This is a genomic window from Mammaliicoccus sp. P-M59 (genome assembly GCF_022386135.1).
GTDB lineage: Bacteria > Bacillota > Bacilli > Staphylococcales > Staphylococcaceae > Mammaliicoccus > Mammaliicoccus sciuri_A.
Genome location: NZ_JAJNJJ010000009.1, coordinates 57,672 through 112,889, shown reverse-complemented (window position 1 = coordinate 112,889; position 55,218 = coordinate 57,672). Strand labels below are relative to the sequence as shown.

Sequence of the window (55,218 nt, the reverse complement as noted above, 5' to 3'; positions counted from 1 at the left end):
TTAATTGTTTAATAGCTGGATTATCCGATTCAACAATGTCATCACCTAACAGTACGGCGAAAGGTTCGTTTCCAATAAATTGCTTCGCTGTGTGAATCGCATGGCCTAATCCTTTTTGTTCTTTCTGTCTAACATAGAAGATGTTCGCTAATTCTGTTGAATATTGAACTTTATCAAGTAATTCAAGTTTCCCTTTTTCATATAAAGTTGTTTCAAGTTCCTTTTGAATATCGAAATGATCTTCAATCGCGCGTTTATGTTTACCAGTTACAATAATTATATCTTCAATTCCAGCACGTGATGCTTCTTCTACAATATATTGAATTGTTGGTTTATCTAATATTGGTAACATTTCTTTAGGCATTGCTTTTGTAGCAGGTAAAAATCTTGTTCCTAAACCAGCGGCAGGTATAATTGCTTTTTTTATTTTAGTCATAATAATCTCCTTTACTTAAATACATTTATAAATTCTTGTTTAGATTTTTCTTTATAGTAATTGAAATCAAATTCTTCAAACGATTTATTTCCTTCTAGATGTATCATAAAGCCATCTACAAGGCCTTCTACACTGTTTTCTGTAATTATCGCTTGATTTTCATTTAAATATTCAGTTGTTTCTTTTAAATTCACTGTTATTACATCAGTATTTAAAGCTAATGCTTCATATACTACTAACCCTAAACCTTCATAATTTGAAGATAGAACGAAAGCATCCACATGATCTAATAAAGGATATGGGTTGTTTATGCCACCCAGAATTACAATATTTTCTTTTGCAACTGAATCTCGAACCCATTGAATCGTTTGAGATTTCAAAGGTCCATGTGGACATACCATAATTAAAAATACATTAGGATTTTCAATATATACTTTTTCAAATGCAGCTATTAACTTATCGTGACCTTTTTGATAATCATATCTTCCAATATTCATGTATACTTTAATTTCTGGATTATACAAGGCATCGAGCATTCTACATTTTGAAACCCTCATTTGATTATATAATTCCACAGAATGAACAATAGGGTCCTTCTCATTTAATTTAAAGTATTCATCGATTACATCTTGGTTATTCAAAAATAAATGTTTGAACGTTTCTGTTAACTCTCTATCTTTTAAGAAATCTTCATAAAGTCCAGTAATAGAGTTTACAATACTTTTTTCTATTTTATCTTTTTGAGTTACTAATGTTGATTTTGAATATTCTTCTTTAGTTTCCAATTGCTTTATAGACTTAGTTATATTTTCCGTCAATACTGTTTGTTCTGGATAATCCTGTATTATTTTATCATCTAGCTGTTCTTGATCTAAATTGGCAAAATCCAAATACATATTTTCGTTATAAGCATAATCAACATGTACATTATCAATTGATTCTAATAAATTTTCTTTTGCTAGTTTTCTTGTTCTTTGTTCTCCTAAGAAATTATTTACAGTGACGACTTTATTAGAAACTTGAGGTATATGATTGATTAGATTTGCTTTTAGATTTCTATGAACAAGTACGATTTTATTTGCTTTTTCATATGCACCATAGATAATTTTTTTACTAAAATTCTTTTTAGCTTCATACTCAGCAAACATATCAGTATGAACCCAAATAGCAGTATTTGTATCAATATGTCGCATCATTTCAGCACTTTTTCTTTCAAAGCCAGTATAATGAATAAACCAATCTATTTTTAAATCACCAAATAGTCTACTAAATTCTTCTTTGAAAATTCTGCTTAAATCTTTTTCCATACCTTTAATTTTGAATTTTTCGTTCCATAAATATCTTTTCATCAGCAATCTATCTTTAATACTACCGTTTATTTCTCCAACTGTTGGATAAAAATGAACGTTTTCAGGTAAATCTAACAAGCGATAATAATGTTCTTTTTTAACCTTATCTTTTTCAAAGAAACAAATATAATTTTTTTCTGTAGTATCAATATTTTCTAATGTGTTGATTAAAGCAGTCGTAATACCATTACTCCAAAATCCTCCACTAACAATTACTACTGTTTCTTTACCATTATGAAGATTATGTTCTTCAATCGTTAAATCATCTTTATCTAGAAACATATGATTAATAATAATTTTAGGCGCATCTATCTTGTCATACTTATTATATTCATTTTTAAATTCTTGATAATCGATTTGTTGCGGAATTTGTTCAACTTGCTTTAACAATCCTTCTAAGCTATTTGATTGTAGAAATGGGTATAATGATAAATCGTCATATAAACCTCTATTTTCTTTATAATCTTTATAATCATAAGTATAAAGTATAACTGGTTTACCTAAATTCACGTAATCGTACATTACTGATGAATAATCTGTAATAAGACAATCAGTGACAGCTAGAAATTCATATGTCTCAATGTTAGACGGGAATGGTTTAACTTTCTCGTATGAATCTGGAATAATCGTTTTTTCAAATGGATGAAGTTTTACGTATAGCACTGTATTTTCATCTAAATTTTCTTCAAAATATGTAATTAACTTTGTAACATGTTGTGAATTCTGTACACTACCAATATTCCCTCTCCATGTAGGCATATATGCTAGTATTTTTTTATTATTTAAATTCAAATCATTTCTATTCTGATTTCTTTTCTCTTCTTCAAAAAAGACACTGTTTCTTGGAGAAGGACCAACTATAAATTTACCGTTATAAACATTGTTTAAATGATGCGTTCTTGCCAATATTTCCATTGTTTTTTGATTATTGACATATATTCTATCAGCCATATAGAAGTTTCTTTGCACATTAGCAATATCTACTACTTTAGGAATATCTTTACCCATATGTTTTAAAGGCGTTCCATGCCAAATGATATAATATTTCTGCCCTTCTCTCTTATTAAAGAATGGATAAAATGTTGTATCATTTATTAAATATTCACAAGTAGCCATTAATTCATAGTATTGATTCGACATATGTTTTACAAAATTAATTTTCTTTAGTTCTGACTTATCGAAAAATAACTCAATATCTTCTGTCTCTTTCAAAGCTACATAAATTTTAAAATTTAGTTTACTATTATTTAACAATTCTTTTATCATGTAATAAATATGACCACTATATGTATCACCATGCACCGCTTCAAAAAGTATATTACCTTTTTTAATTTTTTTATTACGTCTTGCATTTACATATATTAACTTACCTTTATTTTTCTTATAATTATTATATTTCTTTAAAACTCTATTTTTCATTTTTTCCTCTTCTTTCTAATAAATTGTTATCTATTATAATTTCGGGAAATTCAGTCAAACTCGATCAACACATCGAATCGTCTGTCGATTATTCTATTCCTCTTTATATTCACCATTTTTAATTTCCAAATAATCTTGAACTATATTTTGTATTTTAATTAACATGTATATTAAAACCGTTGCCATGCTCATAAATTTGAGAAATAACTTCATATCTCAGCCCCCTTGTCCCATATCTCTTTATTTATAATTTTGTAAAATATCAAGTGTATATTTTGAAATCTTAACTACTATTTCTATTTATAAAACAACATATTAATAAAAGCGTTTTCAAAAATAGGAAAAATAATACATTTTACATACTATGATTATATCATTAAAATTCAAAAGAAAAAGGTAATTATTTGAAGTCGCAAAATTAAAACTTACTCTCTTCAATTTTAAAATAATATACATTTATTTTTTTGTTTTTCTATAGTATTTTAATTCAAGAAATATCGAACAAATCTAAAATAATATATATTTCATACAAACTACTTATAATAAGTTGATTGTATGTCCTCCAAGATTTAATAGTATGATCCTCATATATTTCCAACTACTTATTCTCCTGTATCATCTTATTATGCGTCACGCGGTTATCGAAATTTTTAGCGATATTGATTTTATAATCTGTATGTTTGTCATAATCTGTTCCATACACGCAAGCATACAAAATATCCATTAAGAAACTGATGGAATCTCGAGTTGTGAAGTTGCTTATTTTGGAATATAACTTTTCTCTTGTTGAGATGCGTAATGTACTGTCTGCGTATTTGGTTACTGTATTTTCACCAATACTTGTGAGTCCGATAATTGGAATGTGTTTTTTCTTTAACATTGGTAATAATTTCAAGATACTTTGATTTTCACCACTATATGAAATGAAGATGGCACATGTATGTTTCGATGACTTTTCTATTTCAAAATGGGGTTCGAGTGCACACAGTTTAACGGTCTTGCCAATTTGATTCATTCTCATTTCAAAGTCTTCGCATATCATCAAATTATGATACAATCCAAAAATTTTAATGGTTTTCGCTTCTTTTAAATACGTGACTGCTTTATCCAATTCTTGATGATCGATTAAATGCACAGTATCGTCTATCGTTGTTTGATTGAGTCGTGCTAATTTATGGCTAATGGACACGTTATTATCTGATGCATCAAATGGAAAGTTTGCATCTATTGATTCATAATGTCGATTTAAGTATTCTACTTCTTCTAAATAATGATCTTTCAACTCTAACCAACCGTCGTATCCTAACTTTTTAGCTATGCGAATACCAGTCGAAGGATGTGTATATGTTTCTTTAGAAATTTGATTTAACGTCTTAGACTTAATCTTCTCTCTTTCTTCAAACAAATATTGAATAATACTTTGTTCTGCTTGTGAAAATATATCTTCTTTCATTCTTTCTGTTAAAAGCATATTGATATCTCCTTTTGTAAAAAGTCATTACAAAAATCCGGTTTATTTTTAAGAAATTTGTAAATGCCATTTGATAATGCCCGATTTGCCTTTTTAATGATTACTTCTATTTTATACTTAACGTGTATAAGAAAGAAAATATTAGGAGGTCATTATAATGGAAAAAGGGATAAAAATTGTAACTATCGGTGGCGGCAGCAGTTATACGCCTGAATTGATGGAAGGTTTTATTAAACGTTATGAATCGTTACCTTTAAGTGAAATTTGGTTGGTAGACATTCCTGAAGGTAAAGAGAAATTAGAAACTGTCGGTAAAATGGCGCAAAGAATGTGGGATGCTTCTCCATATGATGTCACAGTACATTTATCATTAGATAGACGTGAAGCTTTAAAAGATGCTGATTTCGTTACGACACAATTTAGAGTGGGTTTATTAGATGCTAGAATTAAAGATGAACGCATTCCTTTATCGCATGGCTTCTTAGGTCAAGAAACGAATGGTCCAGGTGGTATTTTTAAAGCGTTAAGAACCATTCCTGTCTTATTAGATATTGTCGAAGATATGAAAGAACTTTGTCCAAATGCATGGTTAATTAATTTTACAAATCCAAGTGGTATGGTTACAGATGCTATCGTACGATACGGCAAATGGGAAAAAGTACTTGGTCTATGCAATGTACCTGTGAATAGTTTGATTAATGAGCCGGAAATGTTGAATGTTGGTGAAGGAGAACTTACGCATCATTTTGCAGGGTTAAACCATTTCCATTGGCATCGAGTTAAAGACGCAAATGGTCATGACGTGACTTATCAATTAAATAAACAATTAGTTGAAGATGCATCATCGTTACCTTCTAATATCTTTGATGTGCCATTTTTCGAAGAGCAATTACAACAAATGCAGCTCATTCCATGTGGTTACCATAGATATTACTACCGTGCAGAAGAAATGCTTGAGCATGCACTTAAAGAATATAATGATCCAGAAATCGGTACGCGTGCTGAACAAGTTAGACAAACGGAAAAAGAATTATTTGAACTCTATAAAGATGAACATCTCGATCATAAACCAGAGCAATTAAGTCAACGTGGTGGTACACATTATTCAGATGTCGCATGTGAGACAATTGCATCTATCGCTTCAAATAAGAATACACATGTCGTAGTATCTACTGTTAATAAAGGAGCAGTACCAGATTTAGCACCTGATGATGTGGTAGAAGTGTCAGCATATATCAACGCGACAGGTGCTCAACCAATCGCATTCGGTTCCTTACATCCAGCAGAACGCGGATGGTTACAAGTAATGAAGAATATGGAATTATGTGTAGAAGAAGCAGCCGTTAAAGGAGATTATGGATTACTATTACAAGCATTTATTATTAATCCATTAATTCAAAGTGGCGAATCTGCGAAACAAGTAATGAATGAATTACTCATTGCACATAAAGCATACTTACCACAATTTGCAGAAACAATCGCTCAATTAGAAGCACAAGGTGTCACAATTAAAGATGACAAAGCAAGAGCATTGAGTGCAGAAACATCATTGAAAGAAGTGTAAGTAAGAAGATAGAAGTCTTGGATGAAGCGTGAGGCAGAATGATGTCTCACGTTTTTTTGTGTGGATGTGGATGTGAATGTGGTGCGCTAACGATCTTGTTTGCGATTCTTGAGCGTTAGAATTTCTAACGATCTTGTTTTACACTCTTGATCGTTAGCGCCTGGGTCCCTCTCATTTTTTGAAAATTTCTACCGGCTAACGATCTTGTTTCTGTTTCTTGAGCGTTAGAATTTCTAACGATCTTGTTTTTCACTCTTGAGCGTTAGCGCCTCGGTTCCTCTCATTTTTTGAAAATTTCTACCGGCTAACGATCTTGTTTCTGTTTCTTGAGCGTTAGAATTTCTAACGATCTTGTTTTGCACTCTTGATCGTTAGCGCCCCCATCAAAATACAAAAAACCGATTGTGCGCGTGCACAATCGGCTTCAATAAATTCCTATATAATAATATTATCTATTAATCTTGCTTGGCTAAATTTAACGGCTAGTGAAATAAAGATTTGTCCTTCTATTGTATGTTGTTCTTCTAATTCTGGATAACTGTAAATTGCGACTTCTACGATATCTCCGCTCACGTTACTTTCTAAATATTGTGTGATGGCTTGTATTAAAACGTCGCTATTTCTTTCGCCTTCATCATATTTCTGCTTAGCTAATGCTAAACTTTTAGATAAATGTACGGCTTCTTTTCTTTCTTCTTCTGTTAAATAAATATTTCTTGAACTTTTTGCTAGTCCGTCTGCTTCTCGCACGATATCTATTGGTACGATTTGAACTGAGTGGTTAAAATCTTCTACCATTTTTTCTATTATAGCGAGTTGTTGTGCGTCTTTTCTACCAAAGTATGCGCGTGTTGGTTGAATAATATTAAACAACTTATTAACAACTGTTACAACGCCATCAAAGTGACCTGGTCTTTTCTTACCTTCTAGCACTTGTGCTAAACGACCTACAGTAATCGTCATCTCTAGTTCTCCTGGATACATTTCTTCAACTGTTGGATGAAATACATAATCTACACCAATTTGTTTAAGCTTCTCTAAATCAGATTCAAATGGTCTTGGGTAATCATCAAAGTCTTCATTAGGTCCGAACTGTAATGGATTTACAAAAATACTCACTGCAGTAATGTCATTTTCTTCTATTGATTGTTTCATCATTTTTAAATGACCATCGTGCAATGCACCCATCGTTGGTACGAGTCCTATTGTTTTACCTTGAGATTTAAATTGAGATACGATTGAATTCATATCTTTAATACGTTCTACTACTTGCGTCACTACTCTGTCTCTCCCATCACTTTCTTCTTATATGTGTGTGCTTCTGAAGGGAATGCACCACTTTTAACTTCTTCATGATATGCTTTTAGTGCATCTACACCATTTGAAAAATCACCGTATTGTTTCACAAATTTAGCAATATGTTCTGAACCGTAATTTAATAAATCATGATATACGAGTACTTGACCATCTGTACCTTTTCCTGCACCAATACCGATAACTGGAATTGTCAGTTGTTCCGTAATCACTTCTGCTAAATCACTTGGAATTGCTTCTAAAACGAGCATCACTGCACCTGCTTGTTCAACTGCTTTCGCATCTTCTATCAATTGTTCAGCTTCTCTTTTTGAGCTTGCTTGTAATTTATAACCTGTAATGCCGACACTTTGAGGCGTTAAACCTAAATGAGATACGACTGGCACACCAATTTGAGTACAACCTTGGATCAATGTCGTATGCACACCTTCGATTTTCACAGCGTTTGCTTTAGTATCTTTATACAATTGAATTGCATTTTTCATATCCGTTGTATGATCAATACCGACTGCTCCAAAAGGTACATCAACGATTACGTAACTTTCTGGTGCACCTCTTCTAACAGCTTTCGCATGATGTATCATATCTTCCATTGTCACTTCGACTGTACTATCGTAGCCCAACACAACCATTCCTAAAGAATCGCCTACTAAAATAGTGTCTATTCCTGCTGCTTCTGCTTGTTTAGCACTTGGATAATCGTATGCTGTAATCATGGATATTTTTTCTTTTTGTTCTTTCATGGACAACAATTGTTTAATGGTTTTCATCCCGTACCACCTTCTTATATTTGCTATTATGTATATATTAACATTGAAAGGAAAATAATAAATGAAAAAGTTTGGAATAATCGGTCCTGGCGCTGTGGGTACAGCCATTACATTTGCATTAACGCAATCAAACCTTGATGTTACGCTATTTGGAAGATCAAACGCTACAGTCTATTTCCAAGAATACAATCAAGATGTGCAACATTCATTTCCCGTTCAATCTTTAGAAGATGCACATGAAAAAGTAGATATCTTATTTATTGCTGTTAAAGCAACGCAACTTGACGCAATCATCCCGTATCTTCATCATATCCTACATGCTAATAGCGTTATTATTTTAACTCAAAATGGCTATGGACAGTTAGAGAAAATTGATCACCCGCACAAATTTCATGCAGTCGTTTATATAAGTGGCCAAAAAGAAGACAACGTCGTCACGCACTTTAGAGATTGGACTTTAAGATTACCTGTTCACGCACAAACATTAGACATTAAAAGTTTAACTGAAAATAGTTTACTTAATATTGAATGTCTCGAAGATTATGATCAACATGTTTGGTATAAATTAATCGTCAATTTAGGCATTAACACGGTAACTGCTCTAACAAGACAACCAGCTCGTGTACTTAAACATGATCAAATACATGCACTTTGTTACAACTTATTAGTTGAAGGTAATCGTGTCGCTAAAGCTGAAGGTATTTATTTTGATGATGATTTTGAAGAGAGCATTATGAAAATTTATGAAGGCTACCCTGATGACATGGGTACAAGTATGTATTACGACATCATAAGTGAAAGACCTTTAGAAACAGCATTTATACAAGGTTATATCTACAAAATTAGCCAAAAACACAATTTAACAACACCTTATATAGATAGTACTTATGCAGTTTTAAGTACTTATTAATGCATCAATATTAATAGCCCCTATACCACGGGAATAATGGTATAGGGGTATTTTTTATACGTTTAATTTTCGAGTAAATAAAGTGACGATTGATAGCATAAATGCTATCATATAAATATGAAAAGCATAATATTTGAATACGACAATATAGTAAGTTTTCAAGAATATCTCAACAGCATACCTGTTAAAGATTCAGTTAAACTACTTCAGATTATATCTTTAATTGAAGAATATGGAATTCAACAAGCTCAAAAAATGGAATGGACAAAGAAACTAGAAAAGAATCTTTATGAAATACGTTCGAAAAGAGGTAGTAACATTCAACGAGTTATATATTTTAGAGTAGTTGATAACAGATATGTAATAACTCACGGTTTCACTAAGAAACAACAAAAAACACCTAAAAAAGAGATTGAAAAAGGTAAAAGAATTAGAAGAAATTATTTAGATTAAGGATGTGAAAAAAATGAGTCAAACAGACAAACTGATTGCTAAAAGTATAAGCGATAATCCTCATTTAGCTCATGAACATAAAATGGCAAGAAAAAAATTAAGAGCTGCAATGTTGGTTGTTAACTTAAGGGAGGAAAAAGGCTGGTCCCAAAGAGAGTTAGCTAATAAACTTAACAAACCTCAATCTACTATAGCCAGAATTGAAAACGGAGATGTTAACCCTTCTTTCGGTTTAATGGATGAAATCGCTCATTTAGCTGATAAAGAATTAACTTTGACTAAATTATAGAATACTTAATATTCTTTTTGGCTTTGACAAATTAATAGTACACATTAATTTATAGCCCCTATACCACGGGAATAATGGTATAGGGGCATTTTTTATACGTTTAACTTCCTATTTAATATATCTTCCATCATCAACCAACCTTTTTGATCTGTATTATCTGGGTCATATGGTTCGAAACCATAATTTAAATACATATTAATTGCTGGATAACTTGTTGTTTGTGTCGTTAAATATACTTCTTTATGACCAAGCTCTATTATTTTGTTAAGTGCTGCACTCAATAATGGCTTTGATAATTTCTTACCTTGATATTCCGGTTTAATGGCTACGAAATGTATTCTACCTAGATGTGAGTCTGTTAATGGTAATTGCCCGAACCATGCTGTCGTCGTTCCTATTACGTCTCCTGAATTATTCTCAATAAATAAGCATCTATATTTCATTTCTTCTATATGAGAGCCAAATTCTTTATGAAACCTTTGCAATGCTTCGTCTATATTTGAAAATTCTCCTGCAGCAGTTTCAACTTCTGCCCAAAGACGTTCGTCCCCTTCTTTAAACAATCTAATTGAGTAACCTTCTGGTAATTCATATTCAGGTATGTTGTCTAAATGATTTCTAATCATCTTAAGCTTAATTCTTTCCATAATAATACACCTCTATTTCTATAAAGTTACTGTAAACGTTTCAAATTACAACTTGTCATATGCCTATTATCTTTTTAATCTGACTGTCATAAAAGAAATTTTATTTTTATTCTCCTGTAACCTATGATATCAAAAATGGTGTTAGAGTGTATGAAGTAATAAAGATACAAAATTTATAAATGCTTTAAATAGCACATGGAGGATATTTTTTTATGAAGAAATTATTATTTGCAACAACAGCTGCAGCAGGCATTATTGCTTCTGGATTTGGCGCTCAAGCAGATGCAAGTGAATATACAAACTACTCTAATCAAAATACAAACTATAACTATACAACTACACAAGTCGCTCAACCGACTCAAGCAACTCAAACTTCAGAATCAACTGATTCATCTAATACAAGTGAAGTATATAAAGAGTTTATCGCTGCTGGCGGTACAAAAGCATTATGGGATAACATCGTAATGCCTGAATCTAGCGGTAACCCAAATGCCGTAAATGAACTTGGCTACAGAGGTCTTGGTCAAACTAAAGAATCTTGGGGTACAGGTAGTGTTACTGAACAAACTAAAGGCATGATCAAGTATGCTAAAGAACGTTACGGTTCAATCGAAGCTGCAATTGCTTTCCGTCAAGCTAATAACTGGTGGTAAGATATAAATAAACAAACATCTGCTATGTGGATTTCCACATAGCAGTTTTTTTATACACAAAATCTTTGACAAAACCCGATATACATATTATACTCAACTTGTATCTAAATTAAATACAAGAAAGAGGTTATGTAAAATGAAAATAGGTGTTATAGCAGCAAACGGTAAAGCAGGTAAATTAATTACAGAAGAAGCAATTAACAGAGGATTAGATGTAACAGCCATCGTTCGTAACGAAAATAAAACAGTCGCAAAACAATCTATTATTAAAGATATATTTGATTTAACAACTGAAGACTTAACACAATTCGATGTTGTTGTAGATGCTTTTGGTGAAATTAGAGAAGACAAACTTCATTTACACCAAGACTCTATCCAACATTTAAGTGATATTTTATCAAACACAAACACACGATTAATTATTATCGGAGGCGCTGGTAGTTTATACGTTGATGATCAATTAGAAAATCAACTTTTCGATACACCTGATTTTCCAGAAGTATTTAAACCACTTGCAAAAGCTCAAGGTAAAGCACTTGTAGACCTTCGTAAAAGAGATGACGTACGTTGGACATTTATCAGTCCTGCAGCAGAATTTATAGCTGATGGAGAAAGAACTGGAGAATACATTTTAGCTGGGGAAGTCTTCACTTTAAACGATAAAGGTGAAAGTAAAATAAGCTATGCTGATTACGCCATTGCATTAGTAGATGAAGCAACTGAAGGTAACCATATCCAAGAAAGAATTTCAGTATTATCAAAATAATACGCATTTACTATCGCAATTCTCATCTCTCAAAGTTATAATAAATAAGGAATCTAAGAGGTGAAAAGCGTGAATACACAAATATCAGTAGCAATTCATATATTATCATTACTATCTGTAAACAAAGAACCTATATCTAGTAAATTTATAGCAGGTAGCATTAATAGTAACCCTACACTTGTAAGAAAAATATGTAAATATTTAAGAAATGGTAACTTAATCGAGAGCCAACAAGGTAAATCAGGCTATCGACTGGCTCAATCAGCAGACCAAATCTTATTAGGCGACGTTTATAAACTTATTCAAGATGAAGAGCATTTCGCTAAAATTCATCAAGACACCAATCCAGATTGTATCGTCGGACAAAATATACAGTCTGCATTAGATGATGTTTACACACAAGTAGATCAACAAATTATTGATACACTCAATCAAACATCCATATTAGATTTAACATCTAAAATGACCGAAACCGTACAGTAATTTTAATTATATAGAAAAAGCTGGAAACATCTTTAACAACAGATGTCTCCAGCTTTATTTTTGTTTAAATGAGAAACTGAGCGCACGATATCTACGAGTCTTCGTGCGTTACACCCCCATTTTGTACCTTAGCGCACGATATCTCTCAGTCTTCGTGCGTTACACCCTTATTTTGTGCTCTAGCGCACGATATCTACGAGTCTTCGTGCGTTACACCCCTATTTTGTACCTTAGCGCACGATATCTACGAGTCTTCGTGCGTTACACCCCTATTTTGTACCTTTGCGCACGATATCTCTCAGTCTTCGTGCGTTACACTCCTATTTTGTACCTTAGCGCACGATATCTCTCAGTCTTCGTGCGTTACACCCCTATTTTGTACCTTTGCGCACGATATCTAATTAAAAAACACTAAATATATAAGAATATGTACTAGATTATTTAGTCCATGCGCTACTATGGCTACTTCTAATCGATTAGTCTTTAAATAAAGTGCGCCAAATAATAATCCTATTCCAAAGTAAATGATAAACTCACCTATGCTTGATGGTCCATGTGACAATCCAAATAGTACGCTAGATACGATATATCCTATTAGTAGATGTCCTTTAAACATCCCTTTTAACATGAAACCTCGAAATATAAGCTCTTCAAATATTGGTCCTAGTATCACAAATATAATAATAGATATGTATAGAGGTAAAGTATTTAAATCTTTATATACTTCCATTTGATTTTGTGGTTGTCCTATAATTGCCGATACAGTCCAATACATGATAAGTGCTATACCTAATGTACTCAATGTATATTTGATATCTGCTTTCTTTAAAGCTTCAAATTTAATAAGTTGTAATTGGAATCGATGCATTAAATAAAGTAACAGGATAAATAACACACACCCTATTAATACAATGAACAAATTGCTAGCTAACGCAATCGATGTATATGTACCCATGCATATAATAATGAGTAAACACGACTTTAAGATTACATACTTCGTTTGATCTTGAAAAATTGGTTCACTATCTTCAAACATTTGTTTCATACTCATTTATTTATCCTCATTTCAATAAATTAACAATTTATTTTTTATAAATAAATGTATTTCGTCCATTATAACAGGAAATATTATGTTATTGTAACTTCTCATTATACGGCTTATTTCCAGATTTTTTACATAAAATACTGACATGACAATATGAAATATCGTATATTATATATGTATAATTATATTTTGTAGGTGATTTAAAAGTGAACTATTTTATTGTAAATAATATCAATAATAAAATAACTGGCATTGAAAAATCAGTTATAAATAGACTAAAATTATTTAATTCATACAACTTGTCAGCAAAAATTATTACATTATCTTGGAATCCTAATTTACATAAGAATGCTCATATATTCGGAGTAAATAAACAAGTCTTTTCAATGTTTGATTATTTTCAAGAATCTATAAACATTCATATGAATACAGTTAAAGACTGGATTGAATATTGGCAACATGATTTGAACTATGAAATTAAATATATTCCTAATACAAACGATGTAAGAGTATTTCGCAATGGTAAGAGATTTATATATGCTAGTTTCCGCGACTCCGACTACAAATTATTAAATTTTGTGAATCATATAGATACAAAAGATAAAAAATGTAAAAGAGATTATTACGATTCTAGAGGTTTCTTAAGTCGTATTAGATATATGTGTGCTAAAGAAAAGCCGGTCTATGATGCTTATTTAACACCAAATGGACAAGTAAAGTTAGAAATATATTTCGATCAAAATCAAGAGAAAGAAATCATTTCTAGAATCATGCTTTATGATTTTCATTCTAAAGATTATATATTTGATAACAAAAATGAACTGGTCGCATTTTTCTATGAACATTTATATAAAGACGGTGACTTATTCTTTAGTGATAAGACTGCTATTACTTCTCCACCATTCTTACTTACAGATTCGAAAATACCCGTTATATCTGTATTACATAGTACACATGTTAAGGACAACAATGATGTAGAAGGTTCAGACATTAAAAATATTTATGGTAGTGTATTCAATCATTTAGAGCGATTTTCTGGTATTTTAGTATCTACTCTTCAACAAAAGAAAGATGTAGAGAAGCGTATTCAATCAAAAATACCTGTTTATAATATTCCAGTTGGATATGCTCAACCAATAGAGCCGAATTATTCACCTACTGTGCCTGACGGGCCAATTAAATTAATGTCGATCGCACGATATTCACCTGAGAAACAACTCGAGCATCAAATTCGACTCGTCGATAAATTGAAAGAAGATTTTGAGCAAATTGAACTTCATTTATTTGGATTTGGTAGTGAATTAAATAAATTAAAAGAATTGGTTGATTCATTAAGTTTAGAAGAACATGTTAAATTCCGTGGATTCATCCCTAATATTACGAAAGAAATGCACAAATTCCATGTAAGTATGATAACAAGTAATATGGAGGGATTTGCATTAGCATTGTTGGAATCATTATCAAATGGGCTACCTGCAATCAGTTATGACATCCCTTATGGACCAAGTGAATTGATTGTTAACGGTAAAAACGGTTATCTTGTTCCTAGAAATGATGAGGACAACCTTTATGAAACCGTGAAGTCTTACTTAAGTAATCCTGAACTGCAAAAAACATTCCGAGACAACTGTATGACTGAATCACAAAAATACGCACAAAGTGAAATTATTAAGAAATGGCTTCATTTATTAGGTGAAGTAAAATCATAAATTCAAACAATAACCCCCAATTCATCATTCTGAATTGGGGGTTATTATTTATGTTATTTCATAGGTACTATTAAATAAAATGTTGTACCGACATCCTCTTTACTTTCTACCTTTAATTGTCCGTCCATTTGTTCGGCCAGATTTTTCGCAATATATAAACCTAAACCTGACCCACCCGTATCTTTGTTTCTAGACGCTTCAACGCGATAAGTGCGATCAAATATACGGTGTAAATGTTGCTCTGCGATACCTGGACCATCATCAGAAACGGCAATGCATATATTACTGTCTTCTTTCGTAACTTTAATTTCAACTCTTGTTCCAAGTTGTGTATATTTAAATGCATTATCTAAAATATTCATGAGTATACGTTCTAATGGTACTTTATATTGTTTGAAGTAAGTGATATCTTCACATAAATTAACATCTATCGTGCGATTTTCACTCGAGATTTGTTGTTCATAAGATTGTAAAAGTGTCACAAAAAGTTTATCTAAATAGATCGTTTCTAATGGATAACTTTGTTTATGATCTCGATTAATTTCCATTACACTAGTCAATTCATCAAACATCATTGAAATTCTTTGAGATTGTTTAATTAACACACTGTAAGCTTTCTGTTGATCATCTGATTGACTTATAATACCTTCTTTTAAACCTTCTGCATAGGATGTAATACTTGATAATGGTGTCTTTAAATCGTGTGTTAAGTTTTGTACCATTTCACTTTTTTCTTGTTGTTCATATTGAACTTGTTGTATTTGCGCTTCAATATTTCGAGCCATACTATTAAAGGCTTCACTTAATTCTTTCATTTCTTTCGGACTATCTATTTTTATGGCCGTTTCACTATATTGTCCATCTGCTATTAATTTTGTTTGTTTATTCAACAATCTAATACGTTTAACTAATGGCGTAATAAACAACATACAAATGACTGTCGTTAAACAACTTGAAATAATCGCACTAATCGTCAAAAGTAATGTTGTATGTGCATTAAACCACATCCATTTATATGCAATTGCTAGAATAATTGTCGTTAATACAATGCTACTGATAAATGCAGTGATAACTTGTGTTCGAATTGTTAGCATTTATTTCACCCTTTCAAATTTATAACCTAATCCCCAAACGGTTTTAATAACATATTCATCATATTGATGTTGTTCTAACTTTTCTCTTATACGACGTATATGTACATTTACAGTGTTGGCATCTTCGTAATAGTCGTATCCCCATACTTTTTCGAGTAGTTCTGATTTAGAAATGACCATTTTCTCGTGGTCTGCTAAATACCAAAGTACATCAAATTCTTTTACTCTTAATGATACTTCTTGATCATTTACTTTAATGATTTTTTCTTGTTTACATAATTGTAAAGAACCAAATGTTAAGTAATCTTGTTTAAAATATTTTTGAGTACGATTTAATAAGTTATGCGCTCTTAACACGAGTTCACGAGGACTGAATGGTTTCTTTATATAATCGTCTGCACCTAACGTCAATGCATAGATCGTATCGTGTTCTTGCGTCTTAGCAGTTAAATAGATAAAAGGAATGTCTAGTTCCCGCGCTTTCATCTCTTTAACGACATCATAACCGTTTTTTTCGGGCATCATAATATCTAATATCATTAAATCAATTGCGTCATTCAACTGATGGATGGCTTGTTGTCCATCCGAAGCTGTCACAACTTGATGCCCTTCATATTCAAAGTAAGTCTTACAAATATCTAGAATATCTTGTTCGTCATCTACAATTAAAACATGCGCCATAATCTCTATCCCGCTTCCTTCTTCATAAACTTCTTAACGATAGCAGCTGCTGATAATTTACGTAAACTTCTGATATTTAATGCAATCAATATAAAGCCTACAAGCTGAAGTGGATACGTAAAAATCATATCTGCTAAAATGTAATTTATCATTATAAATATACCAAAAAGTGCTGCATAATACTCCAGAAATCCTAGAATTAAAGCTAATCCTAAAAATATTTCACCTAAAGGAATGACCCATTCCCATAAAGTCGTATATGGTGCAATAATATGCTCAAAAAACCACTTGTACCACATAGGAGAGTCTTGATTCTGTGCGATTACTTGCGTTAATCCTTGTAAACTAAACCCTCCTGTTAATTTTTCATATCCTTGCATATAGATTAAATAACCACTATAAACGCGAATGATTAAACATATGAATGTATATATCTTTGTCATGACATGCTTTCTCCTTTTATAAAGTTTAAGGGAAACTCAGAATTACTGAATTCCCCCTTAGTGAAACGTATTTATTTTAATTTAGCACTACCGAATACAACATGTGCTTTATCACAATAAATTGTCACTTCATTATATTTAGATGTGTCCATGTCTTTTAAATCAAATGTTTGTTCCATCTTATCGTAATCTACTTTATCAATTTTCATACCTTTTTTAATATCGCCATCTTTAGTTAAGTAAACATGTAAGTCAGGTCCTTTTGATGATTTGAAATCAGTTAACATTAATTTATTATCTTTAATCGTTGCCTTACCTTCTACTTTTTCACCATTCATAGATTCAAACATTCCAGACATCATCATGTCTTTCATGTCACTGTCTTTCATGTTTTCTTTACTCATGTCTTTATCTTTCATTTCAGTTTTCGTATCCATCTTATCGTCTTTTTGCATATCATTATTACCACATGCACCTAATAATATAGTTGTTGTTAATGCAAATGCTCCAAATGTTGTTTTAGTTAAGTTCATTTAACACATCTCCTCTTTAGTTGATATGTTAAGTTTATGCCCTATGACATCAATAAACCATTAACTGTTTATTAACTACTATGAACTCATTATTAATTCTCGATTTTAATGACACTTTGTGTTTCAGAACGGCTCATGAATACTTTTTTCGCCATATTGATAAATAATCCAGTCTCTACAACGCCTATGATAGATATTAAATCTTGATTTAATTGCTCTGGATGATGAATCTCTCCAAACTCACAATCTAATATGTAATGATCATTGTCTGTTATATATACATTTGAATCTTTCGTTCGTAATGTCGCTTGGCAACCTAAACTTTCTATTGCACGTGCTGTGATTTCCCATCCAAAAGGCACAACTTCTACTGGTAGCTTAAACTTACCTAACGTCTTAACGTATTTCGTTTCATCTATAATCACAATAAAATTATCCGTGGCATTCGCAACAATTTTTTCACGTAGTAACGCACCACCGCCACCTTTAATCAATTGAAGATTTTCGTCCACTTCATCAGCACCATCAATAACTAAATCTAAGTGGGTCACTTCTGAAAAATCAGTAAGCGGAATTTGATGAATACGTGCTAATTCAGCAGTATCTTCAGATGTTGGTACACCTTTAATTTGAAGGCCGTTTTTAACACGTTCACCTAACTTCTCAATTGCATAACGCATAGTTGAACCTGTACCAATTCCTATCGTCATACCATCTTGTATATCATTAACCGCTTCATAAGCAACTTCTCTCTTTAGCTCATCTTGATTCACGTTGTACACCTCATTCGATTTTTTCAATTATTGTTACAAGTTTAACACACCAAAAATATTTGTTCAGAGTACAAAAAAGCTGAGGCAACTTAATGCCTCAGCTAATCAAAACTATATATATAAAATTATGGATTATTTAGTTTGAGAAGTTTCTTGATCAGTTCTTGGTAATGGGTAGAAACCTGCTACAAACTGTTTCCATAATGGGTCTGGTAAATCATGTTTGTCTGCTCTTTCAGGATCGAATACAGAAACGATTTCGTCTTCTTTTCCTTGTTCGATTTTTGATACGAATTGGTAATCCAGTAACAATTCTCTACCAAGTGCAATAAGTGGTGCACCTGTTTCAATTGCTGATAATGCATCGTCAGCAGTAAAGATTGAACCAATTCCTATTAATGGCACACGACCATTTATCCATTCTAATAATAATTTAATACGTTCTTCACCTTTATATTGTCCTTCTCTTGTTGTTGAATGAATATCCATTAATGATACATGTAAGTAATCAAGTGGTTTTTCAGATAAAGTCTTAACAAGTTGTTCTGTTAATTCCATAGAAATACCTGGAGATTCTACTTCTTCAGGAGAGAAGCGATAGCCTACAATAAAGTCAGGTGTTGCATGTTCACGTACAACTTTAAGTACAGCATCAACAACTGCTAAAGGATATTTAATATGTTCACCCCACTCATCATCTCTTCTGTTGTAATAAGGTGAGAAGAATTGATGAATTAAATAATGGTTTGCACCATGAATTTCAACACCATCAAAGCCAGCATCGATTGCTATTTTAGTAGCATTAGCGAAAGATTCAATAGTATGTTCAATTTCTTCTACAGTTAATGCTCTCGCAACATGTGTTTCTTGTTGTCCGAAGCCTTTCACTTCAACTTCACTAGGAGCAGCCGCTTCACCAGTTGGCGTTAATCCAGGTAATGCCATCGCACCACCATGATGGATTTGAATTAAAGCTTTCGCACCATTTTTCTTCATAACTTCAGCTTGTTTCTTAAGCCCAACAAGATCCGCTTCTTTAGAAACAGAAGGTTGTCCAGGGAAAGCTTGGCCAAGCGGTTCAACATAACTCGCAGCAGTAATAGAAATACCTACATCTTGAGAACGTTTTTCTATATATGGAATTTCAATATCAGAAATCGTACCATCTTCATTTGATGAAATATGTGTTAATGGCGCAAGTACAAATCTATTCTTAACTTCCACACCATTCGGTAATCTTAAAGATTTAAATAAAGGTTCATATTTTTTGTTCATTTTCAATAACTCCTCCTTATGAAATAACACTATACCACCATCAGAAAATAACATGCCAATTTAATGCTTATAGAAATGGTATGAAATAGATTTTTTTGGTTAACTAGTGAGTTTATTGAGCCTTTAACTCACATGTTTCGCGATCTTGTGAGTTTACTACCTCTTTAACTCACATCTTCACCAATCTCGTGAGTTTATTTCCTCTTTAACTCACATCTTTTACAATCTCGTGAGTTTACTTCGACTTTAACTCACATCTTCAGCAATCTCGTGAGTTTACTCCAACTTTAACTCACATCTTCGGCAATCTCGTGGGTTTACACCACCTTTAACTCACATCTTCAGCAATCTCGTGGGTTTACTACCTCTTTAACTCACATCTTCAATAATCTCGTGAGTTTACTACCTCTTTAACTCACATCTTCAATAATCTCGTGAGTTTACTCCAACTTTAACTCACATCTTCAGCTATCTCGTGAGTTTATTCCAACTTTAACTCACATTTTTCACGAACTCGTGAGTTTACTACCTCTTTAATTCACATCTTCAGCTATCTTGTGAGTTTACTACCTCTTTAACTCACATCTCCAGCTATCTTGTGAGTTTACTACCTCTTTAACTCACATCTTCAATAATCTCGTGAGTTTACTTCATCTTTAACTCACATCTTCAACAATCTCATATACCTATTACCTCCCAGCACACGAAAAAACTGAACTTAAATTTAAAAATCCACATAATCTGATTGTGGTCAGATTATGCGGATATTCATTAAATCAGCTATTTAGTTGTTCAAACAATTTTATAAGTGCGCGCCGTTTGTTGAGATAACCTCTTTATACCATTCGAATGAATCTTTTTTAGATCTATTACCTGTACCATTACCGTCGTCATCTTTATCTACATATATAAATCCGTAACGTTTACTCATCTCACTTGTAGACATAGATACTAAATCAATTGGGCCCCATGCTAAGTAACCCATTAAATCTACACCGTCTTGTACAGCTTTTTTCATTTCTTGTATATGTTTTTGTAAATAATCTATTCTATAAGTATCGTGAATGCTTCCATCTTCTTCTACGACGTCTTTCGCACCTAATCCATTTTCTACGATGAATAATGGTTTATGATATCTATCCCAGAATTCATTTAGCACGATACGGAGTCCTATTGGATCTATTTGCCAACCCCAATCTGATGCTTCCAAGTATGGATTTTTCAAGCTATTCATCAAGTTGCCTTCTGTTACTTCTCCTTCTTCACTGTTTGCGGATAATAACGACATATAATAACTAAATGAAATATAATCTACTGTATATGCTTTAAGTGTTTCTAAGTCACCGTCTTCAATCTTTAATGAAAAATCATTTTCTTTTAAAAATTGTTTATAGTAGTTTGGATATTCTCCTAACGCATGAACATCTGTATAAAGTAAATTCATTTGATCTTCTTGCATAGCTTTTAAGACATCTTCTGGATTACATGTATAAGGATAATGTTTCATTCTCGCTAACATACAACCAATTTGTGCATCTGTATCAATTTCTCTTAGTGCTTTTGTTGCTAAACTAGATGCTAACAATTGATGATGTAACGCTTGATATGATGCTTCTGTCGGATTCTCTAACTTATCTGAAACGATACCGCCACCTGTGAACGGTGAAATATTAATAATATTGATTTCATTAAATGTCATCCAATATTTCACTAAACCTTTATATCGATTAAACACAGTTTTAGCATAATGTTCAAAATGTCCAACAACTGCACGATCTACCCATCCATTATATCGCTCTGTTAAACCATATGGCGTTTCATAGTGACTCAAAGTGACAACAGGTTCGATATTATATGATTTTAATGTTTTGAACACTTTTTCATAAAATGCTAATCCCGCTTCATTTGGTTCTGCTTCATATCCTTTAGGGAAAATTCTAGACCAATGAATAGATAATCTAAATGCTTTAAATCCCATTTCAGCTAATAATTTAATATCTTCTTCATAACGATGATAAAAATCAATACCTTCTCTTTTAGGGAATCGACCGGTATGTTCACCGCTCAACACTTTCTGAATATGTTCAGTTGTCACTTCCATATGATTATCTTTCGTTCTTTGATCTTTCGGAATATATTCTACAAAGTCCGCACTTGATAAACCTTTACCATCTTCATCAAATGCACCTTCTATTTGATTGGCTGCAGTTGCGCCACCCCATAAAAAGCCATCTTTAAATCCAGTGTTCGTCTCCATATTCATTACTCCTTTGATAGTTGAAATTTAATAGCTTAAGTCTTCACCATTTGTTTGAATCACTTTTTGATACCAATAGAATGAATCTTTAGGTGTACGGTCTAAAGTACCGTTACCTCGATTATCACGGTCAACATAGATAAAGCCATAACGTTTCTTCATTTCTCCGCTTCCTGCTGAAACAAGATCAATACAACCCCAAGATGTATAGCCTAATAACTCAACACCGTCTTTAACAGCTTCAATCATTTGATCTAAATGTTCACTTAAATATTTAATTCGATATTCATCATGAATCTTACCGTCTTCAGTTACTTCATCTTTCGCACCAAGTCCATTTTCTACAATAAATAATGGTTTTTGGTAGCGATCATAAATTTGATTCATTGTAACGCGTAAACCTACTGGGTCAATTTGCCAACCCCAATCAGAAGCTTCTAAGTAAGGATTCTTTAATGATGCAAATGCGTTGCCGGCACCTTTTTGTTTATTAACTTCTTCATCTCCACTTTCTAATCTGCTTGAATAGTATGAGAATGAAATAAAATCGACAGTATGTGCTTTTAATATTTCTGCATCGCCTTGTTCTTGTTGAATCTCTACACCTAATTCTTCAAACATGCGTTTACTATAACTTGGATATTCACCTCTTGATTGCACATCAATAAAGATATATTGTTCTCTATTTTTCTGAAGTGCTGCTAACATATCTTGAGGATGACAAGTATTTGGATAAACTTCCCCAGCAGCTAACATACAACCAATTTGGAAATCTGGATTAATTTCTTTACCGACTTTAGTAGCAAGACTTGAACCAACTAATAAATGATGTGCAGCTTGATATTTAATTTGTTCAGCATTAGCTTCATCTTCAATAATGAGCCCACCACCAATATAAGGTATGTGTAAAATCATGTTGATTTCATTGTGTGTTAACCAATATTTCACTTTATCTTTGTAACGTTCAAATACAACTCGACTGTAGTTCACAAAGAAATCAATCGTTTTTCTGTTATACCAGCCACCGTATTCTTGAGCTAAATAAAGTGGTGTATCAAAATGATTTAATGTTACTAAAGGTTCAATGTCATAAGCTTTTAAAGTATCGAACACTTTATCATAAAAAGCTAAGCCTTGTTCATTTGGTTCAGCTTCGTCACCTTTCGGGAAAATTCTTGGCCATGAAATAGACATTCTCAACACTTTATAGCCCATTTCTGCAAATAGTTTAATATCTTCTTCATAACGATGATAAAAATCGATCGATTCATGACTTGGGTAGTAATCAAATGTTTCTTTTAAACCTTTAGCTGGATTGAATAATGGAATTTGTCTTTCTTCTCCTGCTGGTAGAACATCCACTAAACTTAATCCTTTACCATCAACATCATATGCACCTTCACATTGATTGGCTGCTACTGCGCCACCCCATAAGAAATCTTTACTTAAACTCATTTCAAATCCTCCTCTATAAAATAACCGTCAATATATGTTTACCTGTTTCAATCGTTTTATGATCTTCAAGAACGACATCTTTTGCTAAATTAGAATTTGTGACAACAACCGGAATAACTGTATCGTATCCTTCTTGCTTAATTGCTTCTCTATCGAATTCAATTAAAGGTTGTCCGATTTCAACTGTTTCTCCTTGTGATACAAGCGGTTTAAAATACTTCCCTTCTAATTTAACTGTATCAATACCAATATGAATCAATACTTCAGCACCGTTGTCTGATTTTAATCCAATTGCATGACCAGTCGGGAATAAACTTTCGACAACACCATTAAATGGAGCCACAACAACATTGCTATCGGGTTCAATCGCAATACCTTTACCCATTGCTAAAGATGAAAAGACTGGATCTTGAATTGTTGTTAAATTTACAACATTACCAGATACTGGTGATTCTACTAATACATCATTTACGACTGCTTCTTGTGCTGTTTCTCCAGCGTCAGTACCTTTTTCAATTGGTGCTTCTTTCTTATCACTATGCGTTAAATAACCGACAATTAAACCAAGCACTAATGCTGCACCTGTTGCGATTAATGACATCCAGAATGCCATATCTAATCCTGCTTTGCCGATAAAAATTGTATATCCGAAAATACCAAGTCCGCCCATAAAGAACATTTTCGTACCTGCCCAACCGATCATAGCGCCAGTTATCCCCGCTATAATACAGCTATAAATAAATGGTTTCTTTCTAGGTAAAGTAATACCGTAAATAGCAGGCTCTGTTACGCCAAAGATACCTGACACGAATGCAGGAATACTTAAAGATTTAAGTTGCTTATTCTTAGTTCTAAAGAATATACCTAATACAATACCTGTTTGAGCAAATGAAGCTGCAAAAGTTAAAGGTATAATAATGTCGTATCCTGATGTTGAAATATTATTAATGGCAATGGCTACTAGTCCCCAATGTAAACCGAAAATAACAAGGACTTGCCAGAATGCGCCAACCAATAATCCTGCAAATAATGGACTAAAGTTATATAAACCTATTGCACCTGCACCAATTAAATTGGCTGCCCATGTAGAGATAGGTCCAATAATTAAGAATGTTAATGGCACAATAATAATTAATGTAAAGAATGGTACTAAGAACGTCTTCACGACATCTGGTATAACTTTCTTCAAGAATTTCTCTAATTTAGATGCGAAGAATACAGAGAACACAATTGGAATAACACTTTGTGTATAAGTCATTGATATGACTGGGATGCCTAAAAATGTTAAAGCACTTTCTGATTCAAAGAATGTCCCACTAAAGAGCATCGTTGCATTTTCATTACCTAACGCCATCGCACTTACAAGTGTTGGATAAACAAGTGCTGCACCTAATGCCATACCAATAAACTGATTAGAGCCAAATTTTTTCGCTGCTGTTAAACCTAAGAATATTGGGAAGAAGTAGAATAATGCATCGCCAATTGCATGCATGATTTGATATGTTCCCGACTTTTCAGTAAGCCAACCAACTGCTAAAAATAATGCTGCGAAACCTTTAATCATCCCCGCTGCAGCTAACACGCCTAAAATTGGTTGGAATATACCCGAAATCAAATCAATAAAGCGATTAAATAATGATCCGTTGCTTGATGAACTACCACTAGAAGCACCATCACTCATATTTGCTTCTTTACGAACTGCATCATATACATCTGGAACATGATTACCAATTACAACTTGGTATTGACCGCCCGATTCCATGACCGTCACAATACCTTCTTTATTCTTTAAATATTCTGTATCAGCTTTTCCCGTATCTTTCAGCTGAAATCTTAATCTCGTAATACAATGTGTTAAAGAATTGATATTTTCTTTACCACCGACTTTCTCTACGATATCTTTTGCTAACGCTTCATACTTCATTTAAATCCCTCCATTTTCATAGAAAAAAACCCAGAATAATACATACGAATCCCAATGTTCGTTATGCATTACTCTGGGTTTTGCCTACTTAAAGTTACAATCCCAAACAGCAAATTCACTTGCCGTTTAAAGTAATTGTTTATTAATTTAAATTTATTATAACGCTTACATTTTATTTGTCAACGCTTTCATGCAGATTTTAATAATCGAGCAATATGTAGAATAAGATAAACCCTTTCGTCATTAGATAAATCGTGATTATAATTTCTTTTTAGAAAATCACCAATTTTATCGACACAACGGTTGGATTCACTATATTTTCTCTGTAAAGATGCCAATAAAGATATATCCATCACTTCTTCTAAACTTTCAGAATTAATTAATCGTTGACTGAAGAATTTTAAATGTGTAATAAAACGCGCGTAACTTAATTCTTCTTCAGAAATATCTAGATTAAAGTGATATCTCACTAGATTTACAATACTCTGAGTGATTTTTGTAATTTCATAAACGTTTGAGATAGACTCGTTCATATTCGCATTGACAATATGCATCGCAATAAAACCAGCTTCGTCTTTAGGCATATCAAGATTAAAATTTTTAGCTATCCTATCAATACCGAACAAACCAATTTTATATTCATCAGGATATAATCGCTTAATTTCATAAAGCAAAGGATTATTAATAACTGTACCTTCTTTATGACGTTTAATTGCATAATTTATATGATCCGTTAACGCTATGTAAATAGATTCAGACAATGGTTCCTTATAAAGTTTATTCGCTTCAACAATAATTTCCTGAGAAATGAGTAATACATCATCATCTAATTCTTTAATTAAAGTAAGCATTCTCTCTTGTTCGTCACTCGTCATTCTAAAAATCTTATCAATTTTATCCTTCTCAATAGCCTGGCCATTCTTCTTCCCAAAAGCAATACCAGCCCCCATAACAATGCGTTCTTCCCCATTAATCTTAGAAATCACAACATTGTTATTTAAGATTTTCGTAATCTTCACGACATTCACCCTTCCAATAAATGTACTGACTTTTCAATTAATTATCATTATAGCAAGAATTAAAAATAATGAAATAATTTATATAGTTGTTTTAATTCAATTCTTATATTTTTGGTGAGTCTTTGCTTGTGGATTATATAAGGTGATATGGTGGCGTTGTGAACACTTTCGTCCAAACTTGTTCGTAACGGGGGTGTTAGTTACAAAAGTCAGCCGAAGTGTTACTATGGGCAGCCTTAATTACAAAACTCGGCCGAAGTGTTACTATGGACCTCCTTAGTTACAAAACTCCACTGAACTGTTACTATGGGCAGCCTTAATTACAAAACTCAGCTGAACTGTTACTAACACACCCACTATTTGCACTTCTCAACAAACTTGCTAATAAATCTTATTTAAAAGGAATTCCTTCATAAAAAAAGCCAACAAAATCAAAACTATGACTTTGTTGGCATGTACGAGACTATTATTTATATCTCTTTTAAAATTTCTTTATTTACTATTTTTAGTTTTTCTTCTACCAAATAATAATAATGAACCTAATCCTGCTATAAGTGATCCAAATAATGCATATTGTGTATTATCTAATTCACCTGTATTTGGTAATTCATTTTTATTTTCTTGCTTTTTACTTTGTTCTTTTGATTGTTCAGTAGCCATTTTTTCTTTATTTTTTTCTTGTTTTGTTGATTCAACTTTATCTTTGTTTGCTACTGTCATAACTGAATTCTGTTGATCTTTATTTGTCATGACTTGATCTTCTGTAGACATAGTTGTTGGTTGCATACTATTATTAGCAGCTGGTTCTGATTTGTGATCCATTGTTGGACTTGGCTCCGGACTTGGTTCTGGCATTGGCTCTGGCATTGGCTCCGGTGTCGGTTCTGGTGTTGGTTCCGGCGTTGGTTCTGGTGTTGGCTCCGGAGTCGGTTCCGGTGTTGGTTCTGGACTTGGCTCTGGTGTTGGTTCCGGTGTAACAGCTGCATCGCCTAAGTCTTGAATTCTGACATGGTAAGCACCTTCGTAATCTACATTTTCTGTAACGAGATGAATTTTAATGATTGCATTATAGAGTTCTTGACCTTCTACAATAGGGAATAAGATTGTTCTTGTATCTTTTTCACTATCTTTATCAATAATGATAGGACGTTTATATCCATCTTCACCTTCTACTTGGAAATCTTTCCACATTGAATCATGTTTCAAAGTAACAGCTAACATCTTCTTACCGTCATATTCAACTACTTTAGCAGGATGTTCAACTTCGAAGTCCATATGCGATTGTTCATCTTTAGAACTATGCAATACTTTAAAGTTTCTATCTTTTGCTTTTGACATATCTACATTTGTAACGGGTGCTTTTTCAAATTCTGTTACAGCAGATTTTAATTCTTTATCTAATTTTTCTTTAAGTACTTTTAACTCTTCTTGAAGTTGTGGTTTTTCATCATCAGATACTTTATTGATTAATTTTTCAAGCTCACGAACTTTATCTTCTAAAGTTATCGCTTTGTCATATTTCTCTCTATCTTTTTGTTTCTTATACTCGTCTTCTGTAACATAATCAGAAGCGTCTTTAGTAATTGGTTTAGCAAATACGATATGACCAAGTTCATGTTCAGACTTTTCGCCAAATATTAATGAAGAACCTTTTATTTTTAATTCTTTCGTGTTCTCATTAACTTTAACTCTAATAGTTGCGACTTCATTTTCTGTATCAAATGATACAACGTCGTAGTCTAACTTTTTATCACCATCAAAGAGGTCAAACTCAACCCATGTAGAAGGCGCATCTACGCGTAACTCTAATACTGGTTGATCACCATCAAAAATCACACTTGCTGGGTCTTTAATCATAGCCCCATAGTAGAACATTTCTGAATCATCTTTAGGGTTGATAACTTTAAAGTTAATTGGTCGTTTTTCACCATCAACTTTTTTATTATGAATGTCTTTGTTTTTAACATCTTCTCTTAATTTTGAAGTTTCTTCTTTTGGCTTTTCTGGTTCTACTTTTGGTGCTTCTGGAACTGCATTATCAAAAATGACACGTGTTGTATATTTGTTATCATAGTTAATAAAAGGTACAACGATATGTACTTTTGATGTAAGTTCTGAAACGCCTGATGGTACTTCAACTTTAACAACACGTTTATCATCATTTTCTTCTAATGTTGTCATATTAAGTTTTTCATCACCATTATATAATTCAAACATCTTCCACCAGCTAGGATGTAATAATGTGAAATTCAAATAGTTTTTCCCATTTTCTTGGCTTAATTTTGATGGATGTTCTAAATAATCATCCATTACAGATTTTGCATCTTCCGTTTCTTTCTTAACAATAAATCCAAAGTCTTGTGCTTCATTTTCTTCAGATACAGCACTTTTTTCTTTATCATTTGTTGCTTCACTAGTTGCAGTTGAACGTGTTGGTTGAGCATTAGCTGTTTCTTCAGTTGCTACTTTGTCTTCTGATTCATTCGATTCTTTAGATGAAGTTAATGTTTCCTCGTCTTTAGATACTGTCGTTTCTTTATTTGAAGCTGGTGTTTCAGTTTCTTCTTTTACTTCAGTTTCTTTATCTGAACTTGTTTCATCTTTTGTAGCTGTTTCTTCAGAAGCTGGTGTTTCTTCAGAAGCTGGTGTTTCTTCAGAAGCTGGTGCTGAGTTTGTATCTTCCGCTTCAGTTACTTCATTTTCTTCAGCTACATCAGTATTAGGAGTAGCTTCTTTATCTGTATTTTCTGATTCTGCTGATTCTGCTGTTTCAGTAGCTGTAGCATCGTTAGCTTCTGATGGCTCACTTTGACTATCATCTGTAGCAGTCGCCGATTCATTTACTGTATCAACTTTATCTTCCATTGCATTAGCTGTTTGACCTGCTCCTAAAAACAATGTCGCACCAATTGCAATTGAAGCTATCCCTCCCGACAATTTTCTAATTGAAAAATGATGTTGTTTCTTGATTGTAGAACGATTCTTGTTGTTTTCTTGCTGTTTTGTCATATTCATCTCTCCCGTATTTTAAAGTCGATAATGATAATCGTTATCATTTGTCAATTCAAAATTATACCATCTAATCAAAAATTTAGGAATATATAAATGGATATTTTTGTCATTTTTTTGACAGATTATACTCGTCTAAATGAGTGCACAAAAAAATCAGTTTAGGATATGTTCACCCTAAACTGATTTAACCTTATTTATTCAGCTACTTTTATAACTTGTTTACCAAAATTATCGCCTGTAAATAACTTACGGAATGCATTTGGAATTTGATCAAATCCTTCATCTATAGTTACTTCGGATTTAATTTTCCCTTCTTGTACCCATTGTGCTAACTGTTCACTTGCTTCTTTAACATCTTCATTAAATTGTGCAACAATGAATCCTTGCATCAATGCTTGGCTTTTAATCAATGTTTGTTGAATACGTGGTCCAATATCTTCGCCTTTAAGATTATATGAAGAAATTGCGCCACAAACTGGTATACGCGCAAATTTATTTAAATGTTTAAACACTTCATCTGAAAGTGCCCCACCAACATTTTCAAAATAAACATCAATACCATTTGGAACGGCTTTTTCTAATGCTTCAGCAAAGTCATCTTTCTTATAATCTATACCTTCGTCAAAGCCTAATGTTTCAGTTAAGTAATTTACTTTCTCTGATCCGCCTGCAATGCCTACTACGTGCGCACCTTTCAGCTTAGCAATTTGTCCTACGACAGAACCAACCGCACCAGATGCAGCTGAAACAACAACTGTTTCGCCTTCTTGAGGTTTACCAATTTTCAAGAGTCCTTGATAAGCTGTCATACCAGGCATTCCTAGTACACTTAAATATAGGTATAACGGTACTTCAGTTGATGGAATTTTAGTAACATATTTTTCATTGATTGTTATATATTTTTGCCAAGGTAAAATACCTGTTACAATATCGCCTTCTTTAAGACCAGAAGCATTTGATTGAACGACTTCTGCAACGATATGGCCGTTAAATGGTTTATCTAATTCATAAGACTGCGTATAACTTTTAGAATCATTCATACGTCCTCTCATGTATGGATCTACAGAAACATATATTGATTTTAATAGCACTTCTTCATTATTTGGTTCTTTCACTTCTATTTCTTCATAACGAAATACATCATCTTGAGGGATACCTTCAGTTCTTTTAGCTAATACAATTTGTTCATTTTTCATGGATTATCCTCCTCATTTATAAAAAACAATTACTTACTTTACGCTTGTCAATATTAAACATGATTATTGAGTGAGTCAAACAGTCTGTTCAAAAATTGATTTATCTAAACTTTTATCATATTTTATTTAAAATTCACTAAATTTTCAAATTAAATACATAATAATTCCTTTTTAAAAATAAAATTACACTAATAGAATTATTTAAACATATAGAATTTTTAGACAAATCTCTGTATAATTGTCTGCCGGAGGTGCAACATGAATCAATTTTTCAAGAAGAAAGAACACCTTTCTTCTCAATCAAATAAAAAACTTAAAAAAACACTCGGCGCTTTTGATTTAACCATGCTTGGAGTCGGAGCTGTTGTTGGTAGTGGTATTTTTATCTTACCTGGTGAAATCTCCTCAACAATAACTGGACCTGGAATTATGCTTTCATTTATTATCGCTGCAATCGGCTGTGGTTTAGCAGCTTTATGTTATTCTGAATTTTCATCAAAAATTCCACAAGCTGGTAGTGCCTATACATATAGTTATTATGTTTTTGGTGAAGGTATTGCTTGGATATTAGGTTGGGCATTATTACTTGAATATGGCTTAGCAATAGCTGCAGTCGCAAGTGGCTGGTCTTCATATGTTGTTAACTTATTATCTGGTATGAATATCCATGTCGTAAAAGCTTTATCTGGTTCATATGACCCTTCTAGTGGTCATTATTTTGATTTACCAGCATTTATTATCATTATGATCATTGGCGCATTATTAATTATTGGTGTAAAAGAATCTACGCGCATCAATAATATTATGGTTATTGTCAAAATAATGGTTGTCCTACTCTTTATAATAGTAGGTATTTTTTACGTTAAACCTGATAATTGGAGTCCATTCTTACCATTTGGTTTCAATGGTGTGTTAACAGGTGCTTCAATGGTGTTCTTTGCATATATTGGATTTGATGCAGTATCATCTGCTGCTGAAGAAGTTAAAAATCCTCAAAAGAACATGCCAATCGGAATTATTGGTGCATTAACGATTTGTACGATTTTATACATTATCGTTTCAGCTGTACTGACAGGTGTCGTACCCTATCAAAATTTAGAAGGTGTCGGCGCACCAGTTGCTTATGCATTACAATCCATTAATCAAAATTGGATAGCTGGATTCCTGTCACTAGGTGCAATCGTTGGTATGACAACAGTTATCTTCGTCATGTCTTATGGTGGAACGCGTTTAATATTCGCGATGAGTAGAGATGGTTTACTTCCAAAAGTCTTCTCTAAAACGAATCAAAAGCAAACACCCGTACAAAATACTGTCATTCTCACATTATCTATGGGAATCGTATCAGGTCTTGTACCTTTATCAGAACTCGCTTCACTAATTAATATCGGTACTTTATTTGCATTTTGTACCGTTTCAATAGGCGTTCTGTTCTTAAGAAGAAATCATACATTACCATCAGAAGGCTTTAATGTACCTTTATATCCTGTATTACCAATCGTATCCTTTATCATCTGTTTATACTTGATGACAAACTTAACACGTACAACTTGGATAGCATTTATTATATGGTTTATTTTAGGAATTATCATGTACTTCACGTATGGAATAAGACACTCAAAATTAAGAACGAAATAAAATTTTCAATTCCAAGATTTCAAAATTTACAATTCTATCGCTTTCTGTCATGATTCAAATATAGAAATCAAATTGATAGAGAGAAAGAGGTTATCTTATGTTAATCATAAATGCGAAGTTTGAAGTTCAAGCACAAGCAGTTGAACAATATGAAGCATTGATTAAAGATTTAGTAGCATCATCAAGACAAGAAACAGGAAACATCGGTTACGAACACTTCAAATCAACTGAGTCAGACAATACTTATTTAATGTATGAAATTTGGGAAAACCAAGAAGCTATAGAAGCACATAATAATAGCGAACACTTCCAACAATTTATTAAAAGTGTGAAACCATTATTAGCCGGACCTTCAGATATTAAAGTAAGTGCAAGCAAAGAATAGAACCTATTCGTAGCTAAAGAACTTTATAAATAAACGAATAAGCATATCACTTATCTGAGAAACTCAGAAAATAAAGTGATATGCTTATTTTTTGTGTGATTACGATGGGCTAACTTCCATTATTATGAATTGTGGTAGTTAGAATGCTGTAACTTCCATTTTTCTGAATTCTGGTAGTTAGAACGCTGTAACTTCCATTTTTCTGAATTCTGGTAGTTAGAACGCTGTAACTTCCATTTTTCTGAATTCTGGTAATTAGATGGCGCTCACTTAGAGATATTTCTCAGAATTCTGTCCCTAACAGCATCTCTTACGGACATTTCTCGGAATTATGTCCCTAACAACGCCTCTTACGGACATTTCTCGGAATTATGTCCCTAACGACACCTCTTACGGACATTTCTCAGAATTCTGTCCCTAACAACGCCTCTTACGGACATTTCTCAGAATTCTGTCCCTAACAACGCCTCTTACGGACATTTCTCAGAATTCTGTCCCTAACGACGCCTCTTACGGACACTTCTCGGAATTCTGTCCCTAACGACGCCTATATCAAACTAAATTCAACCACTCTCTACTTCCAAGCTGGTTTATCTGATCCTCTGACCATCAAGACTGTATCGTAATGTCCTGGTGTTTCACTCATTTCTACTTGATCTGTCACGCCTACATATGTTCCAAGTGGTGTTTCTGCTTCAAATTGTTCTGGTGCTACGGCACGATGCTCTTCATTACTATTTGCTACTTCTTGTGCATATGCTTTATCAAATATACCTAAAGACATTAAATACGCAGACACTTTACTTAATGATACAGATACACTATAACTACCGCCTTCTACTGCTCGTCTTTCTAATGCTTTAATTGTACCGAGTTCCAACAACCATGAAATAACGTAATCATTTACAACAACAATCGGTGGCAATGCGGGTTGTTCATCTGTTCCTTCTAAACTCATAACACCTGTGACACTTCCTGCCGTCTGATCAAATCCATTTCTATCTGACCATGGTCCAGCATGTCCATGTAAATTAACAGAAGCATGTATGATACCTGGTTTCTTCTCTGCTAATGCTTGAGCTGTCACATTGTATTTTTCCATAAATCCATGTCTTTTATTAATGAAGAATATATCTGCATCACTTAACAATTCATCAAATTTATCTCTATGTGACTGTTGATTTGTAATATCTAAATAAGTTGAACGCATTCCAACATTAGAAGTTAAATACATTGTTTCTACTTCTAACTCAGTTGGTCGCCATACATTGAGTACGTCTGCTCCGTGTAATGCTAAACCTCTACCGAGTCCTGCTCCTGCTATAACATGTCCCATTCCTAGTGCTCTTATACCACTTAATGGTTGTTCTGGGTTCTCAGTGAATGGTATCGGTTCAGATTCTCCTATTTTCTTAATTTCAATGAGTTCTGATTCTGCAATATATTTAAACTGTTCTTCTTCAACAAACTCTTCAACAGAGCGCACGAGCGGCATCACGATACCTTTTTTAGAACCCGCTTCTTCTAGTTCTTTACCATTCCACTGTTTTATCGCTTTAGTAACCGCTTCTTTCGTTCCGCGACAATCTAATAAATCCAATACATGTTCTTTAGCATTTGGATAAGGGTTTAATGGCATTACCCATCTATTATCTTTCGTTTCATAAAAATTAAATCTAAATGGTGTATGTGGATCTTCTTGACCTTTTGCTGGAAATCCATTTAATGTTTCCCATTTTCTTTCATAAAAAGGTGATAATCTTTTTAATGCTTTTCTTATATCGACATGTATGTCTTGTCCTTTACCACCTCGAACTTGCCATAAATGCGCTAAAGCGACTGATTTAGCTGCCAATCCTAATCCTGCTAATCCGGCAATTCGTAATGTACTTGGTAACACTGGATCTTTACCATAGAATGTAACATTACCACCACTATCTGCAGTCGTATAACCAACTGAATTAAGAATTTCTTCTAAAGCTGCTTTTAAATCAAAGTGGTCGTCAGTTACTCTATTCTGTTTATTATTTAACAACGTTTCTTTCAACATTTCGGCATCTTGTTTCAATTTGTTCTCCTCCAATATTTTTCATATTATTATTATAAAAATGTTCGACTTTAAAAAACAATGTGTGTAAAATGAGAAAAGCAACACATTTTCGAATTATGTTGCATTCATAAGAAGGTGAACAATTTGGACAAGAAACAAAAACAATCCAGAAACAAAATTCAGAATGCATTATTAACATGTTTAAATACAACGAGCATTCAATCCATAACAGTTAAACAGTTATGTGAAGAAGCTGAAATCAATCGTTCAACGTTTTATAGACATTATCCATCAATTGAAGTATTAATGTCTCATACGATATCCAGTTACTTTCAACTACTATTCGGTGAGCCTTATAAATTTTATTTAAAACATCATAGCATTAGTGAATCACAATTCTATATCGCTAATAATATCTTTAGCCATATATCCCATAATGTATCTTTCTATCAAACGATGTTCAAACACTATCCTAATTTCTATATTTTGCTTAAAAATCATATTCACCAAAGATATATTATCTTTTTTGAAGATACTGGCGTTCAAAATGACATGATATTAGATAAAGATATTGTCGCTGAGTACGTTGCGTCGGCATATGCAGGTATGATACAAGGTTGGGTCATTAGAGCATTAGACACACCACCTGATGAAATGGCACAAAGATTAATCACACTTAATTCGACAGGTCCTATCAAATTATTAATAGACGCAGAGAAAAGGCCAAGGCAATAAAATCATTTGCCTTGGCTTTATTATAAATTACATAAATTCTGATATTGTTTCTACAATTAAATATATATTAAGCACACTTAGAACTACTGCGAGTATCCAAGATATAATATTAACCCATCTTTTATTGACGAATTGTTTACCCATGATGTCTGGATTACTTGTTGCCATGATTAATGGAATAATACTAAATGGTAAAGCTAAACTTAAAAATACTTGTGTGAAAATTAATAAATCTTCTATTTTTGTATCGCTTGATCCGTATAACCATAAACATATAAATACTGGTATAACTGCGATAACTCTTGTAATGATTCTACGTACCCATGGTTTAAGTTTAATTTTCAAGAAACCTTCCATAACAATTTGTCCTGATAATGTACCTGTTATTGTAGAATTTTGCCCTGAAGCTAATAATGCTATAGCAAATAGTGTACTCATAACAGCGCCACCTATTGCACCGCCTACATGAGAGTGGCTTAAAGCATCATATAAATCAAAGAATCTTCCTAAAGCTTCATGACTACCAAAGAATAATGCTGCGCCTAATACTAATAATAAACAGTTAATAATAAACGCAATTGTTAATTGAATATTAGAATCGATTGTTGCATATTTAATCGCACTTTTTTTACCTTTATCTGTTCTTTCATAATTTCTAGACTGAACGATTGATGAATGTAAATATAAGTTATGTGGCATAATCGTTGCACCAATAATACCTAACGCAATATATAAAGCGCCTTTATTCGTAACAATTTCAGAACTTGGTAAAAATCCTGCCATTAAGGAACCAGCATCCGGTGAAGAAAGATACACTTCAAACATAAAGATAATCAGAACTGTAAATATAAGTACACCTACAATTGCTTCTATTTTTCTAAATCCGAGTTTAATAATTAAAAGTAAAAGTAAAACATCTAATACTGTGATTGTTACCCCTAAAGTTAGTGGAATGTTAAATAGTAAATTTAAAGCAATCGCACTACCTATTACTTCAGCAATATCAGTTGCCATAATCGCTAATTCAGCTAAAATCCATGCAAATACGCCTAAAGATTTATTAGTCATATGCTCCGTAACTTGTGCTAAATCCATCCCACTTGCTATACCTAATCTTGCACACATGCTTTGTAACAGCATAGCAGATAAACTAGATATTAAAATCACAAATAATAATATATAACCGTACTGAGCCCCACCAGACATTGATGTAATCCAGTTACCCGGATCCATATATCCAACTGCTACAAGCAAACCAGGACCTAAATACATTAGGAACTTTCTAAATGCATTTGCTTCAGCATCAAAAGAGACCGTACTATTAATTTCTTCTAAACTTTTGCCCATGTCTAACACCTCTATATCAAGAGGATATACCTATCTATTTAATTTGTAAACATTTTAATTAGGGTAACCTAAACTTATTGTTATAAAAAAAGAATCCAAAGCACATAACGTGCCTTAGACCCTTAAAATATTATACATTTTCTTCTTTTACTAAAGGATTGTCAGGTTTAATAAAGAACCACATGATGATTGCGAATGCTACTGGAACCATCATTAACTGTAATGTCATTGTCCAACCAATTTTATCTGCTAGTAAACCAGCTAAGATTGGACTTAATAATGCACCAATATTGCCCCATAAGTTCATCCAACCTGAAACTGTACCAGAGAAGTTACGTCCTAAGTCTGTAGCAGTTGCCCAGCTCATACCCATTGATAAACCTACACCACCAAGACATAAAGATAACCAGAAAATATTCATATATAAGTTATCTGTAGCTAACGCAAAGTATAGTGATATACAGAATACAACAAATCCAGAAATTGCGATTACACCACGTGCAACAAATTTAGATTTACCTGTAGATAAAATTTTATCTGAAATTGTACCACCTAGCATAATCAATATAAACATTGCTAACCAAGGAGCACCCGCGATAAAGCCCATTTGTTTAAATTCTACATGATATTCTTCGTGAATATATGTTGGTAACCAAATTAAGAATAATGTAATGACAAATTGTACAACAAAATATTGTGCTGCAATTGCATAGAAACTGAAACGTTTGAAGAATACATTCCAAGGTGCAGTTGTTTTACCTGTATCTACAACGTCACGTGTTTCCATAATAAATCTTTTTTCTGCTTCATTAACCATTTTATGTTGTTCTGGTAAATCTTTAGCGATAATCACCCATAAAATTGCAATTAATATACCAACTAAACCGAAAATATAAAATACTGCTTGCCAACCAAACGCATTCATAATTGCGATTGTTACAATTGGTGCGATTACTGGACCGAAGTATGAACCTGCTAATAATGCAGAAGATGCACGACCTTTTTCATTCTTATTAAACCAGTAACTATTAAATACAGCATTTGATGGGTACATAGGCGCTTCACCTACACCAAATAAGAAACGTACTAAGTATAGTAAGCCATGATTTTTCACAATACCTGTAAGAATTGTGAAAGCACTCCACCATAATAATGCGATTGTTAACATTTTCTTAGGACCAAACTTTTCAGCTAATATACCTGAAGGTACTTGCATTAAAGCATAACCAAGTGAGAAGAATGATGCTAATAGCCCGAATTGAGCTTTGTTCATATTTAAATCTTCCATCATAGGTCCGGCGATAATAGAGATGTTTGAACGATCCATATATGCGATAATCCCTATAATAAAGAATGCAATTGCAAAAAACCATCTTATATTAGTTCTTTTTTCTTTCATATATATCCAACTTTCTTAATTAATTTCCCTTCAAATTCATGTGGTCATATGATGACTCTATTTATTAATAAGTTGAATATAGCACAAACAGGAAACGCTTACAACATAAATTTTAAAGATTTATAATATTATTTCATTGTGAATAAATACACAAATATATAAAATTAAAACCCAGACATATGCCTGGGTTCATTACATGATTACTTTTCATATGGGATAACATTATCGCCATATTCATCTTTAATATATTTCTTCATTTCTTTAGACTGTAGAACTTTCAGAAGTTCTTGGAATTTCTTATCATTTTTATGCCCTTCTTTTACAGCTAATATATTCGCAAATGGTGATGACTTATCTTCAATAGCTATCGAATCTTTCACTGGATTCAGTCCATTATCAATTGCATAGTTTGAATTCATAATGACTAAATCGCCTTCACCACTGTTATATGTTTTAGGTAAAAATTCTGCACCTTGTTTGTTATTAAAGTTCAAATTCTTTTTATTTTCTATAATATCATCAAATTTAGCATCTTCAATTTTCACTTTTGGATCTATTTTGATCAATCCTTCATTAACAAAGAATGATAAAAATCTTCCTTCTTCAGCTGGGTTGTTAGACACATAAATGGTTGCGCCATCTGGTAAGTGTTTCAAATCTTTATGTTTTTTACTATAAACTCCCATTGGCGTTGTGAAAACTTTTCCTACCTCTTCAATTTTATATCCATGTGTTGCTTTTTCAGCTTTTAAGTAAGGCACATGTTGAAATAGATTTGCATCAACATCACCTTTATCTAATAATTTGTTAGGCACTTTATAATCATTCACTGTTTTAACTTCTAAGTCATAACCTTTTTCTTTCATTTTTTCTTTAGCATGTTCAACGACATCACCATGCGGAGCCGGAGAAGCAGCAACCGTAATCTTTGTATTTTCACTTCCACTAGACTTTCCACACGCAGCTAATAATAAAATAATACCGATAAAACTAACAAACTTTACGAATTTACTCATATGTATACACGCCTCTTTCCGATAAAAAATTAAAAATAAAAAAACTTCCTCTAAAAAATTAGAGAAAGTTAGATAAACCTCCTCTCATCTTCAAAAGTTTAGACAAACTTTATGTGAATTAGCACCTTTCCAAATAGAAGGTTGCTGGGCTTCATAGGGCACATCCCTCAGCCACTCTTGATAAGAGTCTTTTATTATTTTTTATTAATCCTATCATTGTACTCAAGATTAGTCAATTTGAAATTTTACACTGATGAATGGGGGTGTTGGATTGGATGGTGGTGATGAGAGCAATAAGATATGTGAGTTGTGTGAAAGTTGGGGGGATTATATAAGTGTGAAGCCATATCTTAGGCTATCTCTTGGCTTTATTTAGCACTTAAGCCACGACTTGAACGATCTCTTGGCTTTATTCAGCACTTAAGCCACGACTTTGGCTATCTCTTGGCTTTATTCAGTACTTAAGCCATGACTTGGCTCATCTCTTGGCTTTACTCGGTATTTAAGCCACGACTTTGGCCATCTCTTGGCTTTATTCAGCACTTAAGCCACGACTTCGCTCATCTCTTGGCTTTATTCAGCACTTAAGCCATGAATTGGCTCATCTCTTGGCTTTATTCAGCACTTAAGCCATGACTTGAGCCATCTCTTGGCTTTATTCAACACTTAAGCCATGACTTCGCTCATCTCTTGGCTTTATTCAACACTTAAGCCATGACTTGGTCCATCTCTTGGCTTTATTCAGCACTTAAGCCATTACTTGGTTCATCTCTTGGCTTTATTCAGTACTTAAGCCATGACTTGCCTCATTCTAAATAACATCCCCGCCTTCTTCACGATTTGATTATCTTCTTTTATATCGGGTAGTGTAATATTACAAACATTTTGTCACTTAGCCAACGGATTGTTATATCTAATAAAGGGAGTGGAGACAATGAAGAAAGTTTATCAGTTAATTGGTACGACTGCGTTATCGACGAGTTTATTACTTGGTGTGTCAGCTGTCGAAAATTCTGATCAAGCTATTGCAGCAAATTCAGAGTCAGAAACAACACCTTGGTATAACTATGATGGCTACACATATAATAACCCGTCCTTTGTATTAGATTATAATTTTGTAGAAGCACTTTATGCAGATAATGTAACGATTAATGGTTACCAAACGGAATATGATGCTAAAACAGGCACTGGTGGTCATTCATCTAAAGTCTATGACACGACAATATTAAAAGACGACAATGGTAAAGTTGGTACAATCATGTTTGATGTTAAATCTGGTGTTGTTACAAAGGCTGAATTTAAAAAAGCACATGAAGCAACGATGTTAGTTGATGAAGGAGACCAATATTTAAAATATGGTACTTTAAATCAACATTACCTCGCCTCTTTTGATAAAGATGGTTATTTAGTTCATATGGAAATTGGTGTTATACCTCAATAATTGATATATTCATATTAATATAAGCGAGATAGAATTCTGATTCCACAGCGTTCTATCTCGCTCTTTTTCATTATTCATGTGTCTCGATACAAAAACTTTCTACATTACAATGTGGACATAATAGCTTTCTTGTTTGATAAGTATGGTTGGATTTGAACCATTCTGAGAAGATCGGTTTAAATTCATTTTGGCAATTTGGACATAAGTAACTTACAACAGCATAATATTTTTTAACGGCAAATGCTGCATACAATAGTACGAACGGATAAACGATGATAACTGGTTTCCATTTTTTCTGTGTTATAGCCATGGCAATGCTTGTATATTGACCAATGCCGACAATCATTGATACAAACATAAATTTACTTCTGAATTTTTTCATTAGTTGATGCTTTTTAGATTTATTTTGTAAATTCAAGATATTAGATACTGGATATTCACTTTCTTCACTTATATTCTTTTTAATAAATTGAATTTGTTTCAATTGGTCACTTTCGTTTTTAATATTTTCCTCTAGTTCAATGATTTTTTCACTTAACAGTACATTGAGTGTGTTGATAGACTCATTTGATTTCAACAATTCTTTAATTTCTTTCAAAGAAAAATTCATATCTTTCAAAATCAACACAATCTTTAATTGATTCAAATCCGCTTCTGTATATAATCTTCTATTATTCTCAGATATCTCACTTGGACTGACAATGCCTTTCTTATCGTAATACTGTACTGTACGAACTGTTACATGACATTTCTTAGCTACTTCTCCTGTAGTCATCATATTAACCACTCCTTGTATTATTGGTTTTTATACTTATATTCTATTTTATGACGTAGCGTCACAATCAACTTAAAAATACAAATTAATTTACTTTATAGCTGGTCAGACTGCCGGAACTCTAAAAACCTTTCATCCCTATAAAACTGGTGTGTACAGCGATTTGAAAACGCTTGATATTTACAACGGAATTTGACTATTAATTTTATAAGCGTATAATATTGTCCCGTGCTTTAATTTTAACAATAAAAACAAACAAAAATTGATTAAAAATTAGAATGGGAGATTGGATGAGTAATCATAACGAAAACAAAAAAATTAACTTGACCCAACTCGTACTATTAGGACTTGGTTCTTTAATCGGTTCTGGATGGTTATTTGGGGCATGGGAAGCATCATCAATTGCAGGTCCTGCCGCAATTATATCTTGGGTAATAGGCTTTATTGTTATAGGATCGATAGCTTATAACTATATTGAAATTGGAACAATGTTCCCACAATCTGGTGGTATGAGTAACTACGCGCAGTATACACATGGTTCACTGCTTGGTTTCATAGCATCATGGGCAAACTGGGTATCATTAGTAACGATTATCCCTATCGAGGCTGTATCAGCTGTTCAATACATCAGCTCTTGGCCATGGGATTGGGCTAAACCTACTAGCCAACTTATGCATGATGGTTCAATTAGTAATATTGGATTATTTGCAGTATTTATTATCATTATTATTTTCTCATTATTAAATTATTGGTCAGTTAAACTATTAACATCATTTACAAGTTTAATATCATTCTTCAAATTAGGTGTGCCACTTGTAACGATTATTATGTTAATTATTTCTGGATTTGATACAGGAAACTATGGTTCATCAATAGGAGAATTTATGCCGTATGGTAGTGCACCAATATTCGCTGCTACAACAGCGTCTGGTATTATATTCTCATTTAACGCATTCCAAACAATTATTAACATGGGATCTGAAATTCAAAATCCTGAAAAGAATATTTATAAAGGTATATTAATTTCACTTTCTTTAAGTGCTGCATTATATATTATTTTACAAAGTACATTTATTACATCTATGCCAGCAGACATGCTTTCTGAAAGTGGTGGTTGGAGCGGTATTAATTTCGACTCACCATTTGCTAACTTAGCCATCATATTAGGATTAAACTGGTTAGCTATTCTATTATATTTAGAAGCCGTTGTATCACCATTTGGTACAGGTGTTTCATTTGTAGCGATTACTGGTCGTGTATTACGTGCAATGGAGAAAAACGGTCATATTCCTAAATTCTTAGGTTCTATGAACGAAAAATACAACATTCCACGTGTCGCAATTGTATTTAACGCTATCGTCAGTATGATTATGGTTTCATTATTTAGAGATTGGGCAGTATTAGCAAGTGTTATCTCTACAGCAACACTTGTTGCATATTTAACTGGTCCAACAACTGTTATTTCATTAAGAAAAATGGCACCGAATATGCATAGACCATTCCGTGCGAAAATGCTTGGCTTTATGGCACCATTTTCATTCGTTGTTGCATCACTCGCAATATATTGGGCTATGTGGCCAACAACAGCACAAGTTATATTTATTATCATTTTAGGTTTACCAATTTACTTCTTCTATGAATATAAGACAAATTGGACAAATACTAAAAAACAAATTGGTGGTAGTATTTGGATCATCGCATACCTAATCATTCTTGCTTTCTTATCATTTATCGGAAGTAAAGAATTTAACGGACTTAATTGGATACACTACCCATATGATTTCATCGTCATTGCAATTGTTGCACTTGTATTCTATAAATTAGGTACAACAAGCTACTTTGAAGGTATTTATTTCAAACGCGCGAAGAAAATCAATAAAAAAATGAAAGAAAACTTACCAGATGAAACTCAAGAATAATGATTAATTAAAAGCAATCGCTAATCGAGCGATTGCTTTTTTTATGTTCTTGTCCCCTTTTTACCCCTTTTCTTACTTAAGTTAAATCTACTATGTATTCAATTTTAATAATATTCATGCATTTAAAATTATTCGTTGTGTCTTACAAACGTTGTCATATCAGTATAATCACAAAGGTGTACACAAAAGTTAATAACATTTGTGATTAAAGCTTGTACAACTCTTTGATGACCTGTGTTAAATTATGACTAACAACAAAGGAGGTATTCAAAATACAAAAAGAAAACTTTAATATCATTTCAGAAATGATAAAAAATCCAAAAGTAAAAGGCAAAGACTTAGAATCAATGTTTAACATTTCACGAAGACAACTTGGGTACAGGATTCAAAAGTTAAATGACTGGTTTAAAGAACATGATTATCCGGAAATCGAACGAACTAGCCAAGGTTATTTTATCGTTGATGACACCATTAAAGATTTTCTTAATGTTCCAATTGAATCCACCTATCAAGAGAATGAGCAGGTATATACCGCATACCAACGTGCACACCTCATTTTATTGATGTTGTTTAGTGAAGAAGAAGGTCTTTCATTAAATCACTTCTCAATTGATTTAGAAGTCAGTAAAAATACGATTCTAAATGATATTAAGAAATTGAAAGAACTTCTACAACCATACGAAGTTAATTTGAAATATAGTCGTACAAATGGTTATTACTTAGCTGGTAGTGAATTTGAAATTCGAAGGCTTCTTATGAGGCTCATCGATAAAGTCTTTACAATGCATATTGCTCAGTCTGATATCGTCAAAAGTTTAAGTATTATTGATGAAAAAATTGAATTAATCAATAAACAAATCACTAAAATCGAACAATATTTAGACAGGAAATTCATTGATCAAAGTACACAAACATTACCATATAAACTTTATTTAATTTTACGAAGAATTAAGCATGACAAAATTGTTTCATCATTTTCTATAGGATATGACGATTTATCGGATACGAAAGAATATCAAGCAACAGAAATTTTGACATCGAACTATCCAAATATTCCGAGACAAGAAAAGTTATTCATTACTTTACAGTTGTTGTCAACGAGTGTTCAGTGGTCAGATGTCAGTGATGTTCAACATATCCCAGAACTCAAAAAAGCACTTATAGACATGATTGTTCAATTTGAAAAAATTACTTTTATTAAATTTAAAGATCGAGATTCTTTGATAAACCAATTAATGCTTCATATGGAACCTGCTTTTTACAGAACCCGATATCAATTATCTGATGTAGAAGGTTTGGAAAATTCCTTAAAAGAAGATTATAAAGAACTCTTTCATCTCGTTAAATTATCTTCAAAACCTTTAGAGAAGTTCTTCGGGCAATCATTACCTGAAAATGAAATTGCTTATTTAACCATACTGATTGGTGGGAGTTTAAGAAGGCAAGATGAAGAAATTGAACAAAAAGTAAAAGCAGTCGTTGTTTGTACACAAGGTACATCCATTTCTCAGCTCATGTTACAAGAGTTGCGAAGTGTATTCCCTGAATTTATATTCCTTGATGCATTATCATTACGTGATTTCAATCAGTATGAATTAGACTTTGATATCGTCTTTTCACCGATGCATATCATGACACCTAAAAAATTGTATATCACGAAAACGATATTAACTGCTCAAGAAAAACATGAACTACGACAACATGTATTCGGTCAATTAAATAATACGATGGAAACAGAGATACAAGTCGAAAAAATGATTTCGGCTATTAGAGAACATGCAACAATTCATAATGAATCAGAGCTTTTCAAAATCGTAAAAGCACAATTTGAAGATACGTATGCATATTCATCAGTTAAAGCATCAACATTATCTATCAATAGTACTTTGAACTTACAAGATTTATTACCAACCAATCATATCAATTTTGTAGAGCGTGTAGCTGATATTAAAGAAGCCATTCAATTAACGGCTAATCCGTTAGTAAGAATGAAATATGTCGACCCGCTTTATATAGATAAGATGCATGCAGCATTTGATGATACGTATATGGTTATTAACCAAAATATCGCAATCCCTCATGCTGATGGTGATCAAGTCGTTCATAGAACTGCAATGAGTATGTTGATTTTGAAAGAGCCACTCGAGTTGAGTACTGGATTAAAAGTTCATATCTTCGTAGCAATCGCTGCTACAGATAAGTTCAAACATTTAAGACCACTACTACAACTGAGAGATATGTCTCAAGACGATGAAGCTATACAACAAATTGTTCAAACAGATTCAAAAATTGATGTATATAAAATCATTCAACACTTTTCAAAAATAGATTAAGTCAAAGGGGTTGCATAATATGCAAGATTTAAAGATCGATGCTTCTAACGTCATTCTAGATTTAGAAGCTAAGACGAATGTTGAAGCGTTGAGTAAGTTGTCAGATGTTATGTATCAAAATAATTATGTTAAAGACACTTACAAAGACGCAGTGATAGAAAGAGAAAAGTCATTTGCAACTGGTTTACCAACTGTATATTGCTCAGTGGCAATCCCACATACCGACATACAACACGTTCAGACGAGATCAATAGGTATTGCAGTACTAAAAGAAACCGTTCCATTTGTCATTATGGGAGAAATTGAAGAAACAACAGATGTGAAATTAATATTCATGTTAGCAATGGATAAAGAAGATGCTCAACTATCATTATTACAAAAACTGATGGGAATCTTCCAAAACGATCAATTACTTGAATTGATTGCCAATGCACAAGATAAACAAACAATTGTAAATGCAATAGATAAAGAATTAAGCGAAGTATAAAAAAATTAACAGGAAGAGTTCGATGTACACATCGACTCAAATTAGGAGGAAATTATTATGAAACAAGTATTAGTAGCATGTGGAGCAGGAATCGCAACGTCAACAGTGGTTAACAACGCAATTGAGGAAATGGCTAAAGAACACAACATTAAAGTAGATTTAAAACAAATCAAAATCTCTGAAGTTGGTGCATACGCTGATACAGCTGATTTATTAGTAACAACAGCAATGACACAAAAAGAATACAAATTCCCAGTTATTAACGCACGTAACTTCTTAACTGGAATTGGTGTTGAAGATACTAAGAAAGAAATTTTAGACGCTTTACAAAGTTAAACAAATTCAAAATTAAAAACTAGCATGAGGTTGGAATAAATCATATTTCATCCTCATTCTTCTAAAAAGAGGATGGTGTAGGGAATGAATGGTTTTGTAAATTTTATTCAAGCATTTCTTGATTTAGGTGCAACGGTAATTTTACCGATTGTCATATTCTTATTAGGGTTATTTTTCAGACAGAAAGTTGGCGCAGCATTTAGATCTGGTTTAACGATTGGTGTTGCCTTCGTAGGTATTTTCTTAGTAATTGATTTACTTGTTAACAATTTAGGACCAGCAGCACAAGCAATGGTTAAAAATTTAGGCGTAAGTTTAAATGTAATCGATGTAGGTTGGCCTGCTACATCATCAATTGCATGGGCATCTGTTATCGCTGCATTTATTATTCCTTTAGGTATTGTGATTAATGTCATCATGTTATTAACTAAAACAACTAAAACAATGAACGTTGATATTTGGAACTTCTGGCACTATACATTCTGTGGTGCAATGGTTTATGCCGTTTCAGGGAGCATTTGGCAATCATTAGTTGCAGCTGCATTATTCCAAATCGTCTGCTTAAAAGTAGCTGACTGGACTGCACCAATGATGAGTAAATTCTATGATTTACCAGGTGTATCTATTGCAACTGGTAGTACGATTTCTTATGTACCTGGTATCTTCCTTGTTAAAGGTCTTCAAAAAGTGCCTGGTATTAACAAATTAAATGCTGACCCAGATACAATTCAAAAACGTTTCGGCGCTTTCGGTGAATCTATCTTCGTAGGTTTAGTACTTGGTTTAGCAATTGGTTTATTAGCTGGCTACAATGCTGGTGACGTTATTAACTTAGGTATGTCAATGGCTGCTGTTATGGTCTTAATGCCTCGTATGGTTAAGATTCTTATGGAAGGTTTAATGCCTGTATCAGAATCAGCTCGTACATGGTTAAACAAACGCTTTGGAGATCGTGAAATTTATATCGGTTTAGATGCTGCGGTTGCATTAGGTCATCCAGCTGTTATCTCAACTGCTTTAATCTTAGTACCCGTAACTGTATTATTAGCTGTTATTTTACCAGGTAACCAAGTATTACCTTTTGGTGACTTAGCAACAATTCCATTTATCGTCGCATTTATCGTAGGTGCAGCACGCGGTAATATCATACATTCAGTTATCGTAGGTACAATTATGATTGCAATTTCACTATACATCGCAACAGATGTAGCACCTATCTTCACAAGCATGGCTGACGGTACTAGTGTGAAAATGCCATCAGGATCTTCACAAATCTCAAGTCTTGACCAAGGTGGTAACATCTTAAACTATATTATCTTCAAGTTCTTTGCATTGTTCAACTAACATTAAGGGGATGACTTTAAATGAAAGCATTAGTAAAAACAGCACCTGGTTTTGGTAATTTAGAAATTTTAGATAAAGAAATTCCAGAACCAAATGAAAATGAGATAAAAATAAAAGTTCATTATGCCGGTATTTGTGGTACAGATGTCCACACTTATGAAGGTCATTACAATGTAAACTTCCCTGTAACACTTGGCCATGAATTTTCTGGAGAAATCGTTGAGCTTGGTGATAAAGTTGAAGGATTCGAAATTGGTGATCGTGTAACGTCTGAAACAACATATTATATTTGTGGTGAATGTGAATACTGTCAATCAGGAGACTACAATTTATGTAATCATCGTAAAGGTTTAGGTACGCAACAAAACGGTGGCTTCACACAATATCTTGTAGCAAGAGCAGCAAGTGTTCACAAGTTACCTGACAATGTTTCTTATAAAGCCGCTTCTATGACTGAACCACTTGCTTGTGCACATCACGCAGTATCTAAAATTGAAATTAATCAAGGTGATACTGTAGTTGTTATGGGACCAGGTCCAATCGGCCTACTCGTTGCACAAGTCGTTAAAAGTAAAGGTGGCAAAGTCGTTATAACTGGTTTAGATAACGATAAAGCGCGTTTAGCAAAAGCAGAAGAATTAAATTTAGATCATGTTGTGAATATTCAACATACAGACTTAAAAGAATATGTTAATAACATTACAGACGGATACGGTGCAGATGTTGTATTAGAATGTTCAGGCGCTGTACCTGCTGCTAAACAAGGTCTTGATCTATTACGCAAAAAAGGTCTATATGTTCAAGTTGGTATTTTTAAAGATCCCGAAATACCTTTTGATTTAGAAAAAATCGTTCAAAAAGAAATTAGAGTTGTTGGTAGTAGAAGTCAGAAACCTGCCGATTGGGAACCATCATTACAACTCATGAGTACTGGACAAGTAAATGCAGAAGCACTTGTTACTGCTGAGCTTGATATTACTGAATGGGATGAAGGTTACAATCACATTAAAGGCGGCGAAGGTATTAAAGTATTACTTCGCCCTATCGAATAAAACAAATAATCTTTTAAAAGATAAAAAAGGAGAATGTTGATTATGGTTGAACACATGTTAGATTTTATGCTTGGGCCAATGAGAGATATTACACAATTCTATATGGATAATTTACTCGTATGTAATAGTGCTGTCTTCTTAAGTTATTTCGGTTCTAAACTTTTCAAGAAGAAGAAAGTGACTTCAGAACAAACCTCATAATATAAATAGAGGGGAGGATAATACTTTTGAAAGCCTTAAATTTATATGGTATTGAAGATTTAAGATTTGAAGAAACAGCTGTACCAAAGATAGATGCACCGAATGATGTCATTATTAAAGTTAAAGCAACAGGTATCTGTGGATCAGATACCTCCCGCTACAAAAAGCTTGGACCTTACAAACAAGGTATGACGTTCGGACATGAATTTTCAGGAATTGTTGAGGAAGTTGGTAGCGACGTATCAGGGTTAAATGTCGGAGATGCTGTAACAGGATGCCCTGCTGTCGTTTGCCATCAATGCCATTACTGTGAAAAAGGTGAATACTCACGTTGTGAAAATTTATATGTGATTGGATCATATGAACCTGGTTGTTTTGCAGAATATGTGAAACTCCCAGCAAACAATGTACTTAAAGTACCAGACAATGTAGATTTAGATACTGCAGCAATGGTCGAACCTTCTGCAGTCGTTGCACATGGATTTTACAGAACACATATGAAGCCGGGTGCAACTGTAGCAGTCATGGGATGTGGGAGCATCGGATTACTAGCCATTCAATGGTCGAAAATATTCGGGGCAGCTAAAATTATCGCAATAGATATTGATGACCATAAATTAGAAATCGCTAAGGAACTCGGCGCAGATTATACGATTAATTCTAAAGAAACAGACTTAGATGAGGCTATATCTGCAATACCTGAAAAAATTGATGTTGCTGTTGAATCAGCAGGATCACCGTTTACGATAGGACAAGTACTTACCTTACCAACTAAAGGTGGCGAAGTCTTACTATTAGGTATTCCATATTCAGATATCGAGATTCACCGTCAACATTTTGAAAAGATATTAAGAAATGAGCTTAATGTTATAGGTTCATGGAACGGTTTATCCGCCCCATTCCCAGGAGAAGAATGGGCAGCTACACTACATTATATGTCTACAGGAGAAATTGATGTGAAACCCATTATCTCCGATGTACTTCCTTTATCAAAAGGACCAGAAACATTTGATAACTTAGTAAACAGAAAGAAACAGTACGATAAAGTAATCTTCCACCCATAAATAAACATAACCATATATCAATATTATCTTAAGAAGGAACAGGGGCGCACATAGTGCGCCCCTGTTTTTTTGGTTGGGGATTGGATTGGAACTGGTTCAGGGCGTTCTGGTTTGGCCAAATCGCAATGTTTGTTGGTTCAATGTTGCTAGTTGGTGCTGTCTTGCAATGTTCATCCCTCCAATATTGCTAGTCAGACTTCACTTGCAATGTTCATCCCTCCAATGTTGCTAGTCAGCCCTCACTTGCAATGTTCATCCCTCCAATATTGCTAGTCAGACTTCACTTGCAATGTTCATCCCTCCAATGTTGCTAGTCAGACTTCACTTGCAATGTTCATCCCTCCAATATTGCTAGTCAGCCCTTACTTGCAATGTTCACTGCTTCAATATTGCTAGTCAGTCTTCACTTGCAATGTTCACTGCTTCAATATTGCTAGTCAGCTTCCACTTGCAATGTTCACCGCTTCAATGTTGCTAGTCAGCTTCCACTTGCAATGTTCACCGCTGCTTTATTGATTTTTATAGTATTTTTTTGGATTCTTATTTGTACTTCTAAAATATTTTTCACACACTCTTCTTATAGTATATTTATTCTCCACCCCACACCATTTCTGGGCTTCTGATAAAGTAAATGGCTCCCCTTTACACAAATTAAGTTCTAATAAATTAAACAAATACACATTTTGTCGTATGTCTTTGAAATCGCATAATCTACATTTCAGATTTTTCTTTCGTTCTTCTACCTCAACTGTATTCAATCTCTTACATTTCGGGCATTTCAACCCTGGTTTTATACTAGCTATTGGGACTTTTTTAATATTGTTATAAAGATGTGAAAAGTCACTATGCTCTTGTTGAAACATATGTAAGATATTAGCATTTTCTATAGTATGATTATTTTTGAACATATATTTGAGTTTGTGTAATTCTGTTGGTAATAGGATATTGAATTGATTAGGCATTGTACCTTTTAAAGTAAATTTGGGGTTTGAAAAAATAAGATAGGAATGTAAGGGTTTGTTGATATTCAAATGGGATATTAAATGATTCAATTCATGATTGGCTCGTCGCAGTTGTTGAAAAGGTGTATAAAACATGTTTCCAAATTCGTTCATAAGCTGACCATCTTTAATCGTATAATCTCCAGAATAATGCTTAACTTCAAAGTGACATATAGCATCATCCGTTACAATTAAGAAATCAATTTGAACGCGATTTTTGTAGTTTATATGAAAATCATATAAATAATGAAGATCTGGATATTCATCAAGAATACCTTTAATGAAAAGTTCACCCTCCAGACCTTTAATATAGTTCCTCGTATCTTCGTCAAGTTTATCTTGAATGATACGATTTTTGAGAGCCAGTAAGTATGTTTGACTGTTCATCGATGCACCTCCATAATTCTTTACAATTATTATAGAGAATGCGCAGGAAAAGATAAACTAAAATATTCTCTTTCTCATCCCCCCCCACCACCAACCATTTACAATCACTTCTTCTATCGATACAATACTCTCAATAGTTTAATTTGAAGGGGTGTTTTATATGACTTTATTATCTATGACGATTTATGCGATTGTTTCTAGCTTCACGCCTGGACCTAATAACATTATGTCTTTATATTATTCTAAACAAACTGGTCTGCGAGGTACAGTAAGATTCTGTATCGGTGTTGCGCTTGGCTTCTTTTTATTACTACTCGTATCTAATTTCTTTAGTTCTGCTCTCTATCACCTTTTCCCTAAAATACAATTATATATGAAGATTTTCGGGGCAATTTATTTACTTTATTTAGCATACAAAATTGGAACGAGTAAAGGTACGGATGCTCAATCGTTTAGTAACAGACACAATAATATTAAATTTGGTATGTTGTTACAGTTTGTAAATCCTAAAGGTGTGATTTATGCGTTAAGTGTAGTGGCTGCGTTTATAACCCCAAACTTTGAACATTTCTCTATCCAAATCATCTTAATTACATATTTAGCACTCATCGGATTTCTATCCTCGTTCAGTTGGAGTGTCTTTGGTTCAATCTTTAAAAAGTTTATTAATCAACATGAATTAGCATTTAATCTCATAATGGCACTACTTCTCGTTTATACTGCCTTCTCCATCCTCTTCACATAAAAAAATGGGAGCGTGGACAGAAATCTAATTTAGATAAAAAGATTTCGTAGTCCCGCCCCGGCAAGGATGACTAGAGTTGAAAAAAGCTTGCTACAAGCGCATTTTCAATTCAGTCATCTACTGCCAAGATACTAAAAGAGTCAGAGACGTTACATTATGTCCCTGACTTTTTGTATTAACTATTTTGTTTTGAGAATGCTTGTCCGATTGCGTCTAGTTTTTCTGGTGCGTCTGATACGCCCATTTTAACTTCTATGAAATGCATTTGATTTGGTTCGTTGTTAATTTTTAAGAATACATTTTCTAAATCGGCAGATGTTTCTACGTCGTGAACGGCTACTGTATCTTTACCGCCAAATACGGCTGGTAACATTTTGTAGTCCCACATTTGAATATCATTATATACTTGGTGTTCGCCGTGGATTTTTCTTTCAACTGTGTATCCATCATTATTAATAACAAAAATAACAGGTTTAAGGTCGTTTCTAATCATTGTTGAAATATCTTGTGCTGTTAATTGTAATGAACCATCACCGATTAATAATATATTTCTTCTATATAAATTAGACGTTTGTGTACCGATTGTTGCTGGTAATGTATAACCGATTGATCCCCATAATGGTTGTCCAATAAATGTATTGTCTTTATATAAGTTAAGGTCATACGCACCGAAGAATGAAGTACCTTGTTCTGCTAAAATGATATCATCTAATCCGATAAAGTCTTGCATCATTTTAAAGTAAGTTTCTTGTGTAAGTGGCGCATTATCAACTGTGTAATCACCTTTTTCAGGACGATTATTTTCTGGGAAATGTGCTTCATTTTTATATTCAATATCAAGTAATCCGTTCATTAAACTTGGTAATGTATATTCTGATGAAGTTGTATCATTTAATTTGAAATCTAAGTGATTGATCATCACGACATCATCAATATCAAATCCATATGAATAACCTGCAGTTGCTGAATCTGTTAATTTAGCACCAATATTTAAAATAGCATCACTGTTATCTACATAATTTCTAATCTCTTCTTCTGCAATACTACCGTCATAAATCCCCATATAATAACGACTTTCTTCATTAAATGCACCTTTACCTAAAGAAAGTTGTGCAACTGGAATTTGTGTTTGTTCAACAAAGCGTTCTAATTCATCATGTAATTTAAAGCTATTAATTTCATGTCCTGTAATGATAACTGGTTGCTGAGCTGTTTTTAATTTTTGTTGTACCATTTCAATGTAATGTGAAACATCTTGATTAATCATTTCTGCTGGTTTAAAGTCTTCTTCAACTTCAATTTCTGCTTGTGCTACATCGATTGGTAAATGTATATGAACAGGTCTTTTTTCAGCTAATGCTGCATTAATTAATCTTGGAATTTCAGTCTGAGCATTTTCTACTGTAATATAACCTTGAGCTGTTGTGATTTCTTTAAACATTTTTCTATAACTATCAAACTTACCTTCACCTAATGAATGGTGAACATATTTACCCGCTTCTTCAACAACTGTTGTTGGTGCACCTGTAATAGCTATCACTGGCACGCGTTCTGCATAAGATCCTGCAATACCGTTAACTGCACTTAGTTCACCAACGCCAAATGTAGTGACCATTGCGCTGATACCATTCATTCTTGCATATCCATCAGCAGCATAACTTGCATTTAATTCATTTGTATTGCCTACCCATTCCATATCTTCTCTGCTTACAATATCGTCTAAAAATGCTAAATTAAAATCTCCAGGAACACCAAATACTTTTTCTACTCCTACTGTACTTAATGAATCCATTAAATATTCCCCAACACGTTTTTTCATATCCGATTCTCCTTTTCTATTTTTATGAATCAATTTAAGTCAATATAGTTGACCTATTAGTGTAAAAAATAAACCTTTGATTAAATATCAAATGTTTAATAATCCCTTTAACAATTCTTAGTATATACCTACTTTAAAATTAAGTCAACCTCATTGACCTAAAAATGAATTTTTAACAACTATCCTTTATAATAGTTGAAAAGGAGTCGACACGATGGATAATAAAAACAATTATGATCATATGCTTTTTTATTTCGCATACAAAACATTTATCAATACAGCTGACGATATTATTAAAAACCATGGCATGAATAGACAACATCACAGATTTTTATTTTTTATAGATCAAATGCCAGGTATAACAATTAAAGATTTATTAGATACACTTGAAATATCAAAACAAGCTTCTCACGCTTCATTAAAAAAATTAAAAGAGAAAAAATTAATTAGATATGTAGACTCTGACAATGATAGACGTGTGAAACATTTATACCCTACAGAAGAAGGTAGTGCATTAGTTCATAAATTGAACCAAGCCCAAAATGAATTATTACAGCAAACGTTTGAAGAAGCTGGTACAGAGTGGCACGATTTTATGGAACATCTTGCAAGTATGAAAAGTGGATTTAAAAATGTTAAATCTATTAAGCCGAAAGAATAGAAATCAAAAATGGGAGCTGGACAACACGTCCTGCTCCCTGTCTTTATATACTTAAACTAATCTCTTTGTTCATATGTACGTAATGAACTATAAACGACAATACAGATGAAGTATAAAATAACAATGATGATGAAACTATATGG

The 55,218-nt window shown here is 33.0% G+C and carries 50 protein-coding genes and 1 riboswitch (1 of these 51 cut by a window edge); of the genes, 22 read left to right on the top strand and 28 right to left on the bottom strand.

The window, feature by feature from the left end:
• The 3 genes from LQ617_RS13750 to LQ617_RS13740 all read right to left on the bottom strand — a co-directional run.
• Positions 1-436: UTP--glucose-1-phosphate uridylyltransferase (locus LQ617_RS13750; protein WP_239740615.1), on the bottom strand; the 436-nt coding region annotated here is incomplete at its 3' end.
• Positions 437-447: 11 nt separating this feature from the next.
• Positions 448-3,204 carry a CDP-glycerol glycerophosphotransferase family protein gene (locus LQ617_RS13745; protein WP_239740614.1) on the bottom strand — a complete coding sequence of 919 codons (2,757 nt, stop codon included), beginning with the start codon at positions 3,202-3,204 and terminating at the stop codon, positions 448-450.
• Between the two features lie 598 nt (positions 3,205-3,802).
• Complete coding sequence (locus tag LQ617_RS13740) at positions 3,803-4,675, bottom strand: MurR/RpiR family transcriptional regulator (RefSeq protein WP_239740613.1); 873 nt, start codon at positions 4,673-4,675, stop codon at positions 3,803-3,805.
• Positions 4,676-4,832: 157 nt separating this feature from the next.
• Here LQ617_RS13740 and LQ617_RS13735 point away from each other — a divergent pair, with 157 nt between their 5' ends.
• Positions 4,833-6,239 carry a 6-phospho-beta-glucosidase gene (locus LQ617_RS13735; RefSeq protein ID WP_239740612.1) on the top strand — a complete coding sequence of 469 codons (1,407 nt, stop codon included), beginning with the start codon at positions 4,833-4,835 and terminating at the stop codon, positions 6,237-6,239.
• 124 nt (positions 6,240-6,363) lie between these two features.
• Here the strand turns inward: LQ617_RS13735 and LQ617_RS16050 are convergent, their stop codons facing one another.
• The 3 genes from LQ617_RS16050 to panB form a co-directional block, all read right to left on the bottom strand.
• Positions 6,364-6,492, bottom strand: a complete 129-nt coding sequence (locus LQ617_RS16050) for a hypothetical protein (RefSeq protein ID WP_275590283.1) — start codon at positions 6,490-6,492, stop codon at positions 6,364-6,366.
• A 182-nt stretch (positions 6,493-6,674) separates the two neighbouring features.
• The gene (gene panC / locus LQ617_RS13730; protein WP_239740611.1) at positions 6,675-7,517 is read right to left on the bottom strand and encodes a pantoate--beta-alanine ligase; all 843 of its coding nucleotides are present in this window, start codon (positions 7,515-7,517) and stop codon (positions 6,675-6,677) included.
• A complete protein-coding gene (gene panB, locus LQ617_RS13725) occupies positions 7,517-8,323 on the bottom strand; it encodes a 3-methyl-2-oxobutanoate hydroxymethyltransferase (RefSeq protein WP_065380910.1) in 807 nt (268 codons plus the stop codon). The genes panC and panB overlap by 1 nt, the downstream gene beginning before the upstream one ends.
• 61 nt (positions 8,324-8,384) lie before the next feature.
• Here panB and LQ617_RS13720 point away from each other — a divergent pair, with 61 nt between their 5' ends.
• The 3 genes from LQ617_RS13720 (at position 8,385) to LQ617_RS13710 (ending at position 9,975) form a co-directional block, all read left to right on the top strand.
• Positions 8,385-9,233: an oxidoreductase gene (locus LQ617_RS13720; RefSeq protein ID WP_239740610.1), complete on the top strand. Its 849-nt coding sequence runs from the start codon at positions 8,385-8,387 to the stop codon at positions 9,231-9,233.
• Positions 9,234-9,350: 117 nt separating this feature from the next.
• On the top strand, positions 9,351-9,686 hold the full coding sequence (locus LQ617_RS13715; RefSeq protein ID WP_037590126.1) for a type II toxin-antitoxin system RelE/ParE family toxin: 336 nt from the start codon (positions 9,351-9,353) through the stop codon (positions 9,684-9,686).
• A gap of 13 nt (positions 9,687-9,699) precedes the next feature.
• Entirely contained in the window at positions 9,700-9,975 is a 276-nt protein-coding gene (locus LQ617_RS13710; protein WP_037590125.1) for a helix-turn-helix domain-containing protein, read from the top strand.
• 92 nt (positions 9,976-10,067) lie between these two features.
• Here the strand turns inward: LQ617_RS13710 and LQ617_RS13705 are convergent, their stop codons facing one another.
• Positions 10,068-10,622 (bottom strand): GNAT family N-acetyltransferase, encoded by a 555-nt coding sequence (locus tag LQ617_RS13705; protein ID WP_191836543.1) that lies wholly within the window; start codon positions 10,620-10,622, stop codon positions 10,068-10,070.
• Positions 10,623-10,834: 212 nt separating this feature from the next.
• Here LQ617_RS13705 and LQ617_RS13700 point away from each other — a divergent pair, with 212 nt between their 5' ends.
• From LQ617_RS13700 to LQ617_RS13690, 3 genes are all read left to right on the top strand, one after another.
• Positions 10,835-11,275, top strand: a complete 441-nt coding sequence (locus tag LQ617_RS13700) for an aggregation-promoting factor C-terminal-like domain-containing protein (protein ID WP_239740609.1) — start codon at positions 10,835-10,837, stop codon at positions 11,273-11,275.
• A gap of 136 nt (positions 11,276-11,411) precedes the next feature.
• On the top strand, positions 11,412-12,041 hold the full coding sequence (locus LQ617_RS13695; RefSeq protein ID WP_204258705.1) for an NAD(P)-dependent oxidoreductase: 630 nt from the start codon (positions 11,412-11,414) through the stop codon (positions 12,039-12,041).
• A gap of 69 nt (positions 12,042-12,110) precedes the next feature.
• Positions 12,111-12,524, top strand: a complete 414-nt coding sequence (locus tag LQ617_RS13690) for an Rrf2 family transcriptional regulator (RefSeq protein WP_025906348.1) — start codon at positions 12,111-12,113, stop codon at positions 12,522-12,524.
• Between the two features lie 397 nt (positions 12,525-12,921).
• Here LQ617_RS13690 and LQ617_RS13685 read toward each other — a convergent pair whose 3' ends face one another.
• Positions 12,922-13,575 carry a CPBP family intramembrane glutamic endopeptidase gene (locus LQ617_RS13685; protein ID WP_239740608.1) on the bottom strand — a complete coding sequence of 218 codons (654 nt, stop codon included), beginning with the start codon at positions 13,573-13,575 and terminating at the stop codon, positions 12,922-12,924.
• A 200-nt stretch (positions 13,576-13,775) separates the two neighbouring features.
• Here LQ617_RS13685 and LQ617_RS16100 point away from each other — a divergent pair, with 200 nt between their 5' ends.
• A complete protein-coding gene (locus LQ617_RS16100) occupies positions 13,776-15,278 on the top strand; it encodes a glycosyltransferase (protein WP_204188167.1) in 1,503 nt (500 codons plus the stop codon).
• 53 nt (positions 15,279-15,331) lie between these two features.
• On the opposite strand, the gene LQ617_RS13675 is transcribed toward LQ617_RS16100, so the two are convergent.
• The 12 genes from LQ617_RS13675 to LQ617_RS13620 form a co-directional block, all read right to left on the bottom strand.
• A complete protein-coding gene (locus LQ617_RS13675) occupies positions 15,332-16,372 on the bottom strand; it encodes a sensor histidine kinase (RefSeq protein ID WP_206166449.1) in 1,041 nt (346 codons plus the stop codon).
• The gene (locus LQ617_RS13670) at positions 16,373-17,053 is read right to left on the bottom strand and encodes a response regulator transcription factor (protein WP_239740607.1); all 681 of its coding nucleotides are present in this window, start codon (positions 17,051-17,053) and stop codon (positions 16,373-16,375) included.
• Between the two features lie 5 nt (positions 17,054-17,058).
• Positions 17,059-17,496, bottom strand: coding sequence for a DoxX family protein (locus LQ617_RS13665; RefSeq protein ID WP_037590117.1), 438 nt, complete (start codon positions 17,494-17,496; stop codon positions 17,059-17,061).
• 71 nt (positions 17,497-17,567) lie between these two features.
• Entirely contained in the window at positions 17,568-18,029 is a 462-nt protein-coding gene (locus LQ617_RS13660) for a DM13 domain-containing protein (protein WP_037590116.1), read from the bottom strand.
• 92 nt (positions 18,030-18,121) lie between these two features.
• On the bottom strand, positions 18,122-18,802 hold the full coding sequence (gene rpiA / locus LQ617_RS13655; RefSeq protein WP_159315705.1) for a ribose-5-phosphate isomerase RpiA: 681 nt from the start codon (positions 18,800-18,802) through the stop codon (positions 18,122-18,124).
• A gap of 132 nt (positions 18,803-18,934) precedes the next feature.
• Positions 18,935-20,077, bottom strand: coding sequence for an NADH-dependent flavin oxidoreductase (locus tag LQ617_RS13650; RefSeq protein ID WP_239740606.1), 1,143 nt, complete (start codon positions 20,075-20,077; stop codon positions 18,935-18,937).
• Between the two features lie 802 nt (positions 20,078-20,879).
• Complete coding sequence (locus LQ617_RS13645) at positions 20,880-22,334, bottom strand: glycoside hydrolase family 1 protein (protein ID WP_239740605.1); 1,455 nt, start codon at positions 22,332-22,334, stop codon at positions 20,880-20,882.
• A gap of 27 nt (positions 22,335-22,361) precedes the next feature.
• Positions 22,362-23,789: a 6-phospho-beta-glucosidase gene (locus LQ617_RS13640; protein WP_126476526.1), complete on the bottom strand. Its 1,428-nt coding sequence runs from the start codon at positions 23,787-23,789 to the stop codon at positions 22,362-22,364.
• 13 nt (positions 23,790-23,802) lie between these two features.
• Complete coding sequence (locus LQ617_RS13635; RefSeq protein WP_239740604.1) at positions 23,803-25,713, bottom strand: beta-glucoside-specific PTS transporter subunit IIABC; 1,911 nt, start codon at positions 25,711-25,713, stop codon at positions 23,803-23,805.
• Between the two features lie 188 nt (positions 25,714-25,901).
• Entirely contained in the window at positions 25,902-26,732 is an 831-nt protein-coding gene (gene licT / locus LQ617_RS16095; protein WP_239740603.1) for a BglG family transcription antiterminator LicT, read from the bottom strand.
• A 492-nt stretch (positions 26,733-27,224) separates the two neighbouring features.
• Positions 27,225-29,741, bottom strand: coding sequence for an NEAT domain-containing protein (locus LQ617_RS13625; protein WP_239740602.1), 2,517 nt, complete (start codon positions 29,739-29,741; stop codon positions 27,225-27,227).
• A gap of 197 nt (positions 29,742-29,938) precedes the next feature.
• Complete coding sequence (locus tag LQ617_RS13620) at positions 29,939-30,940, bottom strand: NADP-dependent oxidoreductase (protein ID WP_037590618.1); 1,002 nt, start codon at positions 30,938-30,940, stop codon at positions 29,939-29,941.
• 258 nt (positions 30,941-31,198) lie between these two features.
• On the opposite strand from LQ617_RS13620, the gene LQ617_RS13615 reads away from it, so the two are divergent.
• Together LQ617_RS13615 and LQ617_RS13610 are read left to right on the top strand one after the other, a co-directional pair.
• Positions 31,199-32,578, top strand: a complete 1,380-nt coding sequence (locus LQ617_RS13615; protein ID WP_126476532.1) for an amino acid permease — start codon at positions 31,199-31,201, stop codon at positions 32,576-32,578.
• Positions 32,579-32,675: 97 nt separating this feature from the next.
• Complete coding sequence (locus LQ617_RS13610) at positions 32,676-32,963, top strand: putative quinol monooxygenase (RefSeq protein WP_037590620.1); 288 nt, start codon at positions 32,676-32,678, stop codon at positions 32,961-32,963.
• Positions 32,964-33,537: 574 nt separating this feature from the next.
• Here LQ617_RS13610 and LQ617_RS13605 read toward each other — a convergent pair.
• Positions 33,538-35,031 (bottom strand): CoA transferase, encoded by a 1,494-nt coding sequence (locus tag LQ617_RS13605; RefSeq protein ID WP_239740601.1) that lies wholly within the window; start codon positions 35,029-35,031, stop codon positions 33,538-33,540.
• 126 nt (positions 35,032-35,157) lie between these two features.
• Here LQ617_RS13605 and LQ617_RS13600 point away from each other — a divergent pair, with 126 nt between their 5' ends.
• Positions 35,158-35,748 (top strand): TetR/AcrR family transcriptional regulator, encoded by a 591-nt coding sequence (locus LQ617_RS13600; RefSeq protein ID WP_126476533.1) that lies wholly within the window; start codon positions 35,158-35,160, stop codon positions 35,746-35,748.
• A 27-nt stretch (positions 35,749-35,775) separates the two neighbouring features.
• On the opposite strand, the gene LQ617_RS13595 is transcribed toward LQ617_RS13600, so the two are convergent.
• From LQ617_RS13595 to LQ617_RS13585, 3 genes are all read right to left on the bottom strand, one after another.
• Complete coding sequence (locus LQ617_RS13595) at positions 35,776-37,095, bottom strand: Nramp family divalent metal transporter (protein ID WP_126476534.1); 1,320 nt, start codon at positions 37,093-37,095, stop codon at positions 35,776-35,778.
• Positions 37,096-37,225: 130 nt separating this feature from the next.
• Entirely contained in the window at positions 37,226-38,494 is a 1,269-nt protein-coding gene (locus LQ617_RS13590) for a pyruvate MFS transporter (protein ID WP_126476535.1), read from the bottom strand.
• Between the two features lie 200 nt (positions 38,495-38,694).
• Positions 38,695-39,510, bottom strand: a complete 816-nt coding sequence (locus LQ617_RS13585; protein WP_037590472.1) for a MetQ/NlpA family ABC transporter substrate-binding protein — start codon at positions 39,508-39,510, stop codon at positions 38,695-38,697.
• An 81-nt stretch (positions 39,511-39,591) separates the two neighbouring features.
• A riboswitch (SAM riboswitch) is annotated at positions 39,592-39,697 on the bottom strand.
• 747 nt (positions 39,698-40,444) lie between these two features.
• On the opposite strand from LQ617_RS13585, the gene isaB reads away from it, so the two are divergent.
• Positions 40,445-40,951 (top strand): immunodominant staphylococcal antigen IsaB family protein, encoded by a 507-nt coding sequence (gene isaB / locus LQ617_RS13580; RefSeq protein ID WP_103361795.1) that lies wholly within the window; start codon positions 40,445-40,447, stop codon positions 40,949-40,951.
• A gap of 70 nt (positions 40,952-41,021) precedes the next feature.
• On the opposite strand, the gene LQ617_RS13575 is transcribed toward isaB, so the two are convergent.
• Entirely contained in the window at positions 41,022-41,729 is a 708-nt protein-coding gene (locus tag LQ617_RS13575; protein ID WP_239740600.1) for a MerR family transcriptional regulator, read from the bottom strand.
• Positions 41,730-42,016: 287 nt separating this feature from the next.
• Here LQ617_RS13575 and LQ617_RS13570 point away from each other — a divergent pair, with 287 nt between their 5' ends.
• The 8 genes from LQ617_RS13570 to LQ617_RS13535 all read left to right on the top strand — a co-directional run bounded on the left by LQ617_RS13570 (position 42,017) and on the right by LQ617_RS13535 (position 50,462).
• Complete coding sequence (locus tag LQ617_RS13570; RefSeq protein ID WP_204253263.1) at positions 42,017-43,645, top strand: APC family permease; 1,629 nt, start codon at positions 42,017-42,019, stop codon at positions 43,643-43,645.
• Positions 43,646-43,950: 305 nt separating this feature from the next.
• The gene (locus LQ617_RS13565; protein WP_239740599.1) at positions 43,951-45,978 is read left to right on the top strand and encodes a BglG family transcription antiterminator; all 2,028 of its coding nucleotides are present in this window, start codon (positions 43,951-43,953) and stop codon (positions 45,976-45,978) included.
• 19 nt (positions 45,979-45,997) lie between these two features.
• Positions 45,998-46,465 (top strand): PTS sugar transporter subunit IIA, encoded by a 468-nt coding sequence (locus LQ617_RS13560; protein WP_239740598.1) that lies wholly within the window; start codon positions 45,998-46,000, stop codon positions 46,463-46,465.
• 57 nt (positions 46,466-46,522) lie between these two features.
• Positions 46,523-46,801, top strand: a complete 279-nt coding sequence (locus tag LQ617_RS13555; protein ID WP_037590477.1) for a PTS sugar transporter subunit IIB — start codon at positions 46,523-46,525, stop codon at positions 46,799-46,801.
• An 84-nt stretch (positions 46,802-46,885) separates the two neighbouring features.
• Positions 46,886-48,145, top strand: a complete 1,260-nt coding sequence (locus LQ617_RS13550; RefSeq protein WP_107565950.1) for a PTS galactitol transporter subunit IIC — start codon at positions 46,886-46,888, stop codon at positions 48,143-48,145.
• 20 nt (positions 48,146-48,165) lie between these two features.
• A complete protein-coding gene (locus LQ617_RS13545) occupies positions 48,166-49,197 on the top strand; it encodes a zinc-binding dehydrogenase (RefSeq protein WP_159315949.1) in 1,032 nt (343 codons plus the stop codon).
• A gap of 42 nt (positions 49,198-49,239) precedes the next feature.
• Positions 49,240-49,398 (top strand): hypothetical protein, encoded by a 159-nt coding sequence (locus LQ617_RS13540; RefSeq protein ID WP_239740597.1) that lies wholly within the window; start codon positions 49,240-49,242, stop codon positions 49,396-49,398.
• Positions 49,399-49,424: 26 nt separating this feature from the next.
• Positions 49,425-50,462: a galactitol-1-phosphate 5-dehydrogenase gene (locus LQ617_RS13535; protein WP_239740596.1), complete on the top strand. Its 1,038-nt coding sequence runs from the start codon at positions 49,425-49,427 to the stop codon at positions 50,460-50,462.
• Positions 50,463-50,971: 509 nt separating this feature from the next.
• On the opposite strand, the gene LQ617_RS13530 is transcribed toward LQ617_RS13535, so the two are convergent.
• A complete protein-coding gene (locus LQ617_RS13530; RefSeq protein WP_239740595.1) occupies positions 50,972-51,850 on the bottom strand; it encodes a nuclease-related domain-containing protein in 879 nt (292 codons plus the stop codon).
• 160 nt (positions 51,851-52,010) lie between these two features.
• On the opposite strand from LQ617_RS13530, the gene LQ617_RS13525 reads away from it, so the two are divergent.
• On the top strand, positions 52,011-52,595 hold the full coding sequence (locus LQ617_RS13525) for a LysE family translocator (RefSeq protein WP_239740594.1): 585 nt from the start codon (positions 52,011-52,013) through the stop codon (positions 52,593-52,595).
• A 175-nt stretch (positions 52,596-52,770) separates the two neighbouring features.
• On the opposite strand, the gene LQ617_RS13520 is transcribed toward LQ617_RS13525, so the two are convergent.
• Complete coding sequence (locus LQ617_RS13520) at positions 52,771-54,414, bottom strand: alpha-keto acid decarboxylase family protein (RefSeq protein ID WP_239740593.1); 1,644 nt, start codon at positions 54,412-54,414, stop codon at positions 52,771-52,773.
• 214 nt (positions 54,415-54,628) lie between these two features.
• Between LQ617_RS13520 and LQ617_RS13515 the strand changes: the two genes are divergently transcribed.
• Entirely contained in the window at positions 54,629-55,075 is a 447-nt protein-coding gene (locus LQ617_RS13515) for a MarR family winged helix-turn-helix transcriptional regulator (protein ID WP_025906982.1), read from the top strand.
• 56 nt (positions 55,076-55,131) lie between these two features.
• Here LQ617_RS13515 and LQ617_RS13510 read toward each other — a convergent pair whose 3' ends face one another.
• A protein-coding gene (locus LQ617_RS13510) for a hypothetical protein (protein ID WP_037590487.1) crosses the window boundary here: on the bottom strand, positions 55,132-55,218 show its final stretch. Its footprint extends 135 nt past the window's final position; only the last 87 of its 222 coding nucleotides appear in the window; its start codon lies off the right edge, out of view; it ends in the stop codon at positions 55,132-55,134.

What these genes read in the sequence shown, in the direction of transcription:
- LQ617_RS13745 (WP_239740614.1), bottom strand. Translation starts at nt 3,204, where the DNA reads ATGAAAAATAGAGTTTTAAAGAAATATAATAATTATAAGAAAAATAAA.
- LQ617_RS13740 (WP_239740613.1), bottom strand. Translation starts at nt 4,675, where the DNA reads ATGCTTTTAACAGAAAGAATGAAAGAAGATATATTTTCACAAGCAGAA.
- LQ617_RS13735 (WP_239740612.1), top strand. Translation starts at nt 4,833, where the DNA reads ATGGAAAAAGGGATAAAAATTGTAACTATCGGTGGCGGCAGCAGTTAT.
- panB (WP_065380910.1), bottom strand. Translation starts at nt 8,323, where the DNA reads ATGAAAACCATTAAACAATTGTTGTCCATGAAAGAACAAAAAGAAAAA.
- LQ617_RS13720 (WP_239740610.1), top strand. Translation starts at nt 8,385, where the DNA reads ATGAAAAAGTTTGGAATAATCGGTCCTGGCGCTGTGGGTACAGCCATT.
- LQ617_RS13715 (WP_037590126.1), top strand. Translation starts at nt 9,351, where the DNA reads ATGAAAAGCATAATATTTGAATACGACAATATAGTAAGTTTTCAAGAA.
- LQ617_RS13710 (WP_037590125.1), top strand. Translation starts at nt 9,700, where the DNA reads ATGAGTCAAACAGACAAACTGATTGCTAAAAGTATAAGCGATAATCCT.
- LQ617_RS13705 (WP_191836543.1), bottom strand. Translation starts at nt 10,622, where the DNA reads ATGGAAAGAATTAAGCTTAAGATGATTAGAAATCATTTAGACAACATA.
- LQ617_RS13700 (WP_239740609.1), top strand. Translation starts at nt 10,835, where the DNA reads ATGAAGAAATTATTATTTGCAACAACAGCTGCAGCAGGCATTATTGCT.
- LQ617_RS13695 (WP_204258705.1), top strand. Translation starts at nt 11,412, where the DNA reads ATGAAAATAGGTGTTATAGCAGCAAACGGTAAAGCAGGTAAATTAATT.
- LQ617_RS13685 (WP_239740608.1), bottom strand. Translation starts at nt 13,575, where the DNA reads ATGAGTATGAAACAAATGTTTGAAGATAGTGAACCAATTTTTCAAGAT.
- LQ617_RS13675 (WP_206166449.1), bottom strand. Translation starts at nt 16,372, where the DNA reads ATGCTAACAATTCGAACACAAGTTATCACTGCATTTATCAGTAGCATT.
- LQ617_RS13670 (WP_239740607.1), bottom strand. Translation starts at nt 17,053, where the DNA reads ATGGCGCATGTTTTAATTGTAGATGACGAACAAGATATTCTAGATATT.
- LQ617_RS13665 (WP_037590117.1), bottom strand. Translation starts at nt 17,496, where the DNA reads ATGACAAAGATATATACATTCATATGTTTAATCATTCGCGTTTATAGT.
- LQ617_RS13660 (WP_037590116.1), bottom strand. Translation starts at nt 18,029, where the DNA reads ATGAACTTAACTAAAACAACATTTGGAGCATTTGCATTAACAACAACT.
- LQ617_RS13650 (WP_239740606.1), bottom strand. Translation starts at nt 20,077, where the DNA reads ATGAACAAAAAATATGAACCTTTATTTAAATCTTTAAGATTACCGAAT.
- LQ617_RS13645 (WP_239740605.1), bottom strand. Translation starts at nt 22,334, where the DNA reads ATGGAGACGAACACTGGATTTAAAGATGGCTTTTTATGGGGTGGCGCA.
- LQ617_RS13640 (WP_126476526.1), bottom strand. Translation starts at nt 23,789, where the DNA reads ATGAGTTTAAGTAAAGATTTCTTATGGGGTGGCGCAGTAGCAGCCAAT.
- LQ617_RS13635 (WP_239740604.1), bottom strand. Translation starts at nt 25,713, where the DNA reads ATGAAGTATGAAGCGTTAGCAAAAGATATCGTAGAGAAAGTCGGTGGT.
- LQ617_RS13625 (WP_239740602.1), bottom strand. Translation starts at nt 29,741, where the DNA reads ATGACAAAACAGCAAGAAAACAACAAGAATCGTTCTACAATCAAGAAA.
- LQ617_RS13620 (WP_037590618.1), bottom strand. Translation starts at nt 30,940, where the DNA reads ATGAAAAATGAACAAATTGTATTAGCTAAAAGAACTGAAGGTATCCCT.
- LQ617_RS13615 (WP_126476532.1), top strand. Translation starts at nt 31,199, where the DNA reads ATGAATCAATTTTTCAAGAAGAAAGAACACCTTTCTTCTCAATCAAAT.
- LQ617_RS13610 (WP_037590620.1), top strand. Translation starts at nt 32,676, where the DNA reads ATGTTAATCATAAATGCGAAGTTTGAAGTTCAAGCACAAGCAGTTGAA.
- LQ617_RS13595 (WP_126476534.1), bottom strand. Translation starts at nt 37,095, where the DNA reads ATGGGCAAAAGTTTAGAAGAAATTAATAGTACGGTCTCTTTTGATGCT.
- LQ617_RS13590 (WP_126476535.1), bottom strand. Translation starts at nt 38,494, where the DNA reads ATGAAAGAAAAAAGAACTAATATAAGATGGTTTTTTGCAATTGCATTC.
- LQ617_RS13585 (WP_037590472.1), bottom strand. Translation starts at nt 39,510, where the DNA reads ATGAGTAAATTCGTAAAGTTTGTTAGTTTTATCGGTATTATTTTATTA.
- isaB (WP_103361795.1), top strand. Translation starts at nt 40,445, where the DNA reads ATGAAGAAAGTTTATCAGTTAATTGGTACGACTGCGTTATCGACGAGT.
- LQ617_RS13575 (WP_239740600.1), bottom strand. Translation starts at nt 41,729, where the DNA reads ATGATGACTACAGGAGAAGTAGCTAAGAAATGTCATGTAACAGTTCGT.
- LQ617_RS13570 (WP_204253263.1), top strand. Translation starts at nt 42,017, where the DNA reads ATGAGTAATCATAACGAAAACAAAAAAATTAACTTGACCCAACTCGTA.
- LQ617_RS13565 (WP_239740599.1), top strand. Translation starts at nt 43,951, where the DNA reads ATGATAAAAAATCCAAAAGTAAAAGGCAAAGACTTAGAATCAATGTTT.
- LQ617_RS13560 (WP_239740598.1), top strand. Translation starts at nt 45,998, where the DNA reads ATGCAAGATTTAAAGATCGATGCTTCTAACGTCATTCTAGATTTAGAA.
- LQ617_RS13555 (WP_037590477.1), top strand. Translation starts at nt 46,523, where the DNA reads ATGAAACAAGTATTAGTAGCATGTGGAGCAGGAATCGCAACGTCAACA.
- LQ617_RS13550 (WP_107565950.1), top strand. Translation starts at nt 46,886, where the DNA reads ATGAATGGTTTTGTAAATTTTATTCAAGCATTTCTTGATTTAGGTGCA.
- LQ617_RS13545 (WP_159315949.1), top strand. Translation starts at nt 48,166, where the DNA reads ATGAAAGCATTAGTAAAAACAGCACCTGGTTTTGGTAATTTAGAAATT.
- LQ617_RS13540 (WP_239740597.1), top strand. Translation starts at nt 49,240, where the DNA reads ATGGTTGAACACATGTTAGATTTTATGCTTGGGCCAATGAGAGATATT.
- LQ617_RS13530 (WP_239740595.1), bottom strand. Translation starts at nt 51,850, where the DNA reads ATGAACAGTCAAACATACTTACTGGCTCTCAAAAATCGTATCATTCAA.
- LQ617_RS13525 (WP_239740594.1), top strand. Translation starts at nt 52,011, where the DNA reads ATGACTTTATTATCTATGACGATTTATGCGATTGTTTCTAGCTTCACG.
- LQ617_RS13520 (WP_239740593.1), bottom strand. Translation starts at nt 54,414, where the DNA reads ATGAAAAAACGTGTTGGGGAATATTTAATGGATTCATTAAGTACAGTA.
- LQ617_RS13515 (WP_025906982.1), top strand. Translation starts at nt 54,629, where the DNA reads ATGGATAATAAAAACAATTATGATCATATGCTTTTTTATTTCGCATAC.